This is a genomic window from Neisseria sp. P0014.S009 (genome assembly GCF_051958155.1).
GTDB lineage: Bacteria > Pseudomonadota > Gammaproteobacteria > Burkholderiales > Neisseriaceae > Neisseria > Neisseria flavescens_C.
The window spans coordinates 1-57671 of the sequence record NZ_JBQCVS010000005.1; the positions used below are offsets into that span (position 1 = coordinate 1).

Annotated in this window: 51 protein-coding genes, 1 tRNA gene, 2 pseudogenes and 1 riboswitch (1 of these 55 running past the window's edge); of the genes and pseudogenes, 27 read left to right on the forward strand and 27 right to left on the reverse strand. The window is 46.5% G+C overall.

The window, feature by feature from the left end:
* Nucleotides 1-329: 329 nt before the first annotated feature.
* The 5 genes and pseudogenes from ACTHS4_RS05185 to ACTHS4_RS05205 all read right to left on the reverse strand — a co-directional run bounded on the left by ACTHS4_RS05185 (nt 330) and on the right by ACTHS4_RS05205 (nt 8631).
* Nucleotides 330-3164 carry a lactoferrin/transferrin family TonB-dependent receptor gene (locus ACTHS4_RS05185; protein ID WP_060975174.1) on the reverse strand — a complete coding sequence of 945 codons (2835 nt, stop codon included), beginning with the start codon at nt 3162-3164 and terminating at the stop codon, nt 330-332.
* Complete coding sequence (locus tag ACTHS4_RS05190) at nt 3161-5245, reverse strand: transferrin-binding protein-like solute binding protein (RefSeq protein WP_049328591.1); 2085 nt, start codon at nt 5243-5245, stop codon at nt 3161-3163. The genes ACTHS4_RS05185 and ACTHS4_RS05190 overlap by 4 nt, the downstream gene beginning before the upstream one ends.
* A 435-nt stretch (nt 5246-5680) precedes the next feature.
* Nucleotides 5681-5947 (reverse strand): annotated as a pseudogene (locus ACTHS4_RS05195) (transposase); the annotation flags it as partial.
* A gap of 413 nt (nt 5948-6360) precedes the next feature.
* Nucleotides 6361-6801: a TIGR01244 family sulfur transferase gene (locus tag ACTHS4_RS05200; RefSeq protein WP_070825939.1), complete on the reverse strand. Its 441-nt coding sequence runs from the start codon at nt 6799-6801 to the stop codon at nt 6361-6363.
* A gap of 78 nt (nt 6802-6879) precedes the next feature.
* Nucleotides 6880-8631 (reverse strand): M61 family metallopeptidase, encoded by a 1752-nt coding sequence (locus ACTHS4_RS05205; protein WP_070825940.1) that lies wholly within the window; start codon nt 8629-8631, stop codon nt 6880-6882.
* A 332-nt stretch (nt 8632-8963) separates the two neighbouring features.
* Between ACTHS4_RS05205 and ccoN the strand changes: the two genes are divergently transcribed.
* The 4 genes from ccoN to ccoP are packed head-to-tail and all read left to right on the forward strand — an operon-like array spanning nt 8964 to nt 12581.
* Nucleotides 8964-10397, forward strand: coding sequence for a cytochrome-c oxidase, cbb3-type subunit I (gene ccoN / locus ACTHS4_RS05210; RefSeq protein ID WP_003748780.1), 1434 nt, complete (start codon nt 8964-8966; stop codon nt 10395-10397).
* Nucleotides 10398-10421: 24 nt separating this feature from the next.
* On the forward strand, nt 10422-11033 hold the full coding sequence (gene ccoO, locus ACTHS4_RS05215) for a cytochrome-c oxidase, cbb3-type subunit II (protein ID WP_003748778.1): 612 nt from the start codon (nt 10422-10424) through the stop codon (nt 11031-11033).
* A 4-nt stretch (nt 11034-11037) separates the two neighbouring features.
* Nucleotides 11038-11235, forward strand: a complete 198-nt coding sequence (locus tag ACTHS4_RS05220) for a cbb3-type cytochrome oxidase subunit 3 (RefSeq protein WP_440365576.1) — start codon at nt 11038-11040, stop codon at nt 11233-11235.
* Complete coding sequence (ccoP, locus tag ACTHS4_RS05225) at nt 11235-12581, forward strand: cytochrome-c oxidase, cbb3-type subunit III (protein WP_084824547.1); 1347 nt, start codon at nt 11235-11237, stop codon at nt 12579-12581. The genes ACTHS4_RS05220 and ccoP overlap by 1 nt, the downstream gene beginning before the upstream one ends.
* Before the next feature lie 153 nt (nt 12582-12734).
* On the opposite strand, the gene ubiT is transcribed toward ccoP, so the two are convergent.
* From ubiT to ACTHS4_RS05290, 13 genes are all read right to left on the reverse strand, one after another.
* Nucleotides 12735-13181, reverse strand: a complete 447-nt coding sequence (gene ubiT / locus ACTHS4_RS05230; protein ID WP_063075590.1) for a ubiquinone anaerobic biosynthesis accessory factor UbiT — start codon at nt 13179-13181, stop codon at nt 12735-12737.
* Complete coding sequence (locus ACTHS4_RS05235) at nt 13168-14085, reverse strand: U32 family peptidase (RefSeq protein WP_070825942.1); 918 nt, start codon at nt 14083-14085, stop codon at nt 13168-13170. The genes ubiT and ACTHS4_RS05235 overlap by 14 nt, the downstream gene beginning before the upstream one ends.
* Before the next feature lie 10 nt (nt 14086-14095).
* Nucleotides 14096-15103: a ubiquinone anaerobic biosynthesis protein UbiU gene (gene ubiU / locus ACTHS4_RS05240; RefSeq protein WP_070825943.1), complete on the reverse strand. Its 1008-nt coding sequence runs from the start codon at nt 15101-15103 to the stop codon at nt 14096-14098.
* Nucleotides 15104-15437: 334 nt separating this feature from the next.
* The gene (locus tag ACTHS4_RS05245) at nt 15438-16058 is read right to left on the reverse strand and encodes a DUF2238 domain-containing protein (protein WP_070825968.1); all 621 of its coding nucleotides are present in this window, start codon (nt 16056-16058) and stop codon (nt 15438-15440) included.
* Between the two features lie 106 nt (nt 16059-16164).
* Nucleotides 16165-17154: a phosphatidate cytidylyltransferase gene (locus ACTHS4_RS05250; protein ID WP_070825944.1), complete on the reverse strand. Its 990-nt coding sequence runs from the start codon at nt 17152-17154 to the stop codon at nt 16165-16167.
* Nucleotides 17151-17858, reverse strand: a complete 708-nt coding sequence (locus ACTHS4_RS05255; RefSeq protein WP_371460387.1) for a lysophospholipid acyltransferase family protein — start codon at nt 17856-17858, stop codon at nt 17151-17153. Before ACTHS4_RS05255 ends, ACTHS4_RS05250 begins: the two co-directional genes overlap by 4 nt.
* Nucleotides 17859-17921: 63 nt before the next feature.
* Nucleotides 17922-18296: a hypothetical protein gene (locus tag ACTHS4_RS05260; protein ID WP_070825945.1), complete on the reverse strand. Its 375-nt coding sequence runs from the start codon at nt 18294-18296 to the stop codon at nt 17922-17924.
* A gap of 2 nt (nt 18297-18298) precedes the next feature.
* Nucleotides 18299-19585 carry a phosphatase PAP2/dual specificity phosphatase family protein gene (locus ACTHS4_RS05265; RefSeq protein ID WP_070825946.1) on the reverse strand — a complete coding sequence of 429 codons (1287 nt, stop codon included), beginning with the start codon at nt 19583-19585 and terminating at the stop codon, nt 18299-18301.
* 4 nt (nt 19586-19589) lie between these two features.
* A complete protein-coding gene (locus tag ACTHS4_RS05270; protein WP_070825947.1) occupies nt 19590-20177 on the reverse strand; it encodes a hypothetical protein in 588 nt (195 codons plus the stop codon).
* Nucleotides 20178-20633: 456 nt separating this feature from the next.
* On the reverse strand, nt 20634-22376 hold the full coding sequence (locus ACTHS4_RS05275; protein WP_070825948.1) for a bifunctional alpha/beta hydrolase/class I SAM-dependent methyltransferase: 1743 nt from the start codon (nt 22374-22376) through the stop codon (nt 20634-20636).
* Between the two features lie 113 nt (nt 22377-22489).
* On the reverse strand, nt 22490-24484 hold the full coding sequence (locus tag ACTHS4_RS05280; RefSeq protein WP_371460388.1) for a DUF262 domain-containing protein: 1995 nt from the start codon (nt 24482-24484) through the stop codon (nt 22490-22492).
* Entirely contained in the window at nt 24471-25775 is a 1305-nt protein-coding gene (locus ACTHS4_RS05285; RefSeq protein WP_070825950.1) for a DUF262 domain-containing protein, read from the reverse strand. The genes ACTHS4_RS05280 and ACTHS4_RS05285 overlap by 14 nt, the downstream gene beginning before the upstream one ends.
* A gap of 41 nt (nt 25776-25816) precedes the next feature.
* On the reverse strand, nt 25817-26569 hold the full coding sequence (locus ACTHS4_RS05290) for a PP2C family protein-serine/threonine phosphatase (protein WP_070825951.1): 753 nt from the start codon (nt 26567-26569) through the stop codon (nt 25817-25819).
* Between the two features lie 231 nt (nt 26570-26800).
* Between ACTHS4_RS05290 and ACTHS4_RS05295 the strand changes: the two genes are divergently transcribed.
* Together ACTHS4_RS05295 and ACTHS4_RS05300 are read left to right on the forward strand one after the other, a co-directional pair.
* A complete protein-coding gene (locus ACTHS4_RS05295) occupies nt 26801-27085 on the forward strand; it encodes a PepSY domain-containing protein (protein WP_070825952.1) in 285 nt (94 codons plus the stop codon).
* A 381-nt stretch (nt 27086-27466) separates the two neighbouring features.
* The gene (locus ACTHS4_RS05300; protein WP_371460397.1) at nt 27467-29113 is read left to right on the forward strand and encodes a Pycsar system effector family protein; all 1647 of its coding nucleotides are present in this window, start codon (nt 27467-27469) and stop codon (nt 29111-29113) included.
* 140 nt (nt 29114-29253) lie between these two features.
* On the opposite strand, the gene ACTHS4_RS05305 is transcribed toward ACTHS4_RS05300, so the two are convergent.
* Nucleotides 29254-29853, reverse strand: coding sequence for a CDP-alcohol phosphatidyltransferase family protein (locus ACTHS4_RS05305; protein WP_070712245.1), 600 nt, complete (start codon nt 29851-29853; stop codon nt 29254-29256).
* A 71-nt stretch (nt 29854-29924) separates the two neighbouring features.
* Nucleotides 29925-29970: riboswitch (PreQ1 riboswitch) on the forward strand.
* 3 nt (nt 29971-29973) lie between these two features.
* Between ACTHS4_RS05305 and queC the strand changes: the two genes are divergently transcribed.
* Nucleotides 29974-30633 (forward strand): 7-cyano-7-deazaguanine synthase QueC, encoded by a 660-nt coding sequence (queC, locus tag ACTHS4_RS05310; RefSeq protein WP_070825954.1) that lies wholly within the window; start codon nt 29974-29976, stop codon nt 30631-30633.
* Nucleotides 30634-30728: 95 nt separating this feature from the next.
* On the opposite strand, the gene ACTHS4_RS05315 is transcribed toward queC, so the two are convergent.
* A complete protein-coding gene (locus ACTHS4_RS05315; RefSeq protein WP_070825955.1) occupies nt 30729-31790 on the reverse strand; it encodes a L,D-transpeptidase in 1062 nt (353 codons plus the stop codon).
* A 139-nt stretch (nt 31791-31929) separates the two neighbouring features.
* Between ACTHS4_RS05315 and rlmD the strand changes: the two genes are divergently transcribed.
* From rlmD to ACTHS4_RS05360, 9 genes and pseudogenes are all read left to right on the forward strand, one after another.
* Entirely contained in the window at nt 31930-33255 is a 1326-nt protein-coding gene (gene rlmD / locus ACTHS4_RS05320) for a 23S rRNA (uracil(1939)-C(5))-methyltransferase RlmD (RefSeq protein WP_070825956.1), read from the forward strand.
* A gap of 124 nt (nt 33256-33379) precedes the next feature.
* Nucleotides 33380-34855, forward strand: coding sequence for a 23S rRNA methyltransferase (locus ACTHS4_RS05325; RefSeq protein WP_070825957.1), 1476 nt, complete (start codon nt 33380-33382; stop codon nt 34853-34855).
* Between the two features lie 23 nt (nt 34856-34878).
* Entirely contained in the window at nt 34879-35982 is a 1104-nt protein-coding gene (locus tag ACTHS4_RS05330; protein ID WP_070460113.1) for a response regulator transcription factor, read from the forward strand.
* A gap of 10 nt (nt 35983-35992) precedes the next feature.
* On the forward strand, nt 35993-36529 hold the full coding sequence (locus ACTHS4_RS05335; protein ID WP_003748733.1) for a GTP-binding protein: 537 nt from the start codon (nt 35993-35995) through the stop codon (nt 36527-36529).
* 1 nt (nt 36530) lies between these two features.
* The gene (locus tag ACTHS4_RS05340; protein WP_070584884.1) at nt 36531-37172 is read left to right on the forward strand and encodes a peptidase M23; all 642 of its coding nucleotides are present in this window, start codon (nt 36531-36533) and stop codon (nt 37170-37172) included.
* Nucleotides 37173-37211: 39 nt separating this feature from the next.
* On the forward strand, nt 37212-37571 hold the full coding sequence (locus ACTHS4_RS05345; RefSeq protein WP_070825958.1) for a roadblock/LC7 domain-containing protein: 360 nt from the start codon (nt 37212-37214) through the stop codon (nt 37569-37571).
* A gap of 98 nt (nt 37572-37669) precedes the next feature.
* Nucleotides 37670-37745 (forward strand) — tRNA-Asn (locus ACTHS4_RS05350).
* 185 nt (nt 37746-37930) lie between these two features.
* Nucleotides 37931-38721 (forward strand): annotated as a pseudogene (locus tag ACTHS4_RS05355) (fimb protein).
* Between the two features lie 260 nt (nt 38722-38981).
* Nucleotides 38982-40541, forward strand: coding sequence for a TerC family protein (locus tag ACTHS4_RS05360; protein WP_070825959.1), 1560 nt, complete (start codon nt 38982-38984; stop codon nt 40539-40541).
* A gap of 63 nt (nt 40542-40604) precedes the next feature.
* On the opposite strand, the gene ACTHS4_RS05365 is transcribed toward ACTHS4_RS05360, so the two are convergent.
* Nucleotides 40605-41708, reverse strand: coding sequence for an anhydro-N-acetylmuramic acid kinase (locus ACTHS4_RS05365; RefSeq protein WP_371460389.1), 1104 nt, complete (start codon nt 41706-41708; stop codon nt 40605-40607).
* Nucleotides 41709-41861: 153 nt separating this feature from the next.
* Here ACTHS4_RS05365 and ACTHS4_RS05370 point away from each other — a divergent pair, with 153 nt between their 5' ends.
* A complete protein-coding gene (locus tag ACTHS4_RS05370) occupies nt 41862-43436 on the forward strand; it encodes an inorganic phosphate transporter (protein ID WP_371460390.1) in 1575 nt (524 codons plus the stop codon).
* Nucleotides 43437-43662: 226 nt separating this feature from the next.
* On the opposite strand, the gene ACTHS4_RS05375 is transcribed toward ACTHS4_RS05370, so the two are convergent.
* The 3 genes from ACTHS4_RS05375 to secA form a co-directional block, all read right to left on the reverse strand.
* Entirely contained in the window at nt 43663-44100 is a 438-nt protein-coding gene (locus ACTHS4_RS05375) for a ProQ/FINO family protein (protein WP_440365577.1), read from the reverse strand.
* Between the two features lie 117 nt (nt 44101-44217).
* Nucleotides 44218-45318 (reverse strand): chorismate synthase, encoded by a 1101-nt coding sequence (gene aroC, locus ACTHS4_RS05380; RefSeq protein WP_070825961.1) that lies wholly within the window; start codon nt 45316-45318, stop codon nt 44218-44220.
* 132 nt (nt 45319-45450) lie between these two features.
* Nucleotides 45451-48204, reverse strand: coding sequence for a preprotein translocase subunit SecA (gene secA, locus ACTHS4_RS05385; RefSeq protein WP_070825962.1), 2754 nt, complete (start codon nt 48202-48204; stop codon nt 45451-45453).
* Nucleotides 48205-48357: 153 nt separating this feature from the next.
* Here secA and ACTHS4_RS05390 point away from each other — a divergent pair, with 153 nt between their 5' ends.
* The 8 genes from ACTHS4_RS05390 (at nt 48358) to argF (ending at nt 54780) form a co-directional block, all read left to right on the forward strand.
* Nucleotides 48358-48780: a DciA family protein gene (locus ACTHS4_RS05390; RefSeq protein WP_371460392.1), complete on the forward strand. Its 423-nt coding sequence runs from the start codon at nt 48358-48360 to the stop codon at nt 48778-48780.
* 291 nt (nt 48781-49071) lie between these two features.
* On the forward strand, nt 49072-49638 hold the full coding sequence (gene azu, locus ACTHS4_RS05395; protein WP_371460393.1) for an azurin: 567 nt from the start codon (nt 49072-49074) through the stop codon (nt 49636-49638).
* A 92-nt stretch (nt 49639-49730) separates the two neighbouring features.
* Nucleotides 49731-50240: a hemerythrin domain-containing protein gene (locus ACTHS4_RS05400; protein ID WP_440365578.1), complete on the forward strand. Its 510-nt coding sequence runs from the start codon at nt 49731-49733 to the stop codon at nt 50238-50240.
* 33 nt (nt 50241-50273) lie between these two features.
* Nucleotides 50274-50894: a glucose-6-phosphate 1-dehydrogenase family protein gene (locus ACTHS4_RS05405; RefSeq protein ID WP_300483017.1), complete on the forward strand. Its 621-nt coding sequence runs from the start codon at nt 50274-50276 to the stop codon at nt 50892-50894.
* 112 nt (nt 50895-51006) lie between these two features.
* Entirely contained in the window at nt 51007-52152 is a 1146-nt protein-coding gene (gene dapE, locus ACTHS4_RS05410; protein ID WP_371460396.1) for a succinyl-diaminopimelate desuccinylase, read from the forward strand.
* 93 nt (nt 52153-52245) lie between these two features.
* The gene (locus tag ACTHS4_RS05415; RefSeq protein ID WP_070825965.1) at nt 52246-52731 is read left to right on the forward strand and encodes a hypothetical protein; all 486 of its coding nucleotides are present in this window, start codon (nt 52246-52248) and stop codon (nt 52729-52731) included.
* 169 nt (nt 52732-52900) lie between these two features.
* Nucleotides 52901-53656: a methylated-DNA--[protein]-cysteine S-methyltransferase gene (locus tag ACTHS4_RS05420; RefSeq protein ID WP_070825966.1), complete on the forward strand. Its 756-nt coding sequence runs from the start codon at nt 52901-52903 to the stop codon at nt 53654-53656.
* Nucleotides 53657-53784: 128 nt separating this feature from the next.
* Entirely contained in the window at nt 53785-54780 is a 996-nt protein-coding gene (gene argF, locus ACTHS4_RS05425; protein WP_070825967.1) for an ornithine carbamoyltransferase, read from the forward strand.
* A 101-nt stretch (nt 54781-54881) separates the two neighbouring features.
* On the opposite strand, the gene ACTHS4_RS05430 is transcribed toward argF, so the two are convergent.
* The 3 genes from ACTHS4_RS05430 to ACTHS4_RS05440 all read right to left on the reverse strand — a co-directional run bounded on the left by ACTHS4_RS05430 (nt 54882) and on the right by ACTHS4_RS05440 (nt 57101).
* Complete coding sequence (locus tag ACTHS4_RS05430; RefSeq protein WP_070826648.1) at nt 54882-55868, reverse strand: TraB/GumN family protein; 987 nt, start codon at nt 55866-55868, stop codon at nt 54882-54884.
* Between the two features lie 38 nt (nt 55869-55906).
* On the reverse strand, nt 55907-56152 hold the full coding sequence (locus ACTHS4_RS05435; RefSeq protein ID WP_070826647.1) for a DUF1289 domain-containing protein: 246 nt from the start codon (nt 56150-56152) through the stop codon (nt 55907-55909).
* 616 nt (nt 56153-56768) lie between these two features.
* Nucleotides 56769-57101 carry a hypothetical protein gene (locus tag ACTHS4_RS05440; protein WP_049331146.1) on the reverse strand — a complete coding sequence of 111 codons (333 nt, stop codon included), beginning with the start codon at nt 57099-57101 and terminating at the stop codon, nt 56769-56771.
* A 198-nt stretch (nt 57102-57299) separates the two neighbouring features.
* Here ACTHS4_RS05440 and ACTHS4_RS05445 point away from each other — a divergent pair, with 198 nt between their 5' ends.
* Both ACTHS4_RS05445 and ACTHS4_RS05450 read left to right on the forward strand, forming a co-directional pair.
* Nucleotides 57300-57530 (forward strand): hypothetical protein, encoded by a 231-nt coding sequence (locus ACTHS4_RS05445; RefSeq protein WP_440365579.1) that lies wholly within the window; start codon nt 57300-57302, stop codon nt 57528-57530.
* 22 nt (nt 57531-57552) lie between these two features.
* Nucleotides 57553-57671 carry the 5' end (the start) of a replication initiation factor domain-containing protein gene (locus ACTHS4_RS05450; RefSeq protein WP_440365589.1) on the forward strand. Its footprint extends 1183 nt past the window's final position, so only the first 119 of its 1302 coding nucleotides appear in the window; the start codon lies at nt 57553-57555; its stop codon lies beyond the right edge, outside the window.

A 57671-nucleotide genomic window follows, 5' to 3' on the forward strand; every position in this document is an offset into this window, starting at 1 on the left:
TGACGATTCAGGTACTGTTCGATCGGTTGCCAGTCAATCACTTGATCCAACTTCAATAGCGGGAAACGGTCGATGTGTTTGGCAATCATGGCTTGTGCAGTTTGCCGGAAGAAGGTACTCATGAAAAATCTCCTAAATGTCTTGGTGGTAATTTAGGGGATTTTGGGGGATTTTGTAAAGGTCTCAAACTGCCTTAGCATTGAATGTCCAGATTCCCGGAATGACGGTTTAGAAGTTACCCTAAACCTCAAAAAAAACCTGCACCTTAATCAGTTGGCGGTTTAGTCCGACTTTTGGGGTGCAGATCAAGCTTTCAGACGGTATTTCCTTTAAAACTTCATTTCAAGCGCGAGGCTGAAGTTCCTGCCCGGTGCGGCATACCTTCCATAGTTACTGTCGCCGCCGTGCCGGTTTGCCGTGCTTTCCGCAGTCTGGCGCAAGGATTCCCAAGTAACGTAGCGGTAGTTGCCGATATTGTAGATAGCCGCCCTCAAGGTCAGCCGTTTTTTCAGATTAAGATAGGCGGAAACATCTGCCGTCGACCAAGCAGACGACGCTCTTTTTGCCGAATATCGTTTTTGATCGCCTGCCAGATAAGCAAGTTCATCAGGGTTTTTCCCTTTGGAATAGGTCAGCATAATGTTTGCGCCCCATTTCCCCTCGGGCTGGTCGTATCCGAACCCCAAAACATAACGCGACGGCTGTACCGCATCCAAAGCATAGCTGCGGAGGGACAGTCCCGGCCGGTTGGATACCGATTTCGGTTTGATACGGTTGTACGCCAAAGTCGTGTACAAACCTTCGGGCAGTTTGTGATACACACCGTTCCAGTCGATTTTTCCCAAGATGTTGATGCCTTGGAGCGACATATTTTGGGCATTGTAATAATCGCGTATATCAATCTCTGTCAATTGTCCTGCCTGATTCGGCAATTTGGTTTTTTGATCGGCAACGGCAATCATATCGGTATAACGGTTGCGGAAGCTGCTGATTTCCAAAAAGCCGAAATCGCCCTTCCACTGCAAACCGATTTCGCGGTTGGCTGCCTTTTCCGATTTCAGGGCAGGACGCTGCCAGCCTTTCGGATAATCGTGATAAATGTCTATCCCGAAAAGTTCTTGGAAGGAGGGCGTTCTGAAGCCGCTGGAGGCGCGGTAAGACAAAGAAAAATGCCGGTTCGGTTTGAACACGATGCCGCTGTTCCACGAACGGTCAACATACCGCCCGCTGCGGACGAGTTCTTCCGACGTGGTAAAGTTTTGCCGGTCGTACCTGCCGCCCAAGCTGAAATCGAAATATTTGCCGATTGAAAAACGGTCGTTCAAAGAAATGTGGATATTGCTGCCGTTGATTTTTCTTGGCACGCATTTGCGGGAACGCAGGGTTTCGATGTAGCCGCAGACCGACCCTTCGACGACTTCGGGCTTACCCAAAAGATACTTGTCTCCCTTATCGGTGTAATCCGAGTATTCCGAAATCCTTGCCGCATTGTGGGAAAGCTGTTCGGGGCGGGAGATCGCTTTGGAAGCATCGTAACCGAAGCCCAAAGTCAGATGGTGTTTCGTCCATTTGTTTTTCAGCGACTTCTCAAACGAGGCATTCAAAACATTGTGCTGTTCGCGGTAGTGGAAACGGTCGCTGCTGTCGTAGGAATACGGCTTGTCTGCCGACGCGCGGCAGGATTTGTCCACGGCAGGATACACGGCGCAATTCAGCTTCAGCGTGTTGTTGTCGGTTGCCACGCCCTGTTTGTCAAACGACAACACCGCCTTGTCCGCCCAATTGTCAGAATACGCTTCGTTTTCATAACGGTACAGCAAACCCATACGGCGGCGGCGGTGATGTTCATCTATAAATTTGGTGCGGGAATATTTCAAACCTATGCCCTTGACCCATTTTTCTTTGTTTTTATCCCACGCTTCTATATTCGGCACAAAATACAAGCCGTCGCGGAAATCGTTGCCGTCGTACACCCCGCTCTTGTCGCTAAACTTTTTCGCCTCGTCCGTACCGTAATACTGTTTTTCCGTCATATCGCGGATGTCGTAACGCTGTTTGGTATCCTCAAACACGCCGCCGACATAATGCCTGCCGCCGAAGCGGTAGCCCAGCTTGGCAAGCCACGAACCGCTGCGGTAATCCATCGGATCGGGCAATATCCTGCCGCCGCCTGTGTACGATTGGGCGGACAGGTTTTCGTGGCGCGCCTGCGCCTCCCGCACCATCGCTTCTTCTTCACTGTTTAAAGCCTGACCTTTTGAACGGCGTTCTTCCACCCAGCGGTTGAGCTGGTTTTTCAAATATTTCCCGTTGCCCGCCAATTTTGCCACAGGCTTGAGCTCACTCTCGCCCTCCGCCAGGAAATATTCCGCCTTTTTATTCGGACTCTGAATATCGTATGTCTGGCGGAACGCGTCCAAACGGTCTATGCCGTATTCCACCCCGTCCGCAATATCGCCGTGCGGGCGCGTTTCCCGCCCTTGGCGTTCGGTTCGGATTAACAGCCCTTCCCAACCGTCCTTACTGAAACCCGCGCCGAGCGACTTCATAAATTGGCGGTTTTTACTGCCGTAGGCGGTTTTTGCCTGTATCCCCCAACTTTTGCCGTCTGAAATCAGGTCTGCCGCCTCTTTGGTGCGGAGGGAGACTGCTCCGCCGAGCGCACCGCTGCCGTGATCGGAAGAACCGGCACCTTTGTCGATTTCTACCGTACCGACGTTTTCATATTCGATTTCGTTGATTGCACCGCTGCCGCCGCGTCCGCCGTATCCGCTCAATGCACCCTGCACGGTAAACGCCTGTATTTGGGCAACACCGTCGACCGAAACCGCCACACGGTTTTTATCCACGCCCCGTATCGAATAACCGCCGCTCGCGCCGTTACCTTGTTCGACGACGGCCACGCCCGGATCGTAGCGCGTCAGGTCGCGGATACCGAGTACCTGTTCTTTGTTCAACGTTTCCGACGTTTTGACGATTTTGCCCAAACCGGTCGCCTCTTTCGATCGCCGTCCCACTTTGGCGGCACGGACGGTAATCTCCTTCAATGATTGACTTTGCGCCGCATCAGATGCCGCTGTTTCGGGGTTTGCCGCATATGATGGGAAAGCGGCTGCAATGGCCAAGGCGGTCAGGGTAAGCGGGAATGTATGCCTTCTGTTCATCGTGTTGCCTCCTTGTCATCTTTCTTCGCACCAAATACCACACCGATTTTTTGTTGGGGTTCGGCAAAGCTGCCGCCCAATTCCGATGCATGAGGTCCGTAAAAGCCCCCTGTTACATGAAGGTTCTCGGCTTTAAACGGTTTGGAGGATGTTGCACCCCTGCCAAGCAGGTCGATACCTGTATCACGGGTACGTGCTGCTGCATGGAAACCGTTGTGCTCAATAATACCGTTTTCAATATAGAAGGCAGGTTCTACACCATTTTTCTCCATCAGGGTGCCGGAAAGGGACTTGTTGGCAAAGTTAACGTCGAATTCGGCTTTTGCCGCTTTATCCGCATGGTTATCCCATTGGATCGGCGCGCCGATACGGGCTTCCCATGAACCTCTATAGTGGACATTCCCAATTTTGGGGATGTCTGCCTCGGAAGTGCGGATACCTTTTATGAAAAGGTCGATATTCCTGTATGCAGAAGCGGGTTGGACAGGTGATTTTCCATCCGTGCCTACGCTTTCCGCGTTGTTTCCTTCATTTTTTCCTGCTGTATTTGCTTCCCCGTTATCTTCCTCTGCCGGCAACTCGGAAGAAGCATGACCGTCATCGGTATCATTTTCCAAACCGTCTTCACCGTCTTCAGGCTCTAAACTTTCATTTTCATCATCAGGTCCCGCGCCTTCATGATCGGAATCTTCGTCCTCTGTTGCAGTCGGTTTGACGACGGGACGGTCGGTTTGCATCCGTCCGATTTTCACATAGTTCAGAAAATCGCAGCAGGTTCGGATTGTCGTTTTCCTGCCGTCGGCAAGAACGATGGTTTGAGTATCTTTGACCAAGGAGATTTCACGCCCTTCGACAAGGAGTTTGTCAGGATGGGCAAAGTCGGGCATAGGCTCGGCAATAAACGGACGTGCCTTAGGATCGGCAGCTTCGTCGGCGGCAATTTTCAGCGAATCCAAGATTTTGGTATGCGTTTCAGACGGCACGGAGCTATTTTGTTTGCCTGCGAATACGCCGAATACGCTTTTGTCGTTGCTGATAAACCGTCCGGCAAGCTCTTCTCCGTTATCACCGAAAAAACCGCCCTCAAGCCGCTGATCGGCATCGGCATGGAAAAACAAATGCTCCTTACCGGCATGTTTTTCCGCTAAATCAGGATTGACCTTGGCACTGCCGATAAAGCGGTTGCCGTCCAATTTTGCAGTAATGTTGTAAATGATCAGCGGCTTTTTAGGTTCATCTGGATTATTCTTATTTTGCACATACTGATTTTTAATCAACTTACCTTCCAGGTTTTTTTTGTCGAAATTAACCGTATATTCGGCAGGATGTTTTTCCCTGTCGTCGGCATCCCTAGCCGCATAAGAAGTTGCACCAATATTATTACCATAATATGTGTTATAACCCAAATTCTCACTGGCAACCGCCTGACCTGTCCGATGACGTTTGGCATCGGTCATATATTGCCAGTTACCGGAATATTTCACCGTTCCCGCGCTCGGTAAAGATTGGGAGGGATGTTCTCCGGAATAATATACAAACCCGTCATAACCAAACCGGTGGGTAAACCGCTTACCACCTGAGTTCTGTTTGATTTCGTCTTCTCCTGTTTGAGTATAAACATATCCGGCCCGGACATATTTATATTGATACACAGCATCTTTTGAATCGGACGTGTAGATTTGTGCATTAGGATGCCGTCCTTTGATTTCCTTTTTAAGTTTGTCGACCTGTTCTTGCGGCGTACCGTCTAAAAACAGGATATCCTCCTCTTTAAGCGGCAGATACTCCTCTGCCTGATGCTTATCGGGAATTTCCGTACCGTCTTTGTTATAAAAAGCAATATTCCGCCTTGGCAACCGCATTGCCGCACCGACGGCGGGCTGGTTGACCGGCGTGGTTTCTATAGAAGGTTTGGCAGGAGCCGGAGCAGGAATATCCTCAGGCTTGGAAGGTTTGGAATCTGACGGGGTTTGCGCGGTCGGCGTTGATTCGACAACAGGCTGCACGCCGAAATTGCCGCCGATACAAGATGCCAAAAGTAAGGGCAACAAGACAATGCCGCCATAATTCGGCTTACACATCCCTACTTTTCCTCTATTTGATTAATAATAATTATCATTATATTAATATGCACAGATAATATCAACCCGTTTTTATAGTGAATTAACAAAAATCAGGACAAGGCGACGAGCCGCAGACAGTATAAATAGTACGGAACCGATTCACTTGGTGCTTCAGCACCTTAGAGAATCGTTCTCTTTGAGCTAAGGCGAGCCTACGATGTACTGGTTTTTGTTAATCCACTATACATCCCGTCATTCCCACGAAAGTGGGAATCTAGAACGTAAAATCTCAAGAAACCGTTTTACCCGATAAGTTTCCGCACTGACAGACCTAGATTCCCGCCTGCGCGGGAATGACGATTCATATAGTGGGAGACCTTTGCAAAATCCCCCAAAATCCCCTAAATGTCTTGGTGGGAATTTAGGGGATTTTGGGGGATTTTGCAAAGGTCTCAGGTTGAAATCGATGCGGGTGATGAGGCTGTGTTCGAGTTCGGGATCGGAGAGGCTGTGCCATTGTCCGAGCAGGACGGCTTTGAACATGGATAACAGGGGATAGGCGGGACGGCCGCGGTGGTCTCGAAGGTAACGGGTTCTTTGACGATTCAGGTACTGTTTGATCGGCTGCCAATCAATCACCTGATCCAACTTCAATAGTGGGAAGCGGTCGATGTGTTTGGCAATCATGGCTTGTACGGTTTGCTGGAAGAAGGTGCTCATGAGAAATCCCCTAAATGTCTTGGTGGGAATTTAGGGGATTTTGGGGAATTTTGCAAAGGTCTCGGCCTTAAAGAGGGTAGGTATAAAAAAAGGGGGGTGGCTTTCGGCCACACCCAAACACACACACATCAAGAGGAAAGAAAAATCATTTAATAAGAGAGCTGGCTCTTATAGAGGAAAACTGGAGGATTCGGGCTTGGCCCTGAAGCATCGAAAGGCATTATAAATGAAAATAGGGTCAGGGTATTGATACAGGTCAATTCGGGTTTGATTTAGAAAATATATTTTTAGAATAGTGGAAATAAATTAAAAATAAGGTTTGATTGTGAATAAAAGTCATTAGGCCGTCTGAAAGAATTGGTTTCAGACGGCCTGATTGGTTTGAAGGCTACTACTTATATATAAATAAAGTATTAAGCCAAACCTTTATCTTTGGCTTCTTGTAGGCGGGTCTCAAAGTTGCTGAGGTTGACGCCAGCCTGTTCGGCTGCGGCAACTACTTCGGCTACGGATGCGCCGTGTTGCACTTGATGATAACCCCAAAGCAGGGAGCAACGTGTGCCGGTACGGCAGAAGGCAAGAATGGGAGCCGGAGATTGTTGCAACAGATTTTGGAAGGCTGCGACATCGGCTGCGTTGATTTGAGGCGCGACAACGGGCTGGTGGGAAAATTGGTTGATGCCGGCCTCTCTAAACCAGTTTTGTACTTCGGCAAAAGCCGGTTGGTTTTCTTCTTCGCCGTCTGGGCGGTTGCAGATAACGGTTTGGATGCCGAGACGTACGGCCTCTTGGACATCGGCTTCGGTTAGTTGGGGGGCAATATAGAGGGAGTCAGTCAGTTTACGGATGGGCATAGTTTTTCCTTTCTTTATATTGAGCGGATATGTAGATTTCAGACGGCCTAGGAAGTGGCAGGCCGTTTGAAGTTTTATTTAATGATTGTACAACCAGTTTTCGAGTTTTTGGCGATCGGTAATGTGCAGCAGGGCGGTATTGGCTTCTGCTGCTTGAACTGTGATGCTGGTTTCGCGCAATAGGCCTTGGCGGAAGAAATGGATGGTGGTGCGCGTGCCGATAGGCAGTTTGTTCCACTGCGCTGCAAGGTCGTTGCAGGCATAGCCGCCTAAGGCGATGATTTTGTCTTGCGGGCAGAGTCCGGCATTTTCTGCGCTGCTGCCATTAAATACATGAGTCAGGACAGCATGGTCGCTACTTTGTTTGAAACGTGCGCCCAAATCGTTGGCGGGGGCAACCGATTGTGGTTCGCTGGCAAATGCTCCGCCGTGCTGGCGTGGTAGGGGAATAAAGTCGAGTTTGACACCTACGCTTTGCAGGCATTCTGCGAGCGGAAGATCATCGGTGCTGTATAAGGCCGTCTGAAAGAAGGCCTCCAAATCCAAGCCTGTGATTTCTTGGCAACGGAATTGCCAGTGTTTTTCGGGTATGCCTTGATAGGTGTCGCACCAGTCGCGATAGTGTTGCTGCATTACGCTGTCGAGGGTGTATTTGCCTTGGCTTTTTTCGCGGATGATGAGGTCGAGGCAAAGTGCGGCCAGTGCGCCTTTTTGATAGTAGCTGACGATGGCGTTGGGGCTGTTTTCGTCTTGTTTGTAGAATTTGTCCCATGCGCTGAAACTGGATTGGGCAAGTGTTTGTTTCAGACGGCCTTGTGTCTGCTGTACGCGAGTGATGCTTTGTGCAAGCAGGGTAAGGTAGGCTTCGGGGCTGATGGTTTTGCTTCTGGCAAGAAAGAGGTCGTCGTAGTAGGAGGTAATGCCTTCAAATGCCCAAAGTTGCTCGGTATAGTTTTCTTGGTCGAGGTTGTAAGGTGCGAATACGGCCGGTTTGATGGATTTAACGTTCCATGCGTGGAAGTATTCATGGGAGAAGAGGCCGAGTAGTTCGGTATAGGCTTTGTCGGCTTCACCCATATCGTAAGATGGCAGACTGTGGCGGTCGGCGAGTAGGGCGGTGCTGCTGATGTGTTCCAGTCCGCCATAAAGGTTGTCGCCCAGATGTAATAGGAAAAGGTATTCGGTAAACGGGGCAGGGGAAGGGAACATCGCCAACTCGGTTTCGCAGATTTTTTGAATATCGGCGAGGAAGCGGGTGAGGTCGAAATCGGGGTAGATACCGCTTAATGCAATACGGTGGGGAATACCTTGTGCTTCAAAGTCGAGGAATTCGATGATGCCTGTTTCAACAGGGTGATCAATAAGCTCGGCATATGAGGCCGTCTGAAAAGTGGTCGCCGAAATTTGTGGCAGGGTTGTGGCTATCTGCCATGTGTGTGGCAGGATAGGAAATTCGACTTGGTGCGGTTGTTCCTCTTGTCCGTGTACTTTTAAGAATAGGCATGCGCCGTCGAAAAAGCCGCGCTCGGTGCTGAGGAACGAGCCGCGAACTGATAAGTCGAATGCGTAAACAGTGTAGTAAATTTCCCACGCTCCACTGAGAGCAGGGGTTTGCCAATGGTTTTTGCTGGTTTGTGTCAGCGGCTGGGCTTTGCCGTTGCAGTGCGCGTTGATGTGTGTGATGTGGCGGGCAAAGTCACGGATGAGGTAGCTGCCGGGAACCCAGTTTGGTAGGCTGATTTCTGTTTCAGAATCATCAGTTTGAGTGAATGATAAGGTGATGTGCCATTCATGGGACAGAAAGTTGGGAGTAATTTTGTAATTAATCATGGCTATTGGTTAATTTGCTAAAGTTTATTAAGAATAAGGGGGTTTAAAGGGTAGGCTTAATCTATATCAATAAAACTGTATGAAAAAGGGGGCTTGAAAAAATACCATGTCCGATTTAATGCGTATGTTTTAATAATTTATTGATTATAAAAGAAATGAATTTATGTCTTGCTAAATATTTTATGCAATGTGGAATGTAATTTTGCTTGGCATGTTGTGGTGTCTATGTTAAATTTAGAAAAATTTGAGCCTTGGCCGTATTGCGCTTTTCATAAACGTAATGGTTGAGGTGAGATAAAAATTTTTTATACCCATAATTTATGGAGACTTCCATGGACACACAAACTTATAACTACAAAGTGGTGCGCCAGTTCGCCATCATGACTGTAGTTTGGGGTATTGTGGGCATGTTGGTCGGCGTTATCGTCGCTGCCCAGCTTTTTGCTCCTGCCCTCGATTTATCCAATATCGGACCTTGGTTCCACTTCGGCCGCCTGCGTCCTCTGCACACCAATGCGGTTATTTTTGCATTCGGTGGTTGCGGTTTGATCGGTACATCATACTACGTTGTTCAACGTACATGTAATACCCGTCTGTTTGGCGGTTGGCTGCCTGCATTTACCTTCTGGGGTTGGCAGGCTGTTATCGTGGCTGCGGCCATCAGCTTGCCTATGGGTTACACCCAAGGTAAAGAATACGCCGAGTTGGAATGGCCTATCGATATTTTGATTACGCTGGTGTGGGTTGCCTACGCTATCGTATTCTTCGGTACGATTGCTAAACGTAAAATCAAACATATTTACGTTGCCAACTGGTTCTACGGCGGCTTTATCTTGGCCGTTGCGCTGTTGCACATCGTCAACAATATCAGCATCCCTGCCGGTTTGATGAAATCTTATCCGGTTTACGCAGGTGCGATTGATGCGATGGTTCAATGGTGGTACGGCCACAATGCGGTGGGCTTTTTCCTGACAGCCGGCTTCTTGGGTATGATGTACTATTTCGTACCTAAACAAGCAGGCCGTCCGATTTACTCTTACCGCTTGTCCGTTGTCCACTTCTGGGCTTTGATTTTCACTTATATGTGGGCTGGTTCTCACCACTTGCACTACACTGCATTGCCTGACTGGACTCAATCTTTGGGTATGGTATTGTCTTTGATCCTGTTTGCGCCTTCTTGGGGTGGTATGATCAACGGTATCATGACTCTGTCCGGCGCATGGGACAAACTGCGTACCGACCCGATTTTGAAATTCTTGATCGTTTCTCTGTCTTTCTACGGTATGTCTACCTTCGAAGGCCCGATGATGTCTATCAAAACCGTTAACGCTCTGAGCCACTACACCGACTGGACTGTTGCACACGTTCACGCCGGCGCATTGGGCTGGGTGGGCTTTGTAACCATCGGTTCCGTTTACTATATGATTCCCCGCTTGTTCGGCAAAAATGAAATGTACAGCACCAAATTGGTTGAGGCGCATTTCTGGATCGCGACCATCGGCGTGGTTCTGTATATCGCTGCAATGTGGATTGCCGGCGTAATGCAAGGTCTGATGTGGGGTTCTTTGAATGACGACGGCACGCTGACTTATTCCTTCGTTGAATCCGTAAAACGTACCATGCCTTACTACATGATTCGTTTCACCGGCGGTCTTCTGTACCTGAGCGGTATGTGCATCATGGCATATAACGTTTACCGTACTGCTATCAGTGGTAAAGCAGTTGATGCTGAGATTCCTGCGGTTTCTCAAACTCAACACCACTAATGACAAGAAAGATAGGCTACCAAAATGAAATTACAACAATTAGCTGAAGAAAAAGTCGGTGTACTGATTGTATTCACCCTGCTTGTAGTCAGCGTCGGCCTTCTGATTGAGGCTGTTCCGCTGTTCTTCACCAAGGCAGTTACCGAACCTGCACCTGGCGTGAAACCATATAACGCCCTGCAAGTGGCCGGTCGCGATATTTATGTACGCGAAGGCTGCTACAACTGCCACTCTCAAATGATTCGTCCATTCCGTGCAGAAACTGAACGTTACGGTCATTACTCTGTTGCCGGTGAGTCTGTTTATGACCATCCGTTCCAATGGGGTTCTAAACGTACCGGTCCGGATTTGGCTCGTGTTGGCGGCCGTTATTCCGATGAATGGCACCGCATCCACCTGCTGAACCCGCGCGACGTTGTGCCGGAGTCCAATATGCCTGCATTCCCATGGCTCGCACGCAATAAAGTCGATGCCGAGGCAACTGTGGCGCATATGAAAGCCCTGCGTAAAGTGGGTACACCTTACAGCGATGAAGAAATTGCCAAAGCACCTGAAATGCTGGCTAACAAATCAGAGCTGGACGCTGTTATTGCCTATCTGCAAGGCTTGGGCTTGGCATTGAAAAACGTAAGGTAACATCATGGACGCTAACTGGGCTCGCTCGCTCTTTACTGTTTGGGTATTTATCAGCTTTATTTTAGTTCTCTATATTGTGTTCAATAGACGCAATAAGAAAAACTATGACGATGCTGCCAGCAGTATTTTCGATAATGACGAACAAAGGCCGTCTGAAAAGGACGATCAAGCTCAGTCAGTCTGTGATCACGGAGCAAAATAATGAACACAACATCCCAATTTACCAGTAGTTTCTGGAGTATATATATTGCCGTTATCGTCGTGCTCAGCTTCATCGGCCTGGCTTGGCTTCTGCTTTCGCAAAACGTTGTGAAACGCCCTAAAAAAGGCGAAGAAGTAAAAACCACAGGTCATGAGTGGGACGGCATTTCGGAGTACAACAATCCTCTGCCACGTTGGTGGTTTTGGCTTTATGTCTGCACATGGCTGTTTGGCGTCGGCTACCTGATTATGTATCCAGGTATCGGCGATTACAAAGGCCTGTGGGGCTGGAGCAGCCATGGTCAATATGAAGAAGAAGTTGCCAAAGCCAATCAGCAATACGGTAAAGTGTATGCTAAATTTTCCAATATGCCGATTGAGAAAGTGGCTAAAGACCCTGAAGCCCGTGCTATTGCACAAAACCTTTTCAATACCTACTGTATCCAATGTCACGGCTCAGATGCCAAAGGCTCCAAAGGCTTCCCGAATTTGACCGACGACGATTGGTTGTGGGGTGGTGAACCTGAAAAAATTCAGGAAACCATTGAAAAAGGCCGTACTGCCTCTATGCCGGCATGGGGTCCTGCTTTGGGTGAAGAAGGCGTGAAAAACGTAACACAGTATGTTATGTCTCTTTCTAAACCTAAGGGTCAATATGACGAAGAACGTGCAGAGCGTGGTAAAGCCCTGTTTAGCGGCCCACCTGCCAACTGTTTCACTTGTCACGGCGACAAAGGTCAAGGTATCCAAGGCCTTGGCCCGAATCTGACCGACGATGTATGGTTGTGGGGCGGTACTCAAAAAGCGATTACCGAAACCATTACCAACGGCCGCAGCAGCCAAATGCCTGCTTGGGGTCACTTCCTCGACAAAGACAAGCTGCACATCATGACCGCTTATGTTTGGGGTTTGTCCAACAAAGACGGTAAAAAAGCTCCTGCTAAAAAAGCCGAGCCTGCTCCGGTAGCTCAACCTGCCGATGCTTCTGCTCCGGCGGCTGCTTCTGCTCCTGCTGCCGATAAAGCTGCTTCAGATACTAAAGCTGCTCCGGCTGCTGAAGCCAAACCTGCTGAAAAAGCAGAAGCGGCTCCGGTTAAGGTAGACGGCAAAGCTGTTTTTGAAGCCAACTGTAAAACATGTCATGGCGGTATGATTCCGGGCGCACCTGTTGTCGGTAAAAAAGACGACTGGGCTCCTCGAATTAAGCAAGGTAAAGATACTTTGCACAAACACGCGCTTGAAGGTTTTAATTCAATGCCTGCCAAAGGCGGCAACAGCAGCTTGAGTGACGATGAAGTGAAAGCGGCTGTAGACTTTATGGCAAATGAGTCCGGTGCAAAATTCTAATTTTGAGTCGGATTGAAAAAAAAAGCGTACCTAACAAGGTACGCTTTTTTATATTTGATAAAACCAATAAGAGAAGACATATCAAAGAGGTGAAATATATAAGGCCGTCTGAAACATTCAGACGGCCTTTGTTCTTGGTTCAACCAAAATTAATCAATCCAAAGTGGACGTACTGCGTTTCAGGAACCATTCGCTGAAAGGCCACTCGACACTGTCGAGTAAGTTTTTGGTAATTAATCCCAATTCCGTATCGCCTTCAATTTGCAATTTACGGTTGAAAAATAAGGTATCGGGGTCTTCCTCGCGCATCATCATGCGCATGAAGTCTATACCGTTGGCGGCCAGCCTCAGATCGGGGGCCCCGCTGAAGTTGTCATCCAGGAATTTTTCCGTATTGGCACTAAACCGCACTTTAATGCCGGCATCCAAAACTTCGATTTCGAATTTTCTTCCGGCAAAAAGTTCCATATCGGCAGGCAGTAAACCTTTTTTCAGCATGGTATTCAATACGGAGACCAAAACAAAGCGTGGAGGTTTGCCGGGAAGTTTGGTACCGATTTTTGCCATCCATTTGGGTAATATGATTTCAGGCAGCGCCATAATATGCCTCCTTCACGGTTTCAATACCGGGCTGACCGCGCCAATAGCCGTCAACCAGTGTTCCGGTAGTCAGTCGTTCCAACTCGGGGCGGATATCTTCCCATGTGGCTTTTCCGTCCAATACATCGCGGTGAATTTGGATAATTTCAGCCATGCTGTGCATTTGTGGCGACAGTCTGAGCATATTCACGCCGATTTTATTCAAGTCTTCATGGTGGGGCAGTAGGTTTTGGCAGCCGTAAGACATGGTTTGGATGCCGTTGATGGTGAGAAACGGCTGGCCTTCTCGCGTATTCATAGCCATACCGTGCTCATGATCGAGGCAGCGGAACTCGCAACTGTCTTTATTCAGATTGTAATGGCGGGCGGTAAAGCAACGTGATGAATAGGCGAGCGGCATTTTACCCCAAGCGAAGAGTTCGGTTTCAATGCCGTCTGAAGCCTTAATAATTTCGGCAACCTTATCGCGGCTCAGCTCGGACGGTGCAATCCAGCGGAATGCCCCTAATTTTCGGAATACGTCCAAAGTGGTTTCGTTGTAGATATTTAGGCTTGCACCGGCAACAAAAGGAATGCCATGTTCGCGTGCCAATTTAACCGCCCCCATGTCGTTGGCTTCAACTTTAAACTTTCCCTGCTCCGTGATTTTGCGCAGGCGTTTCAGATCGGATTCGCTTTCGAGCAGGACTTGTGAAGAAAGAATAATCTCCTTACCGCTTTCCGCCAAGTCTTCAGCCAGTCCGAACCAGTCGGCAAAGCGCATTTTCTGACGGCGTGAGCAGACTACCTCACCTAAATAAACAGTGTCCAACGGCGTATCCAGCATGGAAACGTAAAATTCCAGTAGGGCTTCTTTTTGCCAGAAAAATAAAATAGGGCCCAGCGACAATTTCAATGAATTCATTTTCTTCCCCTTATTTCCATGGGCGGTTGTATGCGCCCAAAGTTGTCTGATGACCTTCCGAAACTTTGCTCAAGGCATTGTTCCAGGACGGATTGACTTTGAAATGCGACGGGTCGGCTGCGGCTGCATTCAGTGCTTGGCGCAGGGATTTGGTTACTTGCGCCGTATACATCGGACTGCGTTGGCGTCCCTCGATTTTGATGGCGGACACACCGATTTTGATGAGTTCGGGCAACATTTCCAAAACATTCAGGCTGGTCGGTTCTTCCAAAGCATAGTAGGTTTCATCATTGACTTCAAAGCGGCCTTTGCACAAGGTTGGATAACCTGCCGGTTCATTGGGTTTGTATTGGTCTATCAATACCTGGTTTAGACGTACGTTCATGCGGTCGGGCAGTTGTTCCCAGCGGACGGATTTTGCCGGAGAGCAGACACCTTGCATATTGGGCGATTCGCCTGTTGCATAGCTCGACAAGATGCAACGGCCTTCCACCATCACACACAAACTGCCGAAGCCAAAGACTTCAATTTCCACATCAGTATTGTCAATTACATGTTTGACCTGATCGATGGTCAGCACGCGCGGCAAAACGGCACGACGGATGCCGAACAGCTCTTTCATCATATTGATGGCTTCGTAATTGGTGGCCGAACCTTGTACTGACATATGCAGGCGTAAATTCGGATGTTTGTCTGCCGCATACGCCATGATGGCGGGGTCGGCAACAATAATCGCATCGGCACCCAAATCCGCCGCCGTATCCACAGCAGCATGCCAACGCTCCACTTGGCCGGCTTGTGCGAATGTATTGATGGCCATCAGTACATTGCGCCCGCGCGCATGGGCGTAAGCTACGCCTTCCCGCGCAGATTTCATGTCGAAATTCAGTCCCGGAAAGTTTCGTGCATTGGTCGCATCTTTCAAACCCATATAAACCGTGTCCGCACCGTTGTCCACAGCGGTTTTCAGTGCAGGCAGGTTGCCGGCGGGGCAGACCAATTCTGGAGTTTTCTGCATTTTGTGTTCCTCGTCTTGATGATAACCTCTATCGGGTTAATCAATATTTTGTAGAATTCCGGATATTTTATGGATTAATGACACAAGATATGCTGACTTAAATCAAATCGAGAAATTCATGTTGACGTAGGCATGTTGTTTACAAAATCTTAACAGACGTTGTTTTTTATATATTTCATGTGCTTAAAAATTTTGATGACGGATTTTGTTTCAAAATCGGCTTATGTTTTTAACTATCGCATTTATTAATTTTTACAATAATGGCGATAGAAAAATGAAAAAAGGCCGTCTGAAAATCTGGTTTCAGACGGCTTTTCGCTTTAAAGGGGTAGATTTAAGAGAAACCCAAGCGTTTATCGGGTCGGGTAAACACAAAAATAAACAGAGAAGTTAACGCGCCCAAAGTATCGGCAAGCATGTCTTTTTGCGCGTCCCAAATATCGCCTTGAGAACCCAAGAATTCCAGTCCGGCTTCTCCGCCGTCAATGACGGCATATTGCCATTCGATGATTTCATAGGCGGCAGCCACACTCATGATGAAGAACAGCCCGAAAAACAAAGCCAGCGGCAGATTACACAGCCTGCGGCGCAGCAGCCATTCGGCCATCGGGTAGGCATAAAAGCCGATGATGTAGTGGGCAATACGGTCGTAATGATTGCGGTTTTCGCCCAAAATTGGTTCAAAAAAGCGGTTGATGGATTCAAACGGTACATCTGCAAAAGTATAGTATGCACCGATTGAATGCATGATCAGCCAGAAACTCATGAATAAGTAGGCCAGGTTGCTGAAGCGGAAAATGCGGTAGGTGGCAACCAGAAGGAAGAATACGGATGCTACGGGGATGATTTCGGCGTACCAGACCGCGCGGTCATGAGGATTAATGCCTGACCAAACAATGAGGGCGAAGATAATCGTAGCAAGAAAAATGGGAAAGATTGGAGAAGGTTTATTCATGTTGTGTGTGTAATAACAATGGTTGCGTATTGTATAACGAATTGGCAGGGCTGGCAGTTTCATACATTCAAGGCCGTCTGAAAACATCTTTCAGACGGCCTGAAGTTTAGCCGTTCCAGAAATAACGGGTGATGTGGAAAAACACCGGTGCAGCAAAGCAAATCGAATCCACGCGGTCAAGCATGCCGCCGTGGCCGCGTATCATATTGCCCCAGTCTTTGACACCATAATCGCGTTTGATGGCAGACATAACCAGGCCGCCAAAGAAGCCCATCAGGCAGACGATAAAGCCAATAACGGCCGCTTGGCCGTGGGAGAACGGCGTAATCGGCGCCATCAACGCGGCAATGGCAGTGGCCGACAAAATACCGCCGACAGTGCCGGAAATGGTTTTTGACGGCGAAAGCGAAGGCATGATTTTTGCACCGCCAATCAGTTTGCCCCAAACGTATTGCAACACATCCGATACTTGAACCACGCCAATCAGGAAGATCAGTAATAGGATATTGTTGCCGTTGTCGAAGCCGTCCAAGTCCAGAAACATCAGCGCCGGAACATGGGACAGACAGAAGATGCAAATCATCGCCATCCATTGTGTTTTGGCGGCGCGTTCCAAAAAATGCGCGGTTTGGCCGCTGAGGCTGGCAATAATCGGCAGTATCAAAAAGCCGTAAACCGGAATAAAAATGCTGAACATGCCATACCAGCCGTCATAGACGAAATAGTATTGCACCGGCAGCAACAGGTAAAAGCAGACCACCATGCTGTAATAGTCGCTGCGGCGGCGATAGACGAGGGTCATAAACTCGCGCAGTGCGGTAAATGAAATCAGGAAAAACAGTACAACCGTCCCGATTTTTCCGAACCAAAACGCGCCCAGCAACACCAGCGTCATCAGCCACCATGCGTAAATGCGGGCGTTGAGGTTGGCGATGGTGGCATTATCTGCGCCGTTTTTACGCTTGAGCCATTGTCCGATGATGCTGGCAAAACACAATACGGCAAATACGCCGACAAAAATATAGCTGGCTTGCGGAGTCAGATGAGCGGCGGCTTGTTCGACAATGATTTGTTGGGAAGTCGTAGAAAGGCTCATGCTTGTCCTCCTTTGTTTTGATGAACTTCAGATTCATTTTGGCGAAGCTCGCTGCGGTCGTTTTCAGACGGCCTGAGTGCCAGCAGCGCTTCACGGCTACGTGTCAAAAAGCTGTCTTTGTCTTCGTTTTCCTGCAAAGTAAGCGGCTGTCCGATATGGACTTCACACAAAAGCGGGATAGGCAGGATTTTGCCTTTGGGCAGTACGCGGCTGATGTTGTCTATCCAAATCGGCACAAATTCGGTATTGGGTTTGCTTTTCGCCAGATGATAAATTCCGGACTTGAATGGCAGCAGGATGGTGTTGTCGTCAGTGTTGCGCGTGCCTTCAGGGAAAATAATCAAGGAATCGCCTGCGTTCAGCGCATCTTTCATCTGTTCGGTAATCGCTTGCGGATTATCGCTATGACGCGGAATCAGCAAGGCGTTGAAAACATTTTGAATGATGAAGCGTTTGAGTTTGCTCGTCAGCCAGTAATCCGAACCGGCGACAGGGCGCGTGGACAAGCGCCAGCGGCGGGGCAGGGAAATCCACACCAGCACAAAATCGCCATGGCTGCCGTGATTGGCGTAATAGACCTTTTGGTGCTGATTGAATGTCAGCTCGCGCGGGCTTTTGGGGCGTACGCCCGTAAGAAAAGAGACCGACAGACATAAGGCTTGGTCGGTCAGCCAGGCAAGTTGTTTTTTGAGGAAGTTTTTCATTGTTTCTGCCTTTTGAAGTGAGATACCGCTCTAGATCTGGTTTGGGTAAATTAGCAAAAATAATCAAATGCTTTGGATAAGCAAAATTAAAAATTGTGCGACGGTCAGGTATAAGCTTTTGCGCCATAAGGAAAGTGCGCCGTTTATCCGTTGGGTCAAAGTACGGCTGCCTGAAATTTGACGCAAACTGTTTTGCTGTAAGGCGTGGTCGAAGTCTTCAGGAGAGTAGCGGTTGTCGGCAAAGTCTTGGAACACGCGACGGTCGAAGTGAATGCGGATATGGCAGTACAGCAAAACTGCTGCCAAGACAAGTTGCACCGCAAACCATGCGCCGCCATATTTTGCCGAAAAGGCGAGCAGCAAGGCATTGCAGGCGGCAACATAATGTGCGGTAGAGAGCAGGTGGGCAGTAATACGGCTGTCGGTTGCGTTGTCCATCATTATCCTTGTTTTAAACGGTTGGCCGCAGCTTCAACTGCTTGGGCGGTGGCCGGCGATAATACCATTTGCGGCCGAGCCTGTTTGAGTTCGGCCTTCGCTTGCGCCAAGTTTTTGCAGCCACCATAGACCAGCAGCCACGTCAGCACCACTGCGGCACTTCTTCCATAACCCAAAGCGCAACATACCAGCACTTTGCCGTGTTTTTGGTGTAAGGTTTCCAATATCAAGGCCGTCTGAACCAAATCGTTTTCAGACGGCGTTACCATATCCAGTAAAGGCAGAGCGCGATATGCTCCCTGATAGCTACGGCAGGGATATTCGGCGCATACATCCAATACGGCAGGCAGATGGTTTGAAATACCCAAAACGCTGCCAATCCATACATCATTGCGGACTTGTGCCGTTTTCGCCTTACCGCGTAACCAATACGCCATGTTTAGCCGTACGCCCACCAGATAAGGCAATAGTAAAACCGTCGCTGCCGCCGATAATTTACCGTTAGCCTGTTTTTGGAATATGTTTGCATTCCCAGTCAAATAGGCAAAGGCCACCATCAGCAAAGACACGCTAATCCATATAAACCACAGCCACACGCCACCCAGCAGCGCAGGTAACGCCGTCAAACACGCGCCAAGCAAATACAGCAGCGCAATCTTTCTTGAGCGTACATCATTTGAGCTCAGTCTTAACGGCGAAGTCATCTGACGCGGAAAAGCCCACAACACCAGCCAGCCGAGCAATGCACCGGTCGGCACGTCAATAAAATGATGTTGATAAGTCGTCAGTACCGACAAGGCAATCAGGCTTTGCCATAAGAAAAGCGGCAGGCGGATTTTGGGAAAGCGTGTCCAATAAAATGCACCCACGATAATCGCCAATGCAATATGCAAAGATGGCGCTTGGTTGTACGGCAAATCAAACGCAGCCAATGAATCAAACAGCCAGCCTGACAGCCCATCAGCAGGCGGTTTAGGCCACCCGAAACGCAGCGGAAACAGCACAAAGCAAGCAGTCGCAATCAGTTGAGCGGCTACAAGGTGCGCTACATATCGGTTTTGTTCTTGTGTATCACGGCAAAGAAAAAATGCCGCGGCATACATCAGGTTTAGCGACCAATAAGGCACAATCGTCCATGCCCAAAACGGGATATTGCTCTCCCATGCAAAAGCAATTTCAGGCACATAGTCCAGCGACGCTGCGTAATGATTGGACAAGCCGTAGCTGGTGTAGAACAGGATACCGACTAAAATCAGCTTGAGTAGGGAGGTTTTGAGGGTGGGTTTCATGGACTTATTTTGGACATCTCAATTCATCGCCGTATTGATCGGAGCGAAGGCAGGATAAAGCGTTTTCTTTTGGATGGTAGCGGAATTCCTGCCACGGACCATCTGTTGAAACGGCTCTCCAGTGATGCTGTGAAGATTGGTATTCAGTCAACGTCCCATTTGCATCTTTGGCACAAAAATTCTTCGCCATGCCGACGGCCAACATACCGCGTTGTTTATTGGTTGGTATTGTGAATAAGGGGATAAGCTTAGATACATCGGCATTTCGGGCAAATTTCATTTTGACGTAGCCGTATCCTTCATTAGATTCAATGATCAAAGCTGATAAGGGCTGCCCAAAAGCAACAGAATTTTTCAATTCAATAGTGAATGCCTCACCATCTGACGCTGTCTGCTTGCTGTGGCTTCGGGCAACGGATGCGCGGTATTTGGCAGGCAGTTTGCCGATGTCGGACTTTCCATAAGGCAAGGCTTCAGAATCAAACGTACAACCCTTCTTCATAGATTGCAGCAAAAGTGTCCAGTCAACCGCATCGGCATAGCAGACGGATGAAAAGGTAGAAACAAGTAGTAATGCAAGTAGTTTTTTCATTATGAAGTTTCAATTTATTAAAATTTATACAAGCGTAATCACTTTTCCCGAGAATTTCTTTGAATGGCTAGGAGTCATACTAGATGAAATTCTTATCTACTACTGGTACTCCTGCAGACTATGTTGTTTATCATAATGTGACAATGGTAAAAAACTGAATATCGCTATAAATTTGAACGTCACGTAAATGTGGTAGGGTATTAGTGATATATGTAACTGTTTTATCTTTAAAAACTGCGGACCTATTCGTATTAGCTGTTAATTTTAGATGAACGGTTTAAGCTTTATTGAGGCCGTCTGAAAACAGACATAAAGTTTCAGACGACCTTTCGTTGTTTTATCGATTGCCAGACAAAACTAAAAATTTTTGCATATTTCAACCGCCATTTTGCACACGAAGAAATCCAAAAAAATTCTTCTGTGTGCGAAACAACGGTAATTGATAAACTGCTCTTTTTATTTCTTCACTGCCAAACTCACGGTGAAAATACCGTCTTCGTCTATCCATTGATGGATTTTTTCAAAACCGGCCTTTTCAACCAACTGATCCATTTCCTGCTGACTGCGGCGGCGCATTACCCAGTTTGGGCTGCCTGCTTTGTGGCTGGTCAGGGCGCGGGCAATCATTTCCAGTTGCGGATGCCAAGGCTGGCCGGTGTAAATCAGGTAGCCGCCAGTTTCAATGGCTTCGCCGAAGCCGTAGAGTGAGTTCAAAATCAAATCGTTGTCGGCAAACAATTCGTGCAGGCCGGAGACGATGCCCAACGTTGGACGCGGCTGCAAATCGTGATAATTGGCGCAGTCGTAAGCATTGACTTCATTGAAGGTTACCGTGTTTTGCAAGCCGCGCTCGGCAATCAGCTTGCGACCGGCTTCGACATTAATCGGGCTGTAATCGCGCAAGCGCACGGAATCAGGCAATGTGTCGGCAGTCAGGGCATCCAATACATAGCGGCCATGACCGGATGCAATATCCAAAACGTGTACAGGTTTCCCTGCTTCACGCAGTTTGGCTGAGGCCGTCTGAATGGCTTTGCCGATATTGACTTTGCGTTGGCGGATGCCGCGCCAGCCGATGGCATTGAGATAGTATTTGTCCACCCATACACCGAAAGCGTTACTGCCTTGCGGTTGATTGCGGTAGACGTAATCCAGCGTGCTGCCTGAATCAAAACCTGTTTCTTGACCGATTCTCAAGCCTTCACTCCAGCGCGCACCCAGTTTGAGCGAGGCACGATATATTGCCCAAAATGCGCTGCGAGGCGTACAAACAGGCAAAGGCGTAGCCAGTTCGTCAGCTTCACGACGGCTGTCTCCAAATAAGTGCGCTTGAGTCAGATCGACTTGTTGTAAAGGCTGATTGAAACGCTCGCGGATAAAACGGCGCATTTCTACAAACGCGATTTCACGGTCTTGCTCGCCTAAAGTATCGTGGTAGAAACCTGGCAGGATATGGCGCTCTTTAATATGGCTGCCCAAACGATTGTAGAAATCGTGTTGCGGTTTGTGATGAACGACCCAATCGCTGCCTGAAATCAACAGTTGTACAGGCGTAGTAATCGCTTGTGCATCGGCGACTACACGTTCGGCCGCCTCATATAAACCCAGCAGAATGCGCACAGAAATGGCGCGGGCAATAAGCGGGTCATTGTCGTAGCTTTTTTGACGTTCGACATTGTGGGTCAGATAGTGGGCTTTGACGTAGCTGTTGACAAAGAAATTGCCGCGCCATTTTTGCATGAGTTTCAAACCGGTACGGGCAAACGGAACATAGAGTTTGACTTTGAACGCAGGCGAAGCCAATACAGCGCAACGGATTTTCGGTGCGTAATCGTGCAACCAAGTAGAAACCAATACCGCGCCGACACTTTGCGCAATCACGCAAATGTTTTCAGGTTTGATGCCGTATTCGCTTTGGATGTGTCGGATAAAATCATCTACGTCTGAAACCGAAGTGCCAATACTCGGACTATCGCCGCGTTCACCGGGGCTGTAACCATGACCGCGCGCGTCCCAAGCAAAATAGGCAAAATCGTTGAAACCCAGTTCATCCGCCACAAACATCATTCGGCCGGAATGCTCATGTCCGCGATGGAACAGCACAATGGCTTTGTCGGAAGAACCATCGGCAGCAGGGCGATAGCGGTAGAAAAGCGAAGTACCGTCTTGGGTAGAAAAGTATTTTTGCTGTTCGGACATGAGAAACTCCTAATAGTCATATTTTTTGAACAGTATCATGACATATCGAATAAATGCAATGATTATCCGATGGACGGACGAATGCAATGATGGGGAGATATGTTAAGTGCCGATTATGGTCGATACGATGAGTCAGTCAGTGGTTCATTTAAGATTTTTAGCATTTTTTTCTCATGATCTTTTATCTCGCTTTCTGTCCAGTTTTCGTAACTCATCATAATAGCTTGTTTTAAGCTATCATAAGTATCCTTTTCTTTGTAATACTGCCGTTTCCAATCTGGAAGTTTATTACTGAAACTGGAATTTTTACTTTGAGATAACAAATATAGATTGCCAAAATTATCTAAGACATTTGTATCTAATTTATCTAGGCCAAAATCTTGAGAGGGATTTTGTGGGTAATGGTGCTCAACCGAGCTTCTAAAACTAAATCTAAAATTTTTCCAGATAGATTGTTTAGATTGGTTAATAGCTGAAAAGACCTCTACCTTGTCTTGATATTTCCATAATTGATAATCCAAGCGATTAAATACAAAATTTGGGACGTTTACTCCATCATTCCAAGACTTATGTACTGAAGGGGTGGTGTAATTATCATTTAAGATAATTTTCATAAAATCCCTGTTTCCATTGCAGTTGTTTTCAAAATAAAATTTATCACAAAGATTTTCAAGAAACTGAATATATGTCTCTTGAGTAATACTTTTCTTATTCTCGAATAACCAACGCAATGTAGCATATAGCCAGTTTTTATAGATTCGGGATGGATTAGAAACATGAAACATAGAAAGCAACATTATTGCGTTTTTAGTTCTATCATTAGTTTCTTCAGTATCATTGGAATCATTATTATCGTCATTGTCGTCACTGAAAACATTTTTATAGTAATAATTCTTTGATTCCTTTTTTTTGATTTCCCATAAAGACCAATGCTCATCTTCTGAACGTAGTGAATTTGATTTAATAATATATTTATCAAACAAATGCCGACAAGATAGCAATATATCTATAAAATTTACAATCTTTTCTTTGTCCCAGTCTTCATTGTCAAAAGCACGCAAAAGTTCTTTTTCATCCAGAGGAATCTCTTTAAAGGTAATTTTGTTAATGTCAGTAGGATCAGTAGGAAATTTTTCTAGATAAATTTTCAAGATATGCATTAAGAAGTTAGGGAAATCAATAACGGAATTAAAACGCCCATCTGTCTGCTCGTTTGTTTTTTCTTTGGAAGAGTGAATATCCCCATTATCGGCGGTTATCAATTGACGAATTGATTGTTCTTCATTTGCGGAGCCTTGAGTTTTTTCTGCATCAGCAATATTCTCAATAATGCCATTGAATTTTTTTGGAATAGTATTTTCGCAATTTTTGCCAAAAATATTTTCTCTAAGTGACGAATTAATTTCCATTACAACATATCGGCTCATGTCAGAACACGCATCCCAAATTTTGGCGAAAATAGAGCGTTCACTATCTGTGTCTAAAACCTTCATTAAAGTAGCCTTGATAATCTCATGTTTTTCTAATTGCTCTCCCCGCGTATTCATAATTTCAAAGTAATGATTGAGGTCGGTGTCTTCGGGTACTTCGGTTCTAATAATTTTAACGTTTTCTTGTAAGAACTCTGCCAAACCCATTCTTTCTTTTTCTGTTCTCTCAGTTTCCCAATATTTTTTTATTGATTTTAAAGCATTTTTAAAAACATCAGGTATGGAGTCAGAGTCAAGATGTCCTAAGGCATCGTCGGAGTCATTTCTATGCTCAAAGGATACATTTCTAACAAAGGTATCTGATTTTAAGTAGTGCATGATTTTTAAGTAGTGCATGATTAAAGTCAGTGTGGTCAATCGTTGTTGTCCATCTATGACTTCTAAATCTCCATTTTCTCTTTTATAAATGACTAAGCTGCCAATATAATAATTATTCTTATTATTCTTATTATTCTTATTTTTCTCATATGCATTCCATAGGTCTTGAATAAGAAGGCTGATCTCATCATCTCCCCATGCGTAATTACGTTGATAAATAGGAATAATATATTTGTCTTTATTTAAATTTAATAATTCATTTATGGTTAATGTTTTTACGTAATCATTATTTGTTTTCATCTTTAATTTCCAAAATCTCTTTTATTTTAGGGTCTACATGTTTTGAAAAATTGACTTTTCCGGTTTGTTGAATAAAACGCATTATTTGTTCGGGAGTAATGGATCTTTCAATATAAGAAATTAATCCGGCTGGAGCACTAGCCTTTTTCTCAATGGTCGTGAAGGTAATGCGCTGATATTCTACCCGAGTACGGTAAGCCCATAGAAAAGCTTTGGTTATAAATTCTTCAAAATGGCTTTCTCCAAATTTATCAAAGTAGAACAATACGGTACATTCAAATAAATTTCTAATGTATTTATCACCAGTTCGATAGCTGTATTTATGATTGTTTAAAAAAGCCATTACTCCTTTTTCTAAATCAATTCCATTAATAGAATGAATTTTATCTAACAATCCATCCTTTTCTTTGAATAGTTTTTCATAGATGGCTGTATAATGTTCAATATAATCAAAGAAATATTTTCCATTGATTAACACTTGTGTGGCCTGAAATGCTGATATTGATCGATATAAAAATGGATTTTCATGTAATAATTTTTGTATGGTATGAGTAGCTAATATTCCGTGTAAATAAGGATAATCAACTTTTTCATGAACGCCTTTAAATGTATCTAATTCATCTGATGTAAATATTTCTGCATTCTCTTTGTAATGCCAGCGGCGAAGTCTAAATAAGATATAATTGATAATTTTATCTAAATTATTTATATCATTAGACATTGCAGATTTTTCCCAGCGTTCGACACATTGGTGAATGACCTTCTCGTCTTTATCCCTCATGTCTCTTAAATGATAGGCTTTTAAGAGGTCATAAGATTCTAAAGGTTTGCCTCTGGCATTTTGTGAATCAAAAAATTGAAAAGCCTCATCTAAGTCATTTAATTCAATACAAACCATTTCACACCTGTTAAGGAGGTAATCCTTAAATTCATTTGTGAAATTATAGTTTTTAAGAAAATTATAGTTCGTTGTAATATTATTTTTGCTGATGCTATGATTCGGTTTTTCCTTTAAAAGAGACACATCCTTCCCCAGTTTATGAAGCAATAACGAGAGTGTAATAAGCCGCTGTTGGCCATCTACTATTTCAGAACAGTCGTTATTTTTATTTAAAACAATTGTTCCGATGCGGTATATTTTTTTCCCCTCCCTAAAATTTTGGAGCAGGTCATCGATTAATTGTTGTACATTTTTGATTGTCCATTTGTATGGTCTTTGATAATTAGGGATACTCAAATTTAATTTAAATATGTCATCAATCTTGAGTATTTCTGCTTTTTCTATGCTCATATAGATACCCCTTAGTATGAAAAATAGGTAAACATTATAGACTACAATCGGCAAACTACTACCGACATATCATCATAAACTCTTTGTTTCGCAATTAATTTACGAAATACAGTCAGACGGGACTTATCGTTATCATATTGTTGCCAAATTTTTTCTCTTATTTCTTCTGAAAGAGCGTCGCTTAGGCCGTCTGAACAAAGCAGCAGGCTTTCTCCTGCTTTAAGCGTAAGTTCGATATGGCACATTTTGTCTTGGAATTCGGAATAATCTGCTGCTAGATAAGAAGAAACGCCGCCATATATGGTGGCGAACTCTTCTTCTTTTTTATCCGACAAATCATCCAGCAATTCGGAGAGTATCGAGTGATCTTGGGTCAGTTGCTTCCATTTTCCTTGTGTATCAATCAAATAGGCGCGACTGTCGCCTACGCTGATGATTTTGGTTTTGCCGGTGGTTTGGTCGATTTCGGTGGCAACAAAAGTGGTTGAGGAACCAAAATAATCCTCTGCCAGCTCTTGAGATAAAGCGGCTTGTACATGATTGATGATTTGACGGCTGAGTTTGGCTGTGCGGCTTAATAGGTGCATGGCGGATTTGCTGGCTTTTTCGGGACGGTTGCTATTGGAAATGCCGTCGGCTATCCCGATGATAAAGCGTGGACGGGTTTCAAGGCGTGTTTCAGCGGTCTTGAGTTTATATTGAAACACTTGTTCGCCGTTAAAAAGGGCATCTTGGTTGTGTTGTTTGTTGCTGCCGATTTGTTGGCAAAAGGTGATTTCGCAAAATTTGTTCATGATTTGTCTGTTTGTTGGGTGAATATTCATTGCAGGCTTTTCATTTTTTCTAACCCTCCGGATTTACACTTGGGTAATACGTTTGAAATTTGATGATTAAGGTTAAAGGCCGTCTGAACAGTTTTCAGACGGCCTTTACTGCGTTTAACCAAGTACTAATTAACTGCTAATTTTGTCATGTTTTAATACATCCATCGAAACCCGAATACACATTTGAAAAGGAAATCAAACATGAAAAAATTCTTATTGACCGCTATCGTTGCTTTGTCTGCCGCTACTGCCGGTGCCAGTGATTATATCGAACACAAAATCTACAGCGACAAAAACTTCGAGCAAAATCGTGCTAAAGCCGTAAAAATGTTGGAACAACGCGGCTATCAAGTTCACGATGTTGACGCCGATAGCCGTCGGGGCCAGCCTGTGTTGGATATCGAGGCTTTTAAAGATGGCCGTGAGTACGACATTGTTTTGTCTTACCCTGATTTGAAAATTATTAAAGAACGCATCGATTATTAATATTTCGATATAAAGTGGATTGTCGCAGGGCTTTTGGTCCTGCGACAGTTTGCTATTTAGGCATTTAAAGAATGTAAACAGCATGTAAATTACCTGAAATAAATGAACTAAATATGCTTTTTATTTTCCATTTAATTCAAAGTGTTTGATGTTGGGAGTCATGATATGAGTTTGAATGATTGGAAGGAAGATGGTCGGCCGAAGCAGATGGGTGACCAAGAAAAACCTTTAAACGACGGCGCTGTTGCTGAATCCCAACAGGATGTTGATTTTTGGGATCGTAATCAAAACGGTGTTGTTGAAAACGAAGTTGAGGTTGTGGCTGACGCGGTAGAAATTCAGGAAACGGTAGAAGGTCAGGAAGTGGTTGAACATCCTGAGATGCCGTCTGAAAAAAACGAGAAGAAGCCCAAACGCAAAAAAGACAAGGCGAAAAAGAAAAAAAATAAAGCCGAGGATTTGAATGCGTCTGATCTGTTGGGTACGAATAAGGGCGTGGAAACCATGTTCCGCAACGCCGTACGTTCAGAGATGGAATTGTTGGCGCTGGCGGCAACCAAAGCGAATATTATGATTTCGCTGAATGGTTTTATTGTTTCTGCGCTGATGATTTCGGGCGCGTTTATTTTTTCATCGTCGCCCGAATTTTTGATTCCGGCCAGTACGTTTATGATTACCGCCGCCGCGTCCATCGTGTTTGCGCTTCTGTCCGCTTCGCCGGAACGTATCGGTAAAATGCAAGCGGCGCGTACATGGTTTAAGGATTTTGTCCGTGGTCGTTCTAAGCTGCGGGATTTGAAAACCCGCCTCAGTAGTACCGAAACGCGCTTTTTTGGCGGCAGCCAACCCAATATTTTGATTTATGAAGACCGTGTGAAACTGCAAAAAGATCAATATTGGGAAATGATGCAGGAGATTATGGGCGATCGTAAACAAATCTATGAAAAGATGAGCGACCATCTTTATTGGCTCGGTTTGTTGGCGGATAAACAGTTCAAATACATCAATTTGTCTTACGCGGTATTTCGCTGGGGCTTGCTGGCTTCACTGGTGGCGTTTATCGGTGTGAAAACATTGCCGTCATTGCTGATACCGCCGGCCAACAATGCGGCAGAGTTGCGTTCGATGGGAATCAATATGTTTAACGGTGTGTACGAGCCTTCCGCCGTACAACAGCTTCCGGACGGCAAGTTGCTGATTGCGGAAGACGAACCCAACCATGCGTTCAGTATCATCAGTATTGATAAAACCGGCAGGTTTGTGGAAGACGAGGCATTGGATACGCGCGTGATTACCGGTTTCAAACGCCGTCTCAGCGACTTGGAGGCTTTGGCGCGTGACGATGAAGGCTTTATCTACGCGATGACTTCACACTCGCGCACCCGTAAAGGCAACCGCTCGCCTGACCGCGAACACTTGATGCGCTTTAAAATCCAAGACGGCAACGTGTTGGGGCTGACCAGCTACGATAATCTGACGCAGGTTTTGGAAACTGATCACAAGCTGCATGATTTGATTCGCGAGCGAACCAAGGCAGAAGTTTCCTTTGACGAAATCAATATTGAGGGCATGGCGTTTGATCCGGTGAAAAAACGTCTCGTTTTGGGCTTCCGTGATCCTGAGTTCAACAATATGGCTTTAGTTGCGTTTATCAGCAATCCGAAAGATGTGTTCGAGCGCAATGCCAAGCCTGAGTTTGATGAAGTGGCCGTGATTGATATTGATGGCGGCGGTATCCGTTCCCTCAACTATGATCCTGTGTTGAAAACCTACGTTATCGCCAATGAAGTGAAGGATGAGAATGGACAGAAATTCTCACAACTGTGGACTTGGAGCGGTAATCCGACCGATGAACCGCAAAAAATCTCTCTGCCTAATCTGCAACACATCACCAACGTTGAAGCTGTTGATTCGATTACCATTAACGGCAAGCCGCAGATGATTTTGATGGGTGACGAAGGTAATGCTTCGCAGAAAATTACTGCCAAGTATATGTTGGTAGATTACAGTCAGTTGGGTAAACAGTAAGTTATCTCGGCTGATGGATAAAAGGCCGTCTGAAACCGATAGTTTATGGTTTCAGACGGCCTTTTTTGTTTTCAGTAAAACAGGTTGATGGGTTTAAATACGCTAATCAACGATGATTAACCCAAGAACGTGGACAAGTTTCAGACGGCCTTCAAGCCATTGATGACGCGTTTGTAGCAGGTATAAACCAATGCCGCGCAGGCCAGCCACATAAGGATATAGAAAGTCGAATGGAAGCTGCCGGCGATTGCATACCATACTGCCAATGCGCCGATAAAGAATGCGCGGTCGCTTTTGCCGAATGGCCCGTCATAACGACGGCCGTTGCCATGAACTTGTCCCAAAACGCCACAAAACTCGGTCATTGCCGCCAGCCAAATAAACAGGGCGATTTGCACGCCGCCGAAGGGCGCGATGAAGGCAAAAGGCAGATACAAAGCAGCATCGGCGGCAATATCGGTGATTTCATTCAAATAACCGCCTAATGCCGATTGCTGGCCGAACTCCCGTGCCAACATACCGTCCATTGCATTCAGCGCCATGCGGACAAACAACCAGATCGGCAAAAGCCAGAATAATGTGGATACACCTGCAAACAATGCTAAAAGTAAACCGATCAAAATGGAAACAGCGCAGGCAAACAGAGTGACCTGATTAGCAGTAATACCTTTTTGATACAGTCGCTTAACAATGGGGCGCAACAGGTTTTGAAATTTTGGTTTCAGGGCGTAGATGCTCATAATTATGCTATATAAAAGAAAATGAAGTGCCGTGATTATAGACGAAATCCGTTATAATCCGTCAATCTTCAAATCACGCGGTTCGCAAACCTCCCGCGTTAACAAAACTAGGAATTTACAATGGAAAAACAGCAATCCCTCGTTATTTTTTCGGGCGGGCAAGATTCAACAACCTGCCTGATTCAGGCAATTCAAACATATGGCCGTGAAAATGTGCAGGCCATCACTTTTCAATATGGGCAACGCCACGCCATCGAATTGGAGCGAGCGCGTTGGATTGCCCAAGATTTGGGTGTAAAGCAGACGGTACTCGATTTGAGCCTGATGCAACAGATTACACACAATGCCTTGATGGATGATACGGCGTCCATTGAAACAGCTTCAGACGGCCTGCCCAATACATTTGTAGATGGACGCAATGCTTTATTTTTGCTTTATGCCGCTATTTACGCCAAAGGACAGGGGATACGCCATATCATTGCCGGCGTGTGTGAAACCGATTTTTCTGGTTATCCCGACTGCCGCGATGTGTTCGTCAAGTCGATGAATGTTACGTTGAACTTGGCCATGGATTACGCTTTTCAAATTCACACGCCCTTGATGTACTTGACCAAAGCGCAAACATGGGCGCTGGCAGATGAAATGGGTGTGTTGGATTACATTCGCGAGCGCACGCATACCTGTTATAACGGCGTGGTCGGTGGTTGTCATGAATGTCCGAGCTGTATTTTGCGCGAGCGCGGTTTGTCAGAATATTTGGAAAGTAAAAAGGCCGTCTGAATTAAGAGGGGTATATATTTCCAATATCCAGTTGTACGAAAAGGCCGTCTGAAAAATTCATTTCAGACGGCCTTTGGCTATGTATTTTGTTCTGCTTAGAACAGTAAATCTGCCGGTTCGCTGCTTGCCGGAGCATCTTTCACAGGAGCAGAGGCTGGGGCAGTAGCTGGTTCGGAAGCGGCGTTAGGTGCAGAAGCAGGAGCATTGGCCGGAGTGGTTGCCGGTTTGGCAGCCGGTTTTGCCGGTTGCACCGGAGTCGGACGAACGCTTTGTTTCGGTTCGGATGCTGCCTTGTTGGTATCGTCGGTAGCATCGACTTCGATTTCAGTTCCTTGAGGCAATACCACATCTTTAGCCGGAGCCGGTTTCGGTATGACTTTAGGTTTGCTGTAAGCATCCGTGCCGCTGGTCCATGCCAAAGATTTCAAAGGCGATTTGAGTTTCACGCCTTTGGCGCAGGTCAGACAGTTTGCCGCGCCGGTGCGTCCTTTCAGGATTGCATCCACACGCGCGGCAGGAATGGTTTTGCCGTGTGCTTTTGCCCAAGCGGCAATGCTTTTTTTCAGGGCAGCCGCATCAAGGTTTTTCTTGTCGTATGGGTCGCGATAGGCAGCTAGCCACAAGTTTTGGTTGGCATCTTCGTTCAGACTTGCCATTTGATAGATAACGGAGGCAGGAGAACCTGTTGCGATGGTTTTAGCGAATTCCAATGCGTCAGGCGATTTCATGCGCACGCAACCATGGCTGCGGACGCCGGGTACGCTGGCAGGGGCATTGGTGCCGTGAATGCCAAGGCTTAATTTAGGGTCGCCAAGACGGACAAATACCGGGCCCAGCGGGTTATTCGGGCCGGCCGGTACGCTTTTAACTCCGTCATTGCGTTCTTTTTGGATGGATTTAGGGATATGCCAAACCGGGTTGTAGGCTTTTGCGCCTATTTTATGTTCGCCCAGATTGGTTTGGGTCATGGCTTTGCCGACGGCAACAGGATAAATTTTGCTCAGTTTACCGTTGTCGTAGAGGAACAAACGCTGTTGCGTAATATTGATAACGACGTGTTGTCCGGAAGAGGCGGGGGAGACGTCTGGAATAAGTGTGTTTGCAGCAGCGGCTGAAGTTAAAAGGGCGGCGGTCAGGCCGAACAGTATTTTTTTCATGTCGTCTTTTTTTGTAGGGTTTGAAATGAAAGTTTTTGGCGCATGATACCTGAAACTCTGTGTTTTTGTGAGAAAATATGCGCTTTCGGTATTGGAAGACAGTCAGACGGCCGGTAAGCGGCTGTCTGACGGAAACGGTATGAGTGTGAAAGAACGGTATCAAGAGACGGAAGTTTTTTCTTTGGATTATGAGGGCAGGGGTGTTGCCAGAGTTGGTGGGAAGACCGTATTTATTGGCGGTGCACTGCCTGGGGAGCGTGTAACGTTTGTCATACATAAAGAGAAAAAACAGTTTGCAGAGGCTCAAGTTGAAAAGGTTTTGAAGGCTTCTTCCGAACGTGTCGAACCAGCCTGTTGCTATTTTGATACATGTGGCGGCTGTTCGCTTCAACATGTTTCTTTCGGAGCGCAAGTTGCGTTAAAGCAACGGATTTTGGAAGAGCAGTTGGAACGGATAGGTAAGGTCAAGCCTGAAATAATTTTACCTCCCTTATATGGTTACTCCTGGTATTATCGCGATAGGGCACGTTTAAGTGTTTCGGTGGATAAGCAAGGCCGTCTGAAACTCGGTTTTCAGGCCAAAAAAAGCCATGATGTTATCAATATCCGCCATTGCCAGATTTTGCCTAAACATGTGTCCGATAGATTGCCTGATGTCCGTAATTTGCTGCAAAAGCTGCATGATGATGGTGTAAAAGTGAAATTTGTTGAGTTTTATTGCGGAAAAAATGTGACCGTATTCAACATTCGTTTCGTAAATCAACCGTTTGGACAAATATTAAGCGAATTGCGTAATTGGTTTGATAAGATATTGTCGGGTGCTGAAAAGGCATGGCAAATATGGCTGCAGGATCATGCCGAGTCCTTGCCGTTTTACCCTGAGAACGCGCCTGCCCTGAACTATACTTTTGCTCAATTTGATGTGGAAATGCCTTACAAGCCGGGTGATTTTACGCAGATTAATGCGCAATTGAACGAAGTGATGGTGGCAAGGGCGGTCAGGCTTTTAAACCCTCAAAAAGGGGAGAGGATTGCCGATTTGTTTTGCGGTTTGGGCAATTTTAGTTTGCCGCTGGCAAAAAGTGGTGCATCGGTTGTCGGTATTGAAGGTGCCGATTATTTGGTCGATAGGGCAAGGGAAAATGCACGCCTGAATCGTTGTGCCGAGAATATGACGTTTTCTGTTGCAGACTTGTTCGATACCGATGAAAAAACTGTTGAGTCGTGGGGGCAATTTGACAAGATGTTGCTGGATCCTCCGAGAAACGGGGCTTATGCTGTTGTCAAATCGCTACACAAGCCGTTTTTGCCTCAGAAGATAGTGTATGTTTCGTGTAATCCATCAACATTTGCAAGAGATGCCGGGGTCTTGGTTGATAAGGGCTATAAGTTTAAGGCAGCGGGAATCATGAATATGTTTGCACAAACCTCGCATGTTGAATCCATTGGTGTGTTTGAGTTGTAAATTGGTATCAAGTCCTTTATGTAAGTAGGGTTTTAAATGTAAAAATGAGTGCATTCATGTTATCATCATTCGTTTGGGGAATGAATAACGTTGAAGTTGCGTGTAAAGCAACAGATGTTAATAAATGCAGTTTGCAGCACAAGACCGGGAGGTGTTCTTGAACTATCAACTTTTAACTATTTTTTTGCTGGTGCTTTTTTTGCTGGTGTTGGTTTTTGTTCGTCATAAACAAAGTAACAATTCAGACAAACAAAGCGCGCATGCATCAAAAAGCGGCCGTACATCTGCTGCTCATACAGCCTCCTCTGAGGATGGAAACGACTGGATTGAGAAAGTCAACCAGACTGTTTCCAATGCGGATAATCAAGACTGGGAATGGGGTGGAAGCGGCTCAAACGATGCAACAACTTCTGTTTCCGCACAAGAAGTCGATCCGTTGACCGAATATCAGGTTTATAAACAGTTTGGCTATGAGAGCAAAGCAGCGGAGTCTTTGGCTGGTTATCTCAATACTTTGGAAGACGGTGCGCCGGAAAAGCTGGTTCATGAATTAATCGGTTTGAATCTGCGAGTCGGCAATATCGATATGCTGGCGGATACGCTTGAGCGTCATAGTACTTCCCTTTCTGAAGATAGCGTAGCTGAATATCTGAAAGCCGGTCTGGCTTTGGATTCTACTAACCTGCGTCTGCGTGTTTTTGCCGAGCGTTATCTCGGTTGGAATATGCAGGAAGTGGACCGTCAAATTGGCGAACAAAATGGTTTGGAAGTTGCTTCCGACGAGCATATTGCCTTTGAGAACGATTCGGTTGAGCGCATTTTTGTGCCAGGTATGGGCAAACGTGCGCCTATCGTATTAGGCAAGAAAGATTTTGGCGAAATCAGCCCTGAAGAGATGGGTGCGGTTATTGGTTTTGCCAAACCGGAACGCAGTGCAAAAATCCTGAAAGACAAGATTAGCTACGAGACTGCTTTGCATCAATACAACAAAGCAATCCAAACTTCTGCGAAGCCGGCTGGTCTCATTATCGATGCCTTGCGTCTGGATTATCAGAATGAAGAAGTAGGGCAGTTTGCCAAGCATCTGTGGAAGCTTTACCACTCTTTGGGTCAATATGGCCGTCAAGTAAAAGAACGTATGCTTGGTTGGGGTTATAGCCTTGGTTATCACGAAATTTTTGATGATTTGGAAAAAGGGCCGTCTGAACAGCAAATTAAAGAGATTGGCTTGAAACGCGGTTATATCCAGCCAAGTTCTTTGCAGATGAAAGCCAAATATCGTGAGTTGGTTCAAAAAGACTCTTCAGTCATCAGCGCGAGCTCTTCACCTGCAGATGAAGCTGTGAAAGAAGTCGAATCTTTGTTGGCCTATGGTCAGTTGGATTTGGCCATCGGTACTTTGGAACAGGCTGTTTTGCAGTATCCTCAAGAATCGCAGTTGTACATTATCTTGTTTGATTTGTACGAACGCGTTGAAGATTGGGGACGTTTGGAACAATTTCTGCGCTTGTTGCGTGAACGTGTTGTCAGCCTGCCTGAAGAGGTTGTCTTGGCAATGAGTCGTCTCTTGCAACGAATGAACCAATATTCAAAAAAATAAGATAATCGTAGAAAGTACGAGTGATGAATAATCATTTACCAAAAATTAAAACCATACGGGTTATGTTACAGGAGATGGGTGAGCAACAGCAGGCGGTATTCCGTATGGCATTTAAAATGCACAATACGACGAATTACGTCATCGTTTCCCCTGATTCTGATGAAAAACCGGATTTGGTATTGGTTGATACCGATACTCCGGCAGGTGTAGAAGCTTGGAAAGAGTCGAAGAAAACTTATCCGGAAGTACCTGTGGCTATGTTTTCTTCCGAGTTGCCGACAGTAACGACTCCTTATTTGGCTAAGCCGGTCAAATTTGATACCTTGTTTCCTGTTTTGCGCAGCCTGGCTCAAGGCGGTAATGTTTTTGAGCCGTCTGAGCAACAAGCGGCTGAAGAGAATAAAAGACAATCAAATTCCGATGGCACTAGAAAAGCAACCATTCGCCGATTTAATCCAAATAAAGGCTTGTTGGGTGCGCTGAAATTTGCCAGTCAAGGACACCAAGATATTGCCGTCTTGCATGAAGGCAAGCCGATATTAATCGTGTTTCCTAGTATTCAGCGTGTACTGTTGACAGTCACTGCCAATGAGTTGGAGAAATTGTGTAAGAACGATAACTTGGCTGTCGTGTGTAAGGCTGTTCCTGATAATCCTCAATGGAAAGAAAAAGCCAAAGTCACCATTATGTCATGCTTGTGGCAAATGGCTATTTGGACTGCATCAGGCCGTCTGATTTATCCGATGACGCCGCAAACTGTTTTTACACTCAAGCGGTGGCCAAACTTAACCCGTTTGGCACATGTTCCGGAATCTATGCGTCTGTCGGCATTTCTGACAAAAACGTCTGTTAATCTGAACATCCTCTATAAAGTTATGCCTTTAGAAATGCCTGATATTTTAAATTATTTATCGGCAACATATATGACAGGCTTTTTGGCAACAGATACAGAGTTTGCAACTGATGCGAACAATACGCCTTCGTTGAATGAACAGATTGATGTGAATAGCAAAGACGTACCTGAAACAGCAATGAGCAAAGAGGCTCAAAAAATTGCCGGTCCGTCGAAAGAACAACCTCGCGGCCTGTTGCAACGCCTGATGCGTAAGTTGCTGGGTAAATCGTAAAGGACACGTCATGAAAGAAAATAAAATTATCTTTACCGGTCCTGTTGGCGTAGGTAAAACCACTGCAATTTCAGCTTTATCTGATGAACCACCAGTTCAAACCGATGCATCCGCATCCGATATGACACTTGTCCGCAAGGGGTACACGACTGTGGCGATGGACTACGGTGTCATTCATTTGGATGAGGAAACCAAGGTTCATCTGTATGGTACGCCTGGTCAGGAGCGTTTTAATTTCATGTGGGAAATTCTGAGCCAAGGCAGTATGGGCTTGGTGCTTCTTTTGGATAATACAAGAAGCAATCCATTGAAAGACCTGCAATTCTTCTTGGATGCATTCCGGGAGTTGCTGAAAAAAGCGCCTCTGGTTGTAGGGGTAACAAAGATGGATATCCGATCCTTACCAAGCGTGGATGTTTATCAAAAATATTTAGCACAGAATAATTTTAATGTCCCGGTTTTTGAGATTGATGCGCGTCGAGAAGACGATGTAAAACAATTGGTTACTGCCATGTTGTTCTCAATTGACCCCGGATTAGAGGTATAAGATGGAAGCGACACTTTCTTTACAAGCAAATTTATATCCTAAGATTACACCGGCGGGTGCGTATTATGCTGTTTCAAATGATACGCCCAGTGCCAGCAGAACTTTATTGTATGGCCTGTTGCGTGCAGAGCCGTCTGAAACCATCAGCAGCGAAAAAATCTTGGCATGGGCGGATACCAGCGACATCAATACTGCTTTGAACCTGCTGTATCGGCTCCAACGCTTGGAATTTTTGTATGGTGATGAAGAAATCAGTACAGACGATATCCATTTGACTGACGAGCAATTGCCTACATTGTTGGAACAGTTGTCTAATTCTGGCAAAGCTTTATTGGCTGATGAAAATGGTTTGTATTTTGCCAATGCTAATTTCCATCATGAGGCTGCAGAAGAGTTGGGTCTTTTGGCGAGTGAAGTGGCCAAAATGGAAGACAATCACCGTCTTTTGATTCGCAATAACCTGCATATCAATAATAGCGCATGGGGTATTTGTGATCCTTCAGGCCAAAGTGAATTGACCTTTTTCCCTCTGTATATTGGCATGACCAAGCTGATTTTGGTAATTGGCGGAATGCCTGACTTAAATAAAGAGGCTTTTGTTACTTTGGTTAAAGTGCTGTACCACCGATACGGCAGCCGTTGATTTTTGCCTGACCGATATTTATTTTAGAATGGAGCGACTATGCAACAACTATTAATCTCTGTATTAAGCGATTTGAACAATACCTCTGCTGATATCACTGCTTCTGCAGTTATTTCTACAGACGGCCTGCCGATCGCAACCATGCTGCCTTCCCACCTGAATGCAGACCGTGTAGGTGCGATATCGGCAACGCTTTTGGCATTGGGCAATCGTTCCGTACATGAGCTGGCTTGCGGTGAGTTGGATCAGGTAATGGTTAAAGGTAAAAATGGCTATATTCTGTTGAGTCAGGCAGGTGAAAATGCAGTATTGGCATTGATGGCAAAAGAAAGCGGTAAATTGGGCTTGATTTTGTTGGATGCGAAACGTGCGGCCAAACAAATTTCTGAAATCTTATAAAATTTTTATAAATTAAAAAGATATAAAAATATTTTTGTTTTTATATAGATTGTTGCTTGACAGGTTTCTGATATTTTCTATATAATTCCATCTTTAATTCCCCGATAGCTCAGTCGGTAGAGCGACGGACTGTTAATCCGCAGGTCCCTGGTTCGAGCCCAGGTCGGGGAGCCAAATTTAAAAACCACCATATTGCATGGTGGTTTTTATTTTATCTATTTATTAGTATTTTTAAAATATTAGATGATTGTACTCAATTCATTAGTTTTCAGATGGCCTTTTCAATATATTTCAATATCGTACTCATTTTTTAAGCTAAATATAATATCTAGCAAAATAATAATATTTTGGTTGCATCGATGGAAAACTTACATAAATTACATTCTTCATCACGCTTTCGGTTTGCATTAAAAAATGCGGCATGGCATTTGTTGATTAGTTTGATTTTGGCAGGATTGGCCGCTTTGTTGGATTTGGAGTTTGGTATCCTTATCCGTATGCTGAGCTGACAGGCGGATTGGCTTTATATAAACTGGTTATTTCAGTAGATATTGTTTGCGGCCCGTTGCTGACTTTGATTCTTGCCAGTCCGAGCAAGAAACTTAAAGAGAGGATTATTGATTTTTCCTTAATCGGCATAATTCAGCTGGCTGCTTTAATTTACGGTTTGTACAGCGTATCTCTGGCGCGTCCAGTGGTTGCCGCATTCGAAACCGATAGGATGAATGTGGTAACTGCTGCAGAAATTGATGTAAATGATTTGAGCCATGCTCCGAAGGATTTGCAGGATTTATCTTGGTTTGGCGTACGCCGTGTTGGGTTGCGTGAAGCGATGAGCCCGGACGAAGCTAACCAAAGCCTAGATTTGTCTTTGAAAGGCATTGAACCGAGTATGAGGCCTTCTTGGTGGTTGCCAGATTCGCAGCAAGAGCGTGAGAAAATCCGTAAGGCAATGAAACCGTTGTTTGTTTTGGCAAAAGCCCGTGGTATGAATGAGGACTCAATTTTGGAAAAGGCTTCGCTGAGAAATGATGGGAAAGAGTTGTATTTCTTGCCATTTACCAGTGCACGAAGTAAAGAATGGGTTGTGATATTGAATGATCAGACAGATTTCTTGGGTTATGCGCCGATTGATGGTTTTATCAAGTAAGAAAAGGCCTTCTGAAAGCTGGTAAGTGATGGTATAGGCTGTTTTTAAAAGAAAATATGCTGTCAGATTTTGCCTTTCTTTCGTCAAACTGATAAACTGTTTGCCATTGTTGTTGATCGAGGCATAAATTTTTCATGAAAGACGCAGAGCAGAGTAGTTGTTATACCGCTTCTTTCCCTTTATTTATGTCCAAACTTTGGCAGTCTGTCCGTTTTAAGCGGAACGGCTGCCTTTTTGTATTTTAAAGGAACACAGTCATTATGGATTTCAGTTGGTTGGCAGAGCCGCATACTTGGATAGGCTTTGCCACGCTTCTGGTTTTGGAAGTTGTTTTAGGTATTGATAACCTTGTTTTCGTAGCGATTTTGGCAAACAAGGTTAAACCGTCGCAACGTGATAGGGCGCGGATAACGGGCTTGGGTTTGGCCGTTGTTATTCGGATTTTCATGCTGGGCTTTATGGCGCACATCATGACGCTGACGCGTCCTTTGTTTGAGTTGGGCGGCCTGGAGATTTCCGGTAAAGACATGATTATGTTTGCCGGCGGTATTTTCCTGCTTTATAAAGCGACTACCGAGCTGCACGAACGACTTGAAGGCCACAATCAATTTGCTGTTGCTGAAGGGCAGAAGAAGCATTCTGCTTTTTGGGGCGTTGTGGCGCAAATCTTGATTTTGGATGCAGTTTTCTCTATCGATTCTGTTATTACGGCAGTGGCGATGGTGGATCATATTGTGGTGGCAATGGGTGCGGTTGTTGTGGCGATGACGGTGATGATTTCTGCCAGCAAACCGTTGACTGCCTTTGTGGACAAGCATCCAACCATTGTGATGTTGTGTTTGGGTTTCTTGTTGATGATTGGTTTCAGCCTGATTGCAGAAGCCTTCCATTTCCATATTCCGAAAGGCTATTTGTATGCGGCGATTGGCTTCTCGATTTTGATCGAACTGTTTAATCAGGTTTCGCAAAAGAATGCCCGTAAAAATGACTATATCAGCACTTCTTGGCGTAAGCGTACCGCTGAAAATGTGTTGGGCATGATGGGTATCCGCGAAAGCATTTTGGCAAAAGCAGGCGATAATGGCGGTGATGACGAGCATTTTGAAGAAAACGAAAAATCCATGATTCGCAGCGTGCTGACTTTGGCGGAGCGTCCGATTATGGGGGTGATGATTCCACGTCGGGAAATCGAGAAATTGGATATTTCCCAAAGTCGGGAAGAACAAAATGCGCAGTTGAAAAATACGCCGTATAGCCGTTTGTTGGTTGTCGGTAAGGCAGGTGTAGATGAGCCTTTGGGCTATATCAGTAAAAAAGATTTGCTGAACCAGCTGCTTGAATCGGGAGAAATCAATATTCAGACGGCCTTGCGCCAACCGTTGATTTTGCCGGACAGTACGACGGCGTTGAATGCGATTGAATTGTTCCGTCAAAGTAGCGCGGATTATGCGTTGGTAGTGGATGAGTTTGGCGCGGTGTTGGGTATGGTGACCATGAAAGATTTGTTGGAAACTATTGCTGGTGAATTCCCCGAGGAATTCGAGCGTGAGGAAGAAGAAGCTGCTCCGGCCAGTCAGGATGAAACGCTGTCTGTGGATGGTGCATTGGAGTATGTGGAATTGGCTTCTCAATTAAATCTGCCTGCTCAAGAAGAAGACGCAGACTTCCATACCGTTGCCGGCTTGATTATGGAAGAATTGCAAAGTATTCCTGATGTGGGCGATTTCATCGATTACCATGGTTGGCGTTTTGAAGTGGTTGAGAAGGACGGACAACGTATTGCCCGTGTGAAAATCAACCGTTTGCCGGAAGAAGAATAAGTAAAGGCTAATATAGTAAAGGCCGTCTGAAAATGTTCAGACGGCCTTTTTATTGATTCAACTTTAGTTGCCGTAATGTCCTGAGCCTAAGATTCGGTGTGAATGTGCGCCGGTTGCATGGTGGGGATTGCTCGGAACTTGATTGCACCAACAGGCGGCAAGCCAGGCAAAAGCGGCTGCTTCGACCCATTGTGGGTCAAGATGGAGCTTGGCTGTGCTGTGTAATTTGGTGTCGGGAGAAAACAGGTTTTCCAAGTCTTGCATCAAAACCGGATTGCGGATGCCACCGCCGCAGATATAAAGATTATGAATCGCCGGAGCAGCTTGTTTGGTCGCATCAAAAATGGTTTGTGCAGTATAAAAGACCAATGTGCGTATCACATCTTCCGGATTTTCATTACCTTTCAGACGGCCTTGAAGCCAGCTTAGGGAAAACAATTCTCGGCCTGTACTTTTCGGATAAGGGCGGCTGAAGTAAGGATGGTCTAGTAGGGAAGCGAGCAGGTCTGGGAGGACTTTGCCTTGTGCGGCTTTTTCCCCGTTTTTGTCGTAAGGCTGTCGCCAAATATGTTGCATCCATGCATCCATCAGCATATTGCCGGGGCCGGTATCGAAGCCGAAAGAAGGGCTGTCGGGTGGAAGAATGCTGATATTGGAAATGCCGCCAATGTTGAGTACGGCACGAGTTTCATTCGCATCTTGAAACAACGCTTCGTGAAAAGCGGGGACGAGGGGCGCACCTTGACCGTTGCAGGCAAGATCGCGGCTGCGGAAGTCGCCGACCGTGAAAATGCCGGTTAGTTCGGCTAATAGGGGGAGGTTGACCAGTTGAATGCTGTAACCGTGTTCAGGCGCATGGCGGATGGTTTGTCCGTGGCAGCCGATCGCGGCAATGTCTTTGGCCGACAGGTTTTGTCCTGTCAATAGTTGTTGGACGGTTTGGGCGTATAGGCGGCTGAGTGTTTGCGCCAGGATATTGCTTCTGTGCAATTCATTTTCTCCTATGTCTTGCAGTGCCAATAATTCTTGGCGCAGGCCGTCTGAATAGGGTAGAAAGCTGTGGGCAACGGCTCGTTGCCATTGCTTGCCCTGCATTTGAATCAGTACGGCATCGGCACCGTCCATGCTGGTTCCGGACATGATGCCGATATAGTATTGGGGTTGCATTTCGGTTACAGAAAGAGAAGGTAAAACGACATTTTAACGCCTTTTGACGTTTTTACGGGAATTTCGGCATTTAATGTAAATAGTTGGTGCAAGAAAGATTACAAAAAGGTTAAAATAACGTGACTCAACATGTTTTCCAAAAGGAAACTTTCCATGGCTCAAACTCAGTCGAGTGCGAACTTGAAGCTGATTAATACGGTTTTTGCCGCTATGCTTGTGAGCATGGTCGGCTATTTTATTTATTGGGGCCTGGGTTATACCCACTACAACCACTCCGGCCTGTTTATCCTTGCTACCTTTTTCGGCGTCTTCATGGCGTTTAATGTGGGTGGCAACGATATTGCCAACTCTTTCGGTACAAGTGTCGGCTCCGGCACTTTGACCATTCCGCAAGCCTTGCTGATTGCGGCAGTATTTGAAGTCAGCGGCGCAGTGATTGCCGGCGGCGAGGTAACAGATACCATCCGTAAGGGTATTGTCGATTTGAATGGCATGCATCTGGATCCGATGCAGTTTGTTTTTATTATGATGTCTGCGCTTTTGGCTGCGGCATTGTGGCTGCTTTTTGCATCGCGCAAAGGTCTGCCGGTTTCTACGACACATGCCATTATCGGCGGTATCGTCGGTAGCGCCTTGTGTATGGCGGCATTGAACGGTGTGGATTCCGTTGCGCTGATTCAATGGGACAAGTTGGGCGAAATTGCCTTGTCTTGGATTTTGTCTCCGGTTTTGGGCGGCATCGTTTCCTATCTGTTGTTTTCACGAATTAAGAAAAACGTTTTGGACTACAACTCTTGGGCCGATAATACGCTAAAAGGCATCAAGCTGGAGAAGAAAGCCTATAAAGAAGAGCATCGCCAGTTTTTTGAGGCCTTGAGCGAATCTGAAAAAGTCGAATACGCCACCAAAATGGCGCATGATGCCCAAATCTATGATGAGCCGGACTTTGATCCTGAAGAGTTGCAGTCTGAGTATTATCGCGGCCTGTACCGCTTTGACAGCCGTAAGGGCGAAGTAGATTCTTACAAAGCCCTGCATTCCTGGGTGCCGTTTATTGCTTCTGTCGGCGGCATGATGATTGCGGCCATGTTGATTTTCAAAGGTCTGAAAAATCTGCATTTGGGCATGAGCAACGTCAACAGCTTCCTGACCATTTTCATGATCGGTGCGGCTATTTGGATGGGTACGTTTGTATTTGCCAAAAGTTTGAAACGCAAAGATTTGGATAAATCGACTTTCCAAATGTTCTCATGGATGCAGGTATTTACCGCTTGCGGTTTCGCATTCAGCCATGGTGCGAACGATATTGCCAATGCGATTGGTCCGTTTGCCGCGATTATGGATGTGCTGCGTACCAACAGCATTACTGCTCAAAACGCCGTGCCGCCGATTGCCATGTTGACTTTCGGTATCGCTTTGATCGTCGGCTTGTGGTTTGTCGGTAAAGAAGTGATTAAAACCGTAGGCACCAGCTTGGCAGAAATGCACCCCGCGTCAGGCTTCTCAGCCGAGCTTTCTGCCGCCGCTGTTGTGATGGCCGCATCATTTATGGGCTTGCCTGTTTCCAGTACCCATATCTTGGTGGGTGCAGTTTTGGGTATCGGCTTGGTTAACCGCAATGCTAACTGGAAATTGATGAAACCGATCGGCCTTGCTTGGGTAATTACCTTGCCTGCCGCTGCCGTTTTGTCTGTTGTCAGCTATTTGGTTTTGCAAGCCGTGTTTTAAATGACTATTTGATTTCAAAAGGCCGTCTGAAAGATATTTCAGACGGCCTTTTCTTATGTTCATTAAGAGTAGATTTTAGTTTGTTATGAACAAGCAAAGCTATTTTTAATCAGCCCACTATAAGGTTAAGACAGTAAAAAAGCCCCCAATTCATCGACGCTAAAGATGTCGTATTGAATTGGGGTCTTTATTTATTTAGTGCAAGCCTTATCAGGCCGTCTGAACATTATTCGGCAGCTTCGTTGGTCTCAGCTTGTACAGGAGCCGCTTCTGCTTCTGCAGTAGCCTTAGCAGCTTGGCGTTCGGCTTGTGCAGCCAATGCCTGTTGAACGGCTGGGTGCTGTTGGGCGATGGTTTGTTCTTCTGCGCTGACTTCGCCTTTGAAGTGGTTGTTCAAGTCAAAACGTTTGCCGCCGCGAGCCAGGGCTTTCAGATAGCGCGGACGGCGGCAGTGGTTGGCCAGTACGCGTGCAATCAGTGCAGGGTCGTATTGGGGCAGGGCGGCAACCAAGTCTTGGTCGATACCGACAGCCAACGGTTTGAATCGTTTGAAAACATCATATTTGCCGTAAATGTGGTCGGCAATCATGTCTGTCTGTTTTTTCTTGCTCATGGTTTGGACGGCAGATTTCAGCGCAGCGCCCAAAGCGGTTTCTTGTGCCATTGCGGTTGTATTCCTCTAATATAAATCCGTATTTTCGTCATACGGCAATAAGGTGCTATTGTAGTATAAAGACTGTGATTTGGCTAAATTTTTCTGAGAATATTCAGAAATAAACGGTTATTTTTCCAATTTGGCAATGTCCGGTGTATTAACCTGAACATCGGCATTTTGCGCACGATGGCGTAAGGCGTGGTCAATCAATACCAATGCCAGCATGGCTTCTGCAATCGGAGCAGCGCGTAAACCGACGCAGGGGTCGTGGCGGCCGTGTGTGGCAAGTTCGACAGGGTTGCCCTCTATATCAATGCTGTGGCGCGGTGTGGCGATGGAACTGGTCGGTTTGATGGCAATATTCACATGAATGTTTTGTCCGGTGCTGATGCCGCCCAAGATGCCGCCTGAGTGGTTGGACAGGAAGCCTTGAGGCGTGAGCTCGTCGCCATGCTCGCTGCCGCGTTGCGTTACGCTATCAAAACCTGCGCCGATTTCCACGCCTTTGACGGCATTGATGCCCATCATGGCATAGGCAATTTCTGCATCGAGGCGGTCAAAAACCGGTTCGCCCAAGCCGACAGGGACGTTGGTTGCTTCGATATGAAGTTTTGCGCCGACAGAATCCAATGATTTGCGCACGCTGTCCATATAGTTTTCTAAGTCCTCAATTTGGCTTTGGTTTGCTGCAAAAAAAGGATTTTGGGAAATATGTTCGTAGCCTTCAAACTGGATTTCTTTTTCGCCGACTTGGGTAACGTAGGCGGTGATTTCCGTGCCGAATTTTTCTTTCAGCCATTTTTTAGCGACTGCTCCGGCTGCAACACGGGCAGCGGTTTCGCGGGCAGAACTTCTACCGCCGCCGCGATAGTCGCGTGTACCGTATTTGTGCCAGTAGGTGTAATCGGCATGTCCGGGGCGGAAGCTGGTGGCGATATTGCCATAGTCTTTACTGCGTTGGTCGGTATTGCGGATTAGGAGGGCGATGGGTGTGCCGGTGGTTTTGCCTTCGAATACGCCGGAGAGGATTTCGACTTGGTCGGCTTCGCGGCGTTGGGTAACGTGGCGGCTGGTGCCGGGTTTACGACGGTCAAGGTCAAACTGGATATCCGCTTCGCTCAATTCTAGTCCTGGCGGGCAGCCGTCAATGATGCAGCCCAAGCCTGCGCCGTGGCTTTCGCCGAAAGTGGTAACGGTAAAGATTTGTCCGAAGGTATTGCCTGCCATAGGGATACTCTTTTGAAATTGGGGTTGGAAATTTTTTGCTTGTTTGGATAATTCTCAGGCCGTCTGAACAGGGAAACGAGGATCTTTGATTTCGTTGTCACATCTGTTCAGACGGCCTTTTGAGATGACTGCTTAGTTTAATTTACCGTGGCACTGTTTGTATTTCAGGCCGCTGCCGCAAGGGCAAGGATCGTTGCGGTGAACAATCAGGCCGTTTTGTGCAAGCGCTTCAGGGCTGAAGTCTGTGCCGTCAGGGTCGAACGCTTCGGTAACCAAATCGGTTTGCGATTGACCGAGCAATTCTTCCATATCAGGCGCATCGGAGTGGACGGTTTGAACATCGCTGACGCTTTGTGCGGCAGTGTGGTCGTATTCGCTGTTGCGTTCGATTTGAACGGCGGTCAGCAAAGCGGCAATGTTTTGTTTGATGCCGCGCCACAGGTTTTCAAACATAGCGAAAGCTTCGCGTTTGTATTCTTGTTTCGGATTTTTCTGAGCATAGCTGCGCAGATGGATACCTTGGCGCAAGTAGTCCATAGCGGCAAGGTGTTCGCGCCATTGGTTGTCGATAACTTGCAGCATAACATTACGTTCGAAGTCTGACATAGCCTGTTTGCCGACCAATTCGACTTTTTCGGCATACTCGTCTTCGATGCGCTTGATGAGGCGTTCTTTAATGTCTTGGTTGTCCAAAGTGCTGTCTTCTTTCAGCCAGCCTTTAATATCGACATGCAGGCGGAAATCGGCGGCAAGTTGATGCTCCAGTGCCGGAATGTCCCATTGCTCTTCCATGCTGTCAGGCGGGATGTGGTAATCAACCAAGTCACTGATAACGTCGGCGCGGATTTCGCGGGTCAAATCGCTGACGTCTTTGCTGGTCAGGATTTCGTTACGTTGATGGTAAATTACTTTACGTTGGTCATTGGCAACATCATCGTATTCCAAAACCTGTTTACGCATATCGAAGTTGCGGCCTTCGACTTTACGTTGTGCGCCTTCGATTTGACGGGTCAGCAGACCGTGTTCGATGGCAACGCCGCGCTCAGGTGCCAGGCGGTTGAGGATAGCGGCGGCACGGTCGAGTGCGAAGAGGCGCAATAATGGGTCTTCAAACGACAGATAGAAACGGCTGGAGCCGGGGTCACCCTGACGACCGGCACGACCGCGCAACTGGTTGTCGATACGGCGGCTTTCATGGCGTTCTGTACCGATAATGTGCAAACCGCCTGCGGCCACAACTTGGTCGTGTTCAGCTTGCCAACCGCTTTCAAGGGCGGAAATTTGCGCTTGTTTTTGCTGTTCGCTCAGGGTTTCATCGGCGTGGATGGCTTCGATTTGATGTTTGAGGTTGCCACCCAAGACAATATCGGTACCGCGGCCTGCCATGTTGGTGGCAACGGTAATTGCGCCGACTTTACCGGCTTGAGCTACAATCAATGCCTCGCGCTCGTGTTCTTTGGCGTTCAGAACGTTATGCGGCAGACCGGCTTTGTGTAACAAGTCAGAAACCAGTTCGGAGTTTTCGATGCTGGTTGTACCGACCAAAACCGGTTGGCCGTTTTTGTGGCATTCGGCGATGTCTTTGACGACGGCTTCAAATTTTTCTTCGGCTGAGCGGAAGATTTGGTCGTTGAAGTCTTTACGTTGTACAGGACGGTTGGTCGGGATGATGACGGTTTCGAGGTTGTAAATGCTTTGGAACTCGAAGGCTTCGGTGTCGGCCGTACCGGTCATGCCAGACAGTTTGCTGTACAGGCGGAAGTAGTTTTGGAAGGTAATAGATGCAAGCGTTTGGTTTTCGCGTTTGATTTCTACGCCTTCTTTGGCTTCAACGGCTTGGTGCAAGCCTTCGGACCAGCGGCGACCGGCCATCAGACGGCCTGTGAATTCGTCCACAATCACGATTTCGCCGTCTTGGATAACGTAGTGTTGGTCTTTGTGGAACAGGGTGTGCGCGCGCAATGCAGCCATGAGGTGGTGCATCAGGGAAATATTGGCGGCAGAGTAGAGCGAGTCGTTTTCCTGTAATAAGCCCATTTGGGTCAGGATTTGCTCGGCGTGTTCGTGACCGGCTTCGCTCAGAATAACTTGGTGTGCTTTTTCATCCACCCAGTAATCGCCTTCGCCTTCTTCGGTTTCTTGGCGGATAAGGTGGGCCGGAACGGCATCCATCACGCGGTAGAGCTGGATGTTGTCATCTGCCTGGCCGGAAATAATCAGCGGCGTACGCGCTTCGTCGATCAGAATGGAGTCCACTTCGTCGACAACGGCAAAGTTCAATTCGCGCTGAACTTTGTCGTATTGGTCGGTAACCATATTGTCGCGCAGGTAGTCGAAGCCGAATTCGTTGTTGGTACCGTAAGTAATGTCGGCGCCGTAAGCGGTTTGGCGTTCGAAAGGTTGCAAATCGGCTACGATCACGCCGACGCTCAAGCCTAAGAAATTGTACAACGGCTCCATAATGCCTGCGTCACGGGAGGCGAGGTAGTCGTTGACGGTAACGACGTGTACACCTTTTCCTGACAATGCATTCAGGTAAACGGCAAGGGTGGCTACCAGAGTTTTACCTTCACCGGTACGCATTTCGGCGATTTTGCCGTTGTGCAGGACCATACCGCCGATCAGCTGTACATCGAAGTGGCGCATGCCCAATACGCGGCGGGATGCCTCGCGGCAGACGGCAAAGGCTTCAACCAAAATATCATCTAGCGTTTGTCCGTCAGCGAGGCGTTGTTTGAATTCGGCGGTTTTGGCCTGTAAATCTGCGTCGCTCAACGCTTTCATCTGTTCTTCGAGTGCATTGATTTTAGCAACGGATTTACGATATTGTTTCAGCAGGCGGTCGTTGCGGCTGCCGAAGATTTTCTTAGCAATGTTTGTCAGCATGAATAATTCCTGCGCCTTGATATAATAGTGGGCGAAATTGGGATTTTAACACAAGCGCTTGTATAACGCGGTAATGCTGTTTGAAATAAAGGCAGTTTTGCTGTATTTCAATTGTAATTGTTTGGTTAATTTACTGAAAGGCCGTCTGAAACTATGGATTTAGCACAATTAGGGAAGCGCGATCATTTATTGGCGGGCTTGTTGCAACAATCGCAACAATGGCGGAAATTGGATGCAAAAGTCAAAACGGTTTTACCGGTCAACCTGCATCCGCATTTTCAGACGGCCTGTATTGAAGACGGAAGACTGGTTTTGCTGGCCGCCAACAATATGGCTGCTTCGCGTTTGAAAATGATCCTGCCTGCCATGTTGCCCAAGTTGCAAGCGTTACATGACGGAATACGGGAAGTGGCGGTCAGGGTGGTCCCCAAACCTCCTCCTCAGCCGAAAACCAACAGCTTGCGATTGAGCGAGGCTGCTTTGGACAGCTTCGATGCAGCTGCGGCCAAATTGGAAGGTAGGCATCCCGAATTGGCAGCGGCATTGGCAGAATTGGTACGCAAGCACAGCCGCTAAAATCATGCCGGATGAGATTAGGGTTAATAAATGTTAAAACTTATTTCATTTGACCGATAGCATCTAATACTAAAGAAATACGACCTAAACAGTAACTGTTTTCTTTTAGGTAAACTGATGTAAACTTGGCCTGAAACTTTGATTTCGTGTGAAGTTTGTAGCAAAATAACGCCTGAATTTCTTATCGCTCTGCGTGAATAAGTTTAAGTTTGGCATTTGCCTTTGTTAATATATTCGCGCGGGTTCTATTAATAGAACTTAACAAGACTCTCATCATTAGGAGATACATCAATGAAAGCTTATCTGGCTCTGATTTCCGCTGCCGTTATCGGCTTGGCTGCATGCTCTCAAGAAGCTGCAAAACCTGCTGAAGCACCTGCTGCTTCCGCTGCTTCTGAAGCTGCTCCTGCAGAAACTACTGCACCTGCCGATGCCGCTCCTGCCTCTGAAGCTGCTCCAGCCGATGCTGCTGCCGGCAACTGCGCAACTACTGTTGAAGCCAACGACGCTATGCAGTTCAACACTAAAGAAATCCAAGTAAGCAAAGCTTGTAAAGAATTCACCATCACTTTGAAACACACCGGTACCCAACCTAAAGAAAGCATGGGTCACAACATCGTCATCGGTAAAGCCGAAGACATGGACGGTATTTTCAAAGACGGTGCCGGTGCTGCTGCAACTGACTACGTTAAACCTGACGACGCACGCGTTGTTGCCCACACCAAACTGGTTGGCGGCGGCGAAGAAGCTTCCCTGACTCTGGATCCTGCTAAATTGGCTGGCGGCGAATACAAATTCGCTTGTACCTTCCCAGGTCACGGTGCTTTGATGAACGGTAAAGTTACTTTGGTTGACTAATCCGCCTCAAGCTCGAAAACAGACAGCCTGCCTTGCGCAGGCTGTTTTGTTATAATCTGGAAACATTAATTTAAGAATAAAACTTCAAAACCATGAACCCGTTTGAAACCAAAAGCGTTACTTTTGCCGAACCCATTGAAATGCTGTACGCCTGTCATGGCAAAGTGCGCCGTTTCTGCAGCCAGGTTGCCATGTTGTCGGACTATATTGCCGAAAACGGCTGCAATCAAATCGTTTTGCAAACCATCCGCCAGATTGCCCAATATTTTAATGTTGCCGCGCCGTTGCACCATGAAGACGAAGAGGAAAATTTCTTCCCGCTTCTATTGCAATATGCGCCGCAAGCTCAAGAAAGCGTTGACGAGCTTTTGCGCCAACATATCAGCCTGCATAGCAACTGGGCGGCGGTATCCGTCGAATTCGCCAAACTCGAAGCAGACAACGCCTATGTCCCCGATGCGGAAACGTTCAAACGCTTTGTCGCAGGATATGATGTTCATCTGGCGATTGAAGAGCCGCTGTTTGATATGGGCAAAACCTTTATTCCCAAAGAAAAACTGACCGAAATCGGCGAAATTATGGCCGCACGCCGCCGCAAATAAGGCCGTCTGAAATAATCGTCTCAAGGATATATTATGCTGACCCCAAAAAGTTGCGATTTGTTCAATATTCCCTTTTTCCAATTTTCCCAGCTTAAAAAATACCAGCCTGAAAGCATTCCGCAAATTAAGGCAGACTATAAAGAAAACTGGCAGGTATGGCAGCAGCTGATCCAGCAGGTTGCCGCCGAATTGGGCGCGCCGTTTGCGCCGCCGCATATCGAACGCTGGTGTAACGGCTGGCAGGTCCGCGCCCATTTCTTTGCCTATTTCAAATACGAACAATATAAAAATTCCGCAGCGATTTTATCGATTTTGCTCAACCGCCGCCGTTTGAGCGTCAGCTTGGACTGGCATTGCTATAAAGCCGATGTGTCGCCCATTGCGCTGCCTGATTACAACCGCTGGCTGGATAATTTTGATATTGAAAAATACGCTTCCTTCGATATGTGGCACGGTGCGGAAAGTGAATATGACGACTACCGCACCGTCGCCCAACAAAGCGACGGCGATAGAAAGCTTCGAGACGATAAAGATTTCTTCTGTATCGGGAAACACATCGAGCGTGATGATTTAGGCAAGCAGGATGTAGCGAAATGGATAGCGGAAACAGTGGAAGAATTACTGCCGCTGTATGAAGCTTGCCATGGAAAATAACTCAGAATACTGAAAGGCAGACTGCCTATTCAGTATCTTCAAATAAACTCAAGGCCGTCTGAAAATCATATTCAGAACGTTTCAGACGGCCTGTTTCTCAAAGTGAACAAATATGACCGAAACCCAATCCCTAGAGCTTGCCAAAGCGCTGATTTCCCGCCCGTCCGTTACGCCGGATGACCAAAACTGCCAACAACTGCTGGCCGAACGCCTGCAAAAAATCGGTTTTTCCGTAGAAGAGCTTCATTTCGGCGACACCAAAAATGTTTGGTTGCGACGCGGTACTCAGGCTCCGGTGTTTTGCTTTGCCGGACATACCGACGTCGTGCCGACAGGCCCTGTTGAAAAATGGGATTCGCCTCCGTTTGAACCGACCGAGCGTGAAGGCCGTCTGTATGGTCGCGGCGCGGCGGATATGAAAACCAGCATTGCCTGTTTCGTTACCGCCTGTGAGCGTTTCGTTGCCGAACATCCCGATCATCAAGGCAGTATCGCGCTCCTGATTACTTCGGACGAAGAGGGCGATGCGCTGGACGGCACGACCAAAGTCGTCGATGTGTTGAAAGCGCGCGGCGAGCTGATTGATTACTGTATCGTCGGCGAACCGACTGCCGTAGATAAATTGGGCGATATGTTGAAAAACGGCCGCCGCGGCTCACTGTCGGGCAACTTGACCGTCAAAGGCAAGCAAGGCCATATTGCCTATCCGCATTTGGCAATCAATCCCGTGCATACTTTTGCCCCGGCCTTGCTGGAGCTGACACAAGAAGTCTGGGACGAGGGCAACGAATACTTTCCGCCGACCAGTTTCCAAATTTCCAATATCAACGGCGGCACAGGCGCGACCAACGTCATTCCAGGCGAGATGAACGTCAAATTCAATTTCCGTTTTTCTACCGAGTCCACCGAAGAAGGGCTGAAACAACGTGTCCACGCCATTTTAGACAAACACGGCGTGCAATACGATTTGCAGTGGTCTTGCTCAGGTCAGCCGTTCCTGACTCAGGCCGGAAAACTGACCGATGTGGCACGCGAGGCCATTGCCGAGATTTGTGGCGTTGAGGCTGAATTGTCCACTACCGGCGGCACTTCGGACGGACGCTTTATTAAAGCCATTGCTAAAGAACTCATCGAATTAGGCCCGTCCAATGCGACCATCCACCAAATCAACGAAAACGTACGTTTGGAAGATATTCCGAAGCTGTCGGCAGTGTATGAGGGTATGTTGACGCGATTGTTGGCTGAAAAGGCCGTCTGAAAACGACAGAAAGGGTATTGCCCCATCAAAACTGGCATACATTGTGGCAATGCTTTGACTGTCATTAATCGATTTCTTCACTAAAGGTTTCCTATGCAGAAATTTATCTCAGCCCTTGTTGTATTCGGATTGTCATTATCCTTGACAGGTTGTCTTGAATCCGAGCCAAAGCCTCAAGCAGTTTCAATCAATCAAGGAAAAATTTTAGAAAAAAATGTACTGGTGGGATTGTGGCATATTGACGAGTTACCCATGGATGCGCCCCAAAACGCATATTATCTCAGTCGGGTAGAAACAACCGGCTCTGACAATCACATTTATGGAAAGCACATTGAGTTTGATAAAGACGGCAGGTTTAGCAGCAGTTATTCAGCAGAATGCGGTAATGATTGTTTTCCACATTCAGAAGGTCTTTATCGATTTGTAAGTGATGATGAAGTGATTTTGCAAGCGACCAAGGTTGAGCAAAGAGGCTATTGTGGGGAAAGCGGGGAGTTTAACAAGAGCGGCGAGTGGGTCTTGGGAAAATTTAAGATAGAAAAAGACAAAGAATTTGTTGTTTTAAAGAAAATTCTATAATTCCCATTTTGGGATTTTATAAAATTTTTGGACGAGTTTCATTGATAGGGTAGGCGGAAACTTCCAGCCAACCTACATATAAGTTTTAAAGCCGCCGTACCGGATGGTGGAATTTATGATCCGTCGGGTAATAGTTTGGGGGTTTGTTGATTATCGGGAGTAAATGCAGATGATTACTCTGCCTTCTTTAGATGCGCTTCCAGCAAAGTGGAATGAAATCCGAGAGCAGTTGGAAACTGACTTTCCCGTTACTCTCGAAGCCTTGCTGCACGAGCGTCTTACGGAACACGAAGCCAAGCAGTTCGAGCAGGATTTTATCGACCGTATCGGCTGCACGCCCGAAGAATATGTCCGTATCCGCCGAGCCATCCGTCTGTTGGAAGCGCGTTATCCTGATAGTCCGAACGAACTGACTGCGGCCGCGGTTGCCACGCCGTTGGGCGAGATGTTGGCGGTGTTCGGCAGCAAGGGTTTGTGTCTGCTGGAATTTGTCGGGCAGAAACATATGGAACAGGAAATCATGGCTGTCCAAAAAGCTTTGCGCGGGCAGTTCATTTTCCAAGAAAATGAGCAAACGCAACTTTTGCGCCAAGAATTAGATTTATACTTCCAAGGCCGTCTGAAAGTTTTTGCGACGCCTTTGGAAACGATAGGCACGGCCTTTCAGCAGCAGGTATGGAATGCGCTGCTGACTATTCCTTACGGCGAAACGCGCAGCTACAAGGAGCAGGCGCAACAGTTGGGTAATCCTAAGGCTATTCGCGCCGTTGCCGCTGCAAACGGGCAGAATAAGGTGTCTATCTTGATTCCCTGCCACCGCGTTATCGGTAGCGATGGTAAGCTGACCGGCTATGCAGGCGGTTTGAACCGCAAACAATCGTTGCTTGCCTTGGAGCGAGGTGAGGTTCAGACGGCCTTGTTTTGAGAGGATCTGCATTAGGGGCAGGCTTCGCACGCTGAAAAATTGAGTAGCAGAAGGTCGGGGAAGCCCGGAAAAATCTGCATGGAGAAAAATGTTGGGCAATGCCCACGCTAGAAAAAGAGAAATAAGACATGAGCCTGAAAAACCGCCATTTTTTAAAACTTTTGGATTTCACGCCCGAAGAAATTACTGTCTATCTCGACCTTGCCGCCGAATTGAAGGCCGCTAAAAAAGCAGGGCGCGAGGTGCAGCGGATGCAGGGAAAAAACATTGCCCTGATTTTCGAGAAAACATCAACCCGCACCCGTTGCGCGTTTGAAGTGGCTGCGCGTGATCAAGGGGCAGGGGTAACTTATCTGGAGCCGTCTGCCAGCCAAATTGGGCATAAGGAAAGTATTAAGGATACGGCGCGGGTTTTGGGGCGGATGTTTGACGGTATCGAATATCGCGGTTTTGGACAGGATGTAGTGGAAGAGCTGGCCAAGTATGCGGGCGTGCCTGTGTTCAATGGTTTGACCAACGAGTTTCACCCGACTCAAATGCTCGCCGATGCGCTGACGATGCGCGAGCATAGTGATAAGCCTTTGAACCAAATTGCGTTTGCCTATGTCGGTGATGCGCGTTACAACATGGCCAATTCGTTGCTGGTGTTGGCTGCGAAACTGGGCATGGACGTGCGTATCGGTGCACCGAAAAGTTTGTGGCCGTCTGAAAACATTATCGAGACGGTGCAGGCTGTTGCCAAAGAGACCGGTGGACGGATTCTGTTGACGGAGAATGTGCAGGAAGCCGTAAAAGGCGTGGATTTTATCCATACCGATGTGTGGGTCAGTATGGGCGAGCCTAAAGAGGCTTGGCAGGAACGTATTGATTTGCTGAAAGGTTACCGCGTTACCCCCGAATTGATGGCGGCGGCGGAAAATCCGCAAGTCAAGTTTATGCATTGCCTGCCTGCTTTCCATAATCGCAAAACCAAAGTCGGCGAATGGATTTATGAGACATTCGGCCTGAATGGTGTGGAAGTAACGGAAGAAGTCTTTGAAAGCGAAGCCAGCATTGTGTTTGATCAGGCAGAAAACCGGATGCACACGATTAAAGCGGTGATGGTAGCGGCATTGGGCGGTTGAGTTTTGCGCTCAACGCTGCTTACTGCTTCATTTAATAGAGATTAAATAAAGGCCGTCTGAAAGAAAGACTTTCAGACGGCCTTGTCGTTTGCTGATAAGGTTTATTGCCAAATCAGGACTTTGGGTTCGGGCGTTACTTGATAGCCTTCTTGACGCAATAGTTCGATTAGGCCTTTTTCGCTGGATAAATGGGCAATGCCGACAGCAAAGAGGGTGCTTTGTTTGGCGGATTGCTTGCGGATTTCAGGCAGCCATGCCAAGTTGCGGCGGATCAGGAGGTCGTTTTTCAGCCAATCGGACATGGCTTTGGCGTACTTAGTATCAACAAGTTTGAGGGTGCGCTGTTCGGTTTCTTCCAAAAGTGGAATGAGTTCTTCAAAGCGGCCGTCTGAATAGGCTTGATGGAGTTTTTTGATATCTTCGGTTTCTTCTTTATTGGTTTTAATGCTGGCTTTCAGAAAGTTGAGCATGGTTTCTTCAGGCTGTGCTTTGAAGATTGCGGAAACTTCGTCCAAGCTTTCTAATGAACCACGCGGTTTGTTGATATTGACTGCTGCGTTGGTCAGCAACATATCTGCACCGGTTTCTGCGCTATATCCTTGGGGAAATGCGCTGCCGACAAAGACTAATGCCGCCCACGGATGGAGTTTGTCGGCAATTTGGGCAATGGGTCGGCTTTCTTCATTTTTTGAATAGATTTCTTGTAAAAGACGGAAATCTGTTTTGCCAAGCTTGCGGCTGAGTGGTTCGGTACTCATGACTTCCTTGAAGTATTTTTGATACATTTTTTTCGTTTCCGGACTGCTGTCCGGTAGTGGGTCAACTTCTGTCGTCAGTTGGTCGGTGGATTGCAACAGTTTGAGGGCATCGGAAGACAAGGTTTGATTGGTTCGTCCCATGTGGATGGTGCCGAGCAGATAGGAGTCTGGTTGGCCTTCTTTGCTGATTTTCCAGACATTGCTGGTCAGTTTAGGCTGCTGCCAGTTAAGTTCGGCAGGTTTGCTTTCGGGTGAGGTCGCGGCGGGTTTGCAGGCGCCCAAGGCGAGGGCGGTAAATGGTATCAGCAGGCAGGCAAGCAGTTTTTTCATGTTTTTCCTTATTGTGGTGTGCTGTAGGCAAGGGCAATTTAGAAATCGAGCAGGTTTTGAACCGGATGTTCGCCCGTGTCGGTCTTTTCTGTTTTGCGGTTGCGGATTTTGGCTTTCCTGAGGGATAGAAGGTGCATGACTTGATGCTTTTGGCTGTCGGTCATCTGGAGCCAGTACAGGCGCTCTTCCCGGCTGCGCAGGCAGCCTTTGCAATAACCTTTGGCATTGGCTTCGCAGACACCTATACAGGGACTGGGGATGGGGAAAAAATCGGGTTGTTCCATATTTTAAAAGCGTTCGAGACCTGAGACCGGATAAACCAAAATTGCAGACTGCATTTGTATTTGTCTAAACATGATCGGTGTATCCAGCAGGGTTCCTATCAATGTCCAATTGAGTTGATCATTTCAATAAATTTATATCTGCCACCCTAGGCATAAAAAACCTAAGAGAAACCATAAATATATCGCAGAAGAAGTCAGTATCTTCCCTATTGTCAGATTTTTCCAATAAAACCCAAGTAAGAACATTATAAAAATTAAAGGAATTCCAATATAAATACAATATTTAAGCGAACCTAATTCACTGAACACGTTTATAACAGAATAGAGACCGATAAATCCACCTGACCAAAAAACAATTATTGCCGGCCCTAAAAAAATAGCCGTTATTAAATGAGGGAGCAGTATGATTTTTATCCATTCTTTATATTTGTTGTTCATTTTAATCTCAATTACTGCAATGGTATCGTATCGATTCAAATGGGGGGAGCAAAGTATACAGTAACATCTCCAAGAACAATTACGGTATGTTTGACAGAATCATGTTTTAATACATATTTGGAGTTCCGCTATATTTTGATTTTCAGACAACCTATGTTCAGCCCCAACTATCTGCATTTTATGACTTAATCAGTTTGCGCAAAGACTGATTGTTGTATTTGATATCGGCAATCAGCCGGTCATATTGGTGCATTCTACGGAGCGAGCGGGTAATCAGATAGACCGAGAAAATAATCAAGCTGATGTTCATCAGACTGACCAGTACGAGCAAAGGCCAAACATCAACGGCCTCGTACCATTTCGATGTCGCAATCAGCGCACTGAAAATAGACAAAGGGAGTGCGAAAACGGCAATACCTGTACGCATGATAGCAAGTGCCGTGCGTTTTTCAGCAAGGAGAAGCTGTACTTGATTGATGCTGAGGATATCGTTTTGCTGTTCGGTAACCATAGGATACGCGCCTATACAAATTAACTTTGAATTCTGATAAAGCGGAAAATATGGTTTTATGTTACCCGAAAGTATTGAAAATAAAAACAAAGGTCGTCTGAAAATTTTCAGACGACCTTATATATTGCGTTCCATCAGGGGCGCATATTTTTAATTCTTGTAAAGCCCCTTAACTCTATCCAGTGAAGGGGCTTAATCATGTTTATTTTCTATACCGTCAATCCCGAACCCTTATCTTTCCCGAAAGCATACATCTTGAAAGTGTTCAGGGATAAAGACAACGAATCCCAATGCATCAAAACAGTTTGTTTCCCTATCTGCAATCCGACTTTGAAACAAAAAACCGAAAACGAAGCGTATGAATGCGGCAGATTGTTTGTAAAAGAACTGATGGATAAGGAATGCAACCGTGAAATCTTGGGAAGATAAAGCCGTGGCGGTGGGCGCAGATATGGTGGACGCGCCAGCGGACGCCAAGGCTGCGCCAACCGCCGAAGGCTGCCCCCCTAGGCTAATAGGGGGGGAGCAAAATAAAACCCCTAATCCGAAGGGTGCGGAAAAATCGGATAA

Coding starts and splice junctions, on each gene's coding strand:
- ACTHS4_RS05185 (WP_060975174.1), bottom strand. CDS start 3,164: ATGAACAGAAGGCATACATTCCCGCTTACCCTGACCGCCTTGGCCATT.
- ACTHS4_RS05190 (WP_049328591.1), bottom strand. CDS start 5,245: ATGTGTAAGCCGAATTATGGCGGCATTGTCTTGTTGCCCTTACTTTTG.
- ACTHS4_RS05200 (WP_070825939.1), bottom strand. CDS start 6,801: ATGCCCATCCGTAAACTGACTGACTCCCTCTATATTGCCCCCCAACTA.
- ACTHS4_RS05205 (WP_070825940.1), bottom strand. CDS start 8,631: ATGATTAATTACAAAATTACTCCCAACTTTCTGTCCCATGAATGGCAC.
- ccoN (WP_003748780.1), top strand. CDS start 8,964: ATGGACACACAAACTTATAACTACAAAGTGGTGCGCCAGTTCGCCATC.
- ccoO (WP_003748778.1), top strand. CDS start 10,422: ATGAAATTACAACAATTAGCTGAAGAAAAAGTCGGTGTACTGATTGTA.
- ACTHS4_RS05220 (WP_440365576.1), top strand. CDS start 11,038: ATGGACGCTAACTGGGCTCGCTCGCTCTTTACTGTTTGGGTATTTATC.
- ccoP (WP_084824547.1), top strand. CDS start 11,235: ATGAACACAACATCCCAATTTACCAGTAGTTTCTGGAGTATATATATT.
- ubiT (WP_063075590.1), bottom strand. CDS start 13,181: ATGGCGCTGCCTGAAATCATATTACCCAAATGGATGGCAAAAATCGGT.
- ACTHS4_RS05235 (WP_070825942.1), bottom strand. CDS start 14,085: ATGAATTCATTGAAATTGTCGCTGGGCCCTATTTTATTTTTCTGGCAA.
- ubiU (WP_070825943.1), bottom strand. CDS start 15,103: ATGCAGAAAACTCCAGAATTGGTCTGCCCCGCCGGCAACCTGCCTGCA.
- ACTHS4_RS05245 (WP_070825968.1), bottom strand. CDS start 16,058: ATGAATAAACCTTCTCCAATCTTTCCCATTTTTCTTGCTACGATTATC.
- ACTHS4_RS05250 (WP_070825944.1), bottom strand. CDS start 17,154: ATGAGCCTTTCTACGACTTCCCAACAAATCATTGTCGAACAAGCCGCC.
- ACTHS4_RS05255 (WP_371460387.1), bottom strand. CDS start 17,858: ATGAAAAACTTCCTCAAAAAACAACTTGCCTGGCTGACCGACCAAGCC.
- ACTHS4_RS05260 (WP_070825945.1), bottom strand. CDS start 18,296: ATGGACAACGCAACCGACAGCCGTATTACTGCCCACCTGCTCTCTACC.
- ACTHS4_RS05265 (WP_070825946.1), bottom strand. CDS start 19,585: ATGAAACCCACCCTCAAAACCTCCCTACTCAAGCTGATTTTAGTCGGT.
- ACTHS4_RS05270 (WP_070825947.1), bottom strand. CDS start 20,177: ATGAAAAAACTACTTGCATTACTACTTGTTTCTACCTTTTCATCCGTC.
- ACTHS4_RS05275 (WP_070825948.1), bottom strand. CDS start 22,376: ATGTCCGAACAGCAAAAATACTTTTCTACCCAAGACGGTACTTCGCTT.
- ACTHS4_RS05280 (WP_371460388.1), bottom strand. CDS start 24,484: ATGAAAACAAATAATGATTACGTAAAAACATTAACCATAAATGAATTA.
- ACTHS4_RS05285 (WP_070825950.1), bottom strand. CDS start 25,775: ATGAGCATAGAAAAAGCAGAAATACTCAAGATTGATGACATATTTAAA.
- ACTHS4_RS05290 (WP_070825951.1), bottom strand. CDS start 26,569: ATGAACAAATTTTGCGAAATCACCTTTTGCCAACAAATCGGCAGCAAC.
- ACTHS4_RS05295 (WP_070825952.1), top strand. CDS start 26,801: ATGAAAAAATTCTTATTGACCGCTATCGTTGCTTTGTCTGCCGCTACT.
- ACTHS4_RS05300 (WP_371460397.1), top strand. CDS start 27,467: ATGCCGTCTGAAAAAAACGAGAAGAAGCCCAAACGCAAAAAAGACAAG.
- ACTHS4_RS05305 (WP_070712245.1), bottom strand. CDS start 29,853: ATGAGCATCTACGCCCTGAAACCAAAATTTCAAAACCTGTTGCGCCCC.
- queC (WP_070825954.1), top strand. CDS start 29,974: ATGGAAAAACAGCAATCCCTCGTTATTTTTTCGGGCGGGCAAGATTCA.
- ACTHS4_RS05315 (WP_070825955.1), bottom strand. CDS start 31,790: ATGAAAAAAATACTGTTCGGCCTGACCGCCGCCCTTTTAACTTCAGCC.
- rlmD (WP_070825956.1), top strand. CDS start 31,930: ATGAGTGTGAAAGAACGGTATCAAGAGACGGAAGTTTTTTCTTTGGAT.
- ACTHS4_RS05325 (WP_070825957.1), top strand. CDS start 33,380: ATGCAGTTTGCAGCACAAGACCGGGAGGTGTTCTTGAACTATCAACTT.
- ACTHS4_RS05330 (WP_070460113.1), top strand. CDS start 34,879: ATGAATAATCATTTACCAAAAATTAAAACCATACGGGTTATGTTACAG.
- ACTHS4_RS05335 (WP_003748733.1), top strand. CDS start 35,993: ATGAAAGAAAATAAAATTATCTTTACCGGTCCTGTTGGCGTAGGTAAA.
- ACTHS4_RS05340 (WP_070584884.1), top strand. CDS start 36,531: ATGGAAGCGACACTTTCTTTACAAGCAAATTTATATCCTAAGATTACA.
- ACTHS4_RS05345 (WP_070825958.1), top strand. CDS start 37,212: ATGCAACAACTATTAATCTCTGTATTAAGCGATTTGAACAATACCTCT.
- ACTHS4_RS05360 (WP_070825959.1), top strand. CDS start 38,982: ATGGATTTCAGTTGGTTGGCAGAGCCGCATACTTGGATAGGCTTTGCC.
- ACTHS4_RS05365 (WP_371460389.1), bottom strand. CDS start 41,708: ATGCAACCCCAATACTATATCGGCATCATGTCCGGAACCAGCATGGAC.
- ACTHS4_RS05370 (WP_371460390.1), top strand. CDS start 41,862: ATGGCTCAAACTCAGTCGAGTGCGAACTTGAAGCTGATTAATACGGTT.
- ACTHS4_RS05375 (WP_440365577.1), bottom strand. CDS start 44,100: ATGGCACAAGAAACCGCTTTGGGCGCTGCGCTGAAATCTGCCGTCCAA.
- aroC (WP_070825961.1), bottom strand. CDS start 45,318: ATGGCAGGCAATACCTTCGGACAAATCTTTACCGTTACCACTTTCGGC.
- secA (WP_070825962.1), bottom strand. CDS start 48,204: ATGCTGACAAACATTGCTAAGAAAATCTTCGGCAGCCGCAACGACCGC.
- ACTHS4_RS05390 (WP_371460392.1), top strand. CDS start 48,358: ATGGATTTAGCACAATTAGGGAAGCGCGATCATTTATTGGCGGGCTTG.
- azu (WP_371460393.1), top strand. CDS start 49,072: ATGAAAGCTTATCTGGCTCTGATTTCCGCTGCCGTTATCGGCTTGGCT.
- ACTHS4_RS05400 (WP_440365578.1), top strand. CDS start 49,731: ATGAACCCGTTTGAAACCAAAAGCGTTACTTTTGCCGAACCCATTGAA.
- ACTHS4_RS05405 (WP_300483017.1), top strand. CDS start 50,274: ATGCTGACCCCAAAAAGTTGCGATTTGTTCAATATTCCCTTTTTCCAA.
- dapE (WP_371460396.1), top strand. CDS start 51,007: ATGACCGAAACCCAATCCCTAGAGCTTGCCAAAGCGCTGATTTCCCGC.
- ACTHS4_RS05415 (WP_070825965.1), top strand. CDS start 52,246: ATGCAGAAATTTATCTCAGCCCTTGTTGTATTCGGATTGTCATTATCC.
- ACTHS4_RS05420 (WP_070825966.1), top strand. CDS start 52,901: ATGATTACTCTGCCTTCTTTAGATGCGCTTCCAGCAAAGTGGAATGAA.
- argF (WP_070825967.1), top strand. CDS start 53,785: ATGAGCCTGAAAAACCGCCATTTTTTAAAACTTTTGGATTTCACGCCC.
- ACTHS4_RS05430 (WP_070826648.1), bottom strand. CDS start 55,868: ATGAAAAAACTGCTTGCCTGCCTGCTGATACCATTTACCGCCCTCGCC.
- ACTHS4_RS05435 (WP_070826647.1), bottom strand. CDS start 56,152: ATGGAACAACCCGATTTTTTCCCCATCCCCAGTCCCTGTATAGGTGTC.
- ACTHS4_RS05440 (WP_049331146.1), bottom strand. CDS start 57,101: ATGGTTACCGAACAGCAAAACGATATCCTCAGCATCAATCAAGTACAG.
- ACTHS4_RS05445 (WP_440365579.1), top strand. CDS start 57,300: ATGTTTATTTTCTATACCGTCAATCCCGAACCCTTATCTTTCCCGAAA.